Below are 57,671 nucleotides of genomic sequence, written 5' to 3'. Positions count from 1 at the left end.
ACCGCTGCCTTCGCCCACCCACCGACATTCGCCCCCGGCAAGGGTTGGTCGTACTCGAACACGAATTACACCCTGCTCGGAATGATCGCGCAGAAGCTGACCCGCTCGAGTCTCGCTGACCTCATTCGCCAGCGCATCGCCCGCCCGCTCGGCCTCAAGCACACCTACTACGCCAACCCGCGGGCCACCAACACCGGCCCAGGATACGCTCACGGATACGCCATCACCTTCGCCGAAGGCACCCCGAAGTACACCGATTACACCGGTGCGAACATCGGCGGCTGGGCCGGCGCTGCCGGGGCGGTCATCTCCACCACCAGCGACTTATCACGCTTCTACTCCGCCCTTCTCAGAGCCGAACTTTTCTCCCGTGCGCAGCTCCAACAGATGAAGACCACCGTCGCCCTACCGCGCGAATTTCCCATCAAGGGCAGCTACGGTCTCGGACTGATCAAGTTTGATACGCCCTGCGGGACGGCATGGGGCCACGGCGGCGACACCCAGGGCCACCACAGCACGACCGCGGTATCCGACGACGGTCGCCGCACCGCCATCAGCGACAGCACTGGCAAGGCCAGCGACCTCGCACCCAACGACGGGATCACACGCTGGACCAACGTAGAGTTCGCCGCCCAAAAGGTGGCCGTCTGCCACATGCTCGGCACGCCAGTGCCGGGCTCCCTCCTCCGAGAGCTACACGGCACCGCACCGTAGAGGGCCCGCAGATGGCGATCGATGCCTGCGGACGGGCGTGTCCAGTAAACGGCTCTGGCACACTTTCGGTGGTGACGGACGGTGGTTAGCCGAGCAGGATGCGATGGCGGAGGAGTGCGCAGCCGGCTCGCCCGTACATCTGCCTCTTGATCATTTTTGTCTTGGTGTCGACTCCTTCGGTGCCTGTGAGGTGCCAAAACTCGTCCGTAGCATCTGATCTGGCCTTCTATCCTCGGCACACGTGTTCCTACGCCTGCTGTATCTGCTGATGGTCCGGTTGTTCGGCTGGTTGACCCTACGCGCGCGGGGCGACACCTCCAAGGAGGTGGAGATCTTGGTGCTGCGTCATCAGGTCGCCGTCCTGCGTCGTCAGGTCGCCCGGCCGCGACCGGACTGGGCCGACCGGGTGCTGCTGGCCGCACTGGCGCGACTGCTGCCCACGCGGCTACGGCTTCATCGGATCGTGACGCCGGGCACCTTGTTGTCCTGGCACCGTCGCCTGGTCAGCCAACGCTGGATTACCCGAACACGGCCGGACGTCCACCGATACCGGACGAGCTGCGTGAGCTGGTGGTCCGGCTGGCCAGAGAGAATTCCCGATGGGGGCACCGGCGGATCCGGGGTGAACTGCTCGGCCTCGGCCATCGGATCGGCGAAGGCACCATCCGCCGAATCCTCGTCGCGGCCGGCCTGGGCCCAGCGCCACGTCAGACCTCACCGACCTGGCGACAGGTTCTCACCTCGCAAGCCTCCGGCATCCTGGCGTGCGACTTCATGCACGTCGACACCGTGTTCCTCAAGCGCCTGTGCGTCTTGTTCGTCATGGAGATCGAGACGCGCCGTGTGCACGTGCTGGGCGTCACCTCCAACCCGACCGGTGCATGGACCACCCAGCAGGCCCGGAACTGCTGATGGACCTGGGTGAACGCGCCGGCGCCTTCAGGTTTCTCATACGGGACCGTGACGGCAAGTTCTCTCGATCGTTCGATGAGGTGTTCGCTGTCAGTGGTGTGCGGATCATCAAGACGCCCGTACGGTCGCCACGGGCGAACGCGTTCGCGGAGCGGTACGTGGGAACGCTACGCCGTGAGTGCCTCGACCACCTGCTCATCTGTGGTGAGCAGCATCTGCGTACGGTCCTGGCCGAGTATGAGCGCCATTTCAACCATCATCGCCCTCATCAGGGCCGTTCGCTCCGCCCACCGTTGCACGATCCCAGCGAGGTGATCGACATGGCCTCCCGGATCCACCGTCGAAGAGCCGTCACTGGGCTGATCAGCGAGTACCGCAGAGCAGCCTGTCGCCCTGCGAACGCCCAGCTCAGCAACAGTATTCGCCGTTTTGGCACCGCACACGCCTCGGAGGGTTGATCCATGAATATGCGCAGGTCGCGTAAGGCGGCCGAGTTCTTGGCACCCACACGATATGGCCATTCCCGAAGCCGGCGGGATCCGCGGGCGGTGAGCGGCACACGTCATGGTCGCCGGCAGTCGACCGGCTCAGCCGCCGCCCGCGCGGAGTACCTCGCTCAGCCGTCGTCGGCGGCGTAGCGCCGATTCGACGGGCACCACGACGGCGACCGCCGCCAGGAACACGACCGCCACCAGGCCGATCCCCCACCACGGCGGCACCGGGGCCGGATCGGCCCCGGTGAGCAGGCGCAGGTCGAGCGAGCCGAACGTCAGACGGACGAGCACCGCCCCGAGCAGCGGACCGCCCACGGCGGCGACCACCACCGGCGGCAGCAGTTCCCCGGCCGCGACCCAGCGAGCCTCCCGGGGCCGCAGCCCGAGGGTGCGTAGCCGGGTCAGAGTCTGCCACCGCTCCGGCGCGCCGGCCGCCGCGCCGAGTGCGAGTCCCAGAAGGCCCAGAACCGGCAGGGTCACCGCCGAGACCCACGCCAACCGCAGCAGTCCCGCGGCCAGCGGCCCGGCCGCGGTCCCGTGGCCGACAGCGGCGCCAAGGCTGAGCGCGTACGAGGCCAGGGCGACAGAGGTCACGAGCACCAGCAGCGGTAGCACCCGGGCCGAGGTCGCCGCCGCCCTCGCGGCCCCGAACACCGCCAGCGGCCGGCGCGACCGCAGAAGCCGCTTGAGCGCGAAGCGCGTCCCGAGGGGCAGCGCCCGCGCCAGCAGGAGCCCGCCCGCGAGCGCGCAGAGGGCGGGCGCGCTCGCGGGCAGCACCCCGCCACCGATGCCACGCTGGTACAGAGCGACGACGGAGCCGGACGCGGCCACCAGCACTCCGATCTCCAGAGCGGCCCGCCGCAGTCGTACGGTGTTTCGCGCCCACCGCCGCGCACTCCGGTTGGCCGGGACGCGGCGATCCCGGGTGGCGCGGGCGGCGGTGAGCGTGCCGAACGCCGGTCCCGCGGCGACGGCGGTGACCGCCACGGGCGCGATCCACTCCCAGGAGACCCCCGGCGCGACGGCCCGGGCCAGGCCGAGCCCGGCCGCCGTGGCCAGCAGCGCCGATACGGCGGATTCGAGCAGCAGCTCGCCACCGATCACCGGCAGCGACATCCCCCTCTGCCGGGCGGCCGCCAGGGCGGGGGCGCGGCGGTGTACCAGCAGGTCGGCGGCGAGCAGCAGGACCAGGACGGCGACGGCGAGCAGGGTGATGAGCAGGACGGACGCCTGCGCGGAGGCCGCCTCGACCTGGGAGCTCACGTTCCGCAACACCCCGTCGAGCCGGGTCTCCCACTTCAACGAGCCGTCCCGGGCGCCGGAGGAGCCGGAGGCCGCCTTGAGCGCGACCACCTTCGCGGCGACCGACGGGACCACGGCCCAGGTGAGCCGGGCCGGGTCGGGCGTGAACCAGACGGTACGCCGCAACTCGTCCTGTCCGAAGGCGAGCCGGGCGTCGGGCAGCGAGTCGCGGGACAGCAGTCCGGCGAACCGGGTGGTTCCCCAGCCGTCCGCGCCGGCGACGGGACTCAGCAGCGAGGGGAGGAGCCGCCAGGCGGGATCGGCGCTGTCCCGGGGCCGGAAGATGCCGCTGACCTGGACCTTCTTGACATTACCCTGGTCGTCGGCCAGCGGAAGGCGGGCGCCGGGACGGAGCTGGAGAGCGGCGGCGTCCGCCTCCGACAGGCCCACCTGCACCGGCCACGGCGGCGCACCGTAGGGAACCGCCGCCGTCTCGGAGCCGGTGGGCCGGGGCGGGCCGCCCGCGATCCAGGTCACGTCGGGCCCGCCGTCGCGGGCCACGTAGGCGAGCTGGAACGTCCGCAGCACGCTGCCGTCGGTGATCTTGAGGGTGGGGCTGATGACGGTGGCGATGGGTGGATGCAGGGCGGAGCGCAGGCCGGGGCCGAGCTCGTCCGTCGCCCTGGCCCGGAAGTCGTCGACGTCCTCGGCGAGGCGGGGGTGCCGGACGCGGCTGCCGTTCGGCCCGTTGTCGACTTCCATGCGGCTGTGGACCTGGAGGTCGCCGTCGCTCCTGCGTACGGCGTCCCGTACGGCGGCGTCGGCGGTCGCGGACAGGAGCGGCGGCATCGCGCCGGCGAGCAACGTGATGGCCACCACCACGACAGCGGCCAGGAGCAACGGCCCGGCGTCCGCGCGGGCGCGGCCGGCGACGCTGGGCCAGTGCGGTGCCGGGATCCTCACGACGCCACCCGCAGATGCGCGGCGTCGGCGAGCCGGGCCTGGACGACGACCACCGCGCTCACCGCCAGCGCGCATCCGGCCAGCAGCCCGGTGAGCAGGGCGGCCTCGGCGGCCCACGGCCAGACGGACAGCACCTCGGGAACGGGAGCGGCGCCGGTGTCGGAGCGGACGAGCAGCGGCGCGACGAGGCGGGTGGCCAGCGCGCCGACGACCGCGCCCGCGGCGAGCAGCGGCACCAGGATGCCGACGTGCTGGCCGAGCAGCACCGCACGGATCTCGCGCCGGGTCATCCCCAGACCCCGCAGGCGCGCCACCTCGACCGCGCGGGCCCGCAGATCGAACGTCACGTGCAGGACGATTCCGGCGATCATCAGCAGCACCGCAGCCGGTACGAGCAGCCGGAGCACGGCCGGCAGCCCGGCCCGCAGCGGGCCGCCGGTGAGCCGGGCGGTCTCGGACGCGCGCGTGGTGACGCTGCCGAGACGGAGATCGGCCACCTCACCTCCGGTGGGATGGCCGACCCACCACGCGTCCACGGGCACGTCGAAGTCGCCGCTGACGGCGAGGGCACGGGAGAGGACGTCGATGTCGGCCAGGATGGCCGCCGCGCCCGGAGCGGACGGCACGGCCGGCAGCACCTCGGCCACGCTCACCTGTACGGGGGTGAGCCCGACGGTGAGGTCGAGCCGGGTGCCGCGCCGGGCGCCCACCTCGTCGGCGAAGCGGGCGGAGACGGCGACGGGCACCGGTCCCGGGGCCGGGAAGGCGGTGGCGACCAGGGTTCTGGCGGCGTCCGGCGGGCCCTTCAGCGTGACGGTCGTGGTCATCCTCAGCTCGGTGCCCGCCGAGGTGCCGGCCAGGGCGACGGCCGGGTTGCCGAGCTGCCCGGGGCCCGGCCCGGCCGAGGTGGCGGTCCAGGACGATGCCTCGGAGTCCGCTCCCGCCACGGTGAGCGTCACGGCGACCCGGCTGTCGCCCGCCGGGGGTTCCGTGAGGGCATCGGAGTAGCCGGTGCCCACGTTCCCCGTCGCGATCGCGAACGGCAGGGACACCGCGACCAGCCGGAGCCCTTCGGCCGTCGCGCAGTCCGGCAGCGGATGCGCTTGCCCGTCGAGCGGAACGGGCGCGCCGGTGCAGGAAGTACGCAGCCCGGTCGCATCCTGCAGCAGCAGCCGGGGCGTCACGGTGAGCGGTGTCGTACCGGTCGCCTTCCCGGCCAGGGAGAGCGCGGCTCCGGCCGGGACGGGCACACCGGCGGCGCGCGTCGGCGGCGCGAGAACGGCGCCCACGGCGTTCCAGGTGCGACCGTCGTTCAGCCGCCCGCGCAGCAGTGCCTCGGCACGCGTGGTGTCCACGGCGATCAGCCGCGGCGGGTCACCGACACCGCCGAGCCATTGCCCGACCGCGATGCCCCGATCGGTGGCGGGGCTCACCTCCCCGCCGCTGGCCGCGCCGACCACCCGGCCCTGCCCGGCGGCGGGCGGGGCGTTGAGGGTGAGCGCGAGATCGGTGCCGACGGACAGATCGGCCTGGTCCTGCTGGGAGCGCTGCCACGTGGCGTCGAACCCGATCCCGTACGTGGCCGCCGCGCAGCCCAGCCCGATCAGCAGCCCCGCCGCGACCGCCTGTGGCCTGCGGGCGGCTTCGAACGCGGCCAGCGGCACCATCAACCCGCGAGCCCGGACGGCCAGCCGTTCCACCACGCGCAACGCGGGCCACACCAGGCGCAAGGTCACCGCCGATCCGGCGATGAGCAGCAGCGCGGGAGCGAGCACCCGTACGGTGTCGATGGGAGACCCCGAACCGGTCGGCTGATCGCGCAACTGCCACCAGCCGACGGCGGCGAGTGCCACGAGCAGCAGGTCGGCGCCGGAGCGGGCGAGCAGTTCCCGCCGCCCGCGCACCCCTGCGGAGGAGGTCCGCAGCGAGGGCACGACGAGCACCGCTGCCAGCGCCAGCGCACCGCCGGCGACGGACACCACCTGTGCGGCGTTCACGCCGAACGGCGTGGCGAGCCCGGCCCCGGCCATGGGCGGCAGCCGGGTCAGCCCGGCGTGCAGGGCGGACGAGGCCGGGATCGCGACCGCGGTGGCGAGCACGGCGAGCGCGCCAGCCTCGGCGAGCGCGGCGCCGGCGAGTTGACCGCGGCCGACGCCCAGCGCGGACATCAGGGCGGTCTCGTCGCTGCGCACACCGGCGCTGAGCCGGCCGGCGAGGGCGAGGGCGGTCGCGGTCAGGACGAGTCCGATGGCGGCGACGGCGAGCACGGCAGCCGTGGTGACCCGCTGCTGATCGTGCGCGGCCAGCAGGGTCGAGGGCAGCCGGGAGGCGACGCGCTGGATGCGTACCCGGTCGCCGAGCGTCTGCCCCAGCCGGCGGTCGGCGCCGAGCACGGCCTGGGTGACGGTGTCGAGGTCGCGGCGGGAGGGGGCGGACAGGTCGGGGAGGGCGTTGATCTCCAGCCGGTCGAGGGTGGAGCCGCCGCCGAGCAGGTCGGCAAGGTCGACGATGAACGGCCCGTACGCGTGCACCGGCTGTGCGGAGCGGCCGTCGCGATAGGCCGGATCGTAGCCGGTGGCGGCGAGCGGGTCACGCTCCCAGCCGCTGCCCGGCAGCGGGCGTACGATCCCGACCACGCGCACCTCGATCCCCTGGTCGGGATCGTCGGCCAGCTCTCTGCCGAGGCCGACCCGGCTGCCGACGGTCAGGCCGAGTTGCCGCGCGGTGCTCTCCAGGACCACGGACTCCGCCGGCGCGGCACCCGCCCGAGGCAGGCGTCCGCCGGCCAGTTGGGTGCGGGCCGGCAGGTCCTCCACCCCCGACAGGTACGCCACAGCCGGAGTACGGGCGCCGGGGAGCGACCGCATCACGGACGCCCCGCGCGCGGCCGTCGTCGTCGCGAACGGAGCGAGGGCCGAGGTCAGCACGGCGCGGGTGTCATCGGCGACGGATCTCGCGTGCTCGCCGCGCATGGTGACGCTGTAGGCGGTGACGTCGATCTGGTCGGGGGCGGCGCGAGAGGCAGCGGTCTCCAGCGCCTGCTCGGCGGTACGGGTGAGCAGGAGGGCGCAGGTGCCGAGCAGCGTGGGGCCGACCACGGCGACGGCCAGGAGTGCTGCCAGCAAGGGCCATTGCGCACGGGCGCGCCGGGCGACCAGCCTCAGCACAGGCAGCTCCTACTGATACTGATCAAGAATCGCCCCGGCCGTTGGAACGTCCGTCGAGCGGCCCATCAGAGCGCATGCCGGGATGCTCGTCGAGCCGCCCGTCGTTGATGCGGATCACCCGATCCGCCAGCGCGAGCATCGTCGGGTCATGCGTGGAGACCAGCGCCGTCACCCCCTCCGACTCCACCACCCCGCGCAGCAGTGCCATCACCGACAGACCGGTCTCGGCGTCCAACTGCCCGGTCGGCTCGTCCGCGATCAGCAGCCGGGGCGAGGCGGCCAGCGCACGCGCGATCGCCACCCGCTGCTGCTGCCCGCCGGACAGCTCACCGGGACGCTGTTCGGCATGGGCGGCCAGTCCGACCAGGTCCAGCAGCAACGCGACCCGCCGCTCACGCTCCACCGGAGGTACGCGGGCCAGCCGCAGCGGGGCGCCCACGTTCTCCGCGGCCGACAACACCGGGATCAGGCCGAAGGTCTGGAAGACGTACGAGACCTTCTCCCGCCGTAACAGGGACAGGCCGTCCTCGTCGAGGGCGGTGACGTCCGTTCCGTCGACGTGGACCGTACCGGAGTCCGGGCGGTCCAGGCCGCCGATGATGTTGAGCAGCGTGGTCTTGCCGGAGCCGGACCGCCCGACCAGGGCGGTCATGGTGCCGGTCGCGAGCTCGAACGTCACGTCCCGCAACGCGTGCACGGCGGTCGCCCCGCTGCCGTACCGGCGATGAACGCCACGCACACCGACCAGGGGCCCGCCGTTCATCCGGCCCCGCCGCCGTCGGGACGGATCGCGATGTGATCGGCCTCCAGCACCAGCCGGACCCGTCGCGTCAACGCCAGCGCCTCCCGGTAGTCGCGCGGCACCTGAATCCGCCCCGCCCGGTCCATCACCGCGTATTCCTCGGCGATCACCTGCTGGGCGCCGTCGTCTCCGGTGGCGGTACGCCGCAACACCTCGCTGCTCGTGCGCCCGTCGCGAATCGCCACCGTCCGCTCCACCTGCCCACTGACCGCGGGATCGTGGGTCACGATGACGACGGTGACGCCCAGCCGCTGGTTGGCCTCCCGCAACAGCCCGAACACCGCGGCCGAGGTGGCGCTGTCCAGTTCCCCGGTCGGCTCGTCGGCCAGCAGCACCCTCGGCTCGTTGGCGAGGGCCACCGCGATGGCCACCCGCATCTGCTGCCCGCCGGACAGCTCCGCGGGCCGCCGCTCGGCGCACTCGGCGACGCCCAGCAGGTCCAGCAACTCGGCAGCACGCTTGCGGCGTACCCGGCCGGGAGTGCGGGCCGCCGTCATCGGCAGGTCGACCATCTGCCGCGCGGTCAGGTAAGGGATGAGGTTGGCGGCCGTCTGCTGGCGTACGAGTCCCACGGTGTGCCGCCGGTAGCGGACCCGATCGGCCCGCGACATGTCCAGCAGATTCCACTGATCGACCCGTACCCGCCCGGCGGTGGGTGCGTCGACCCCGGCCAGGATGGACAGCAACGTCGACTTCCCCGACCCGGACGCGCCGACGACGGCCACCATCTCACCGCTGTCCACGACCAGGTCCAGCCCCTGCAGTGCCTGCACCTCAATCGACCCGGACTGGTAGATCCGGACCAGGCTCTCGCACGCGATCAGCGCGTCTTGCCCGAATTCCGGCGCCTTCGCGGGAGGCTGCGGCAGGGACAAGGGCGTGCTGGACATACCCCTCCTCAACCCCGGTATGGCGCTGCTTCAGGGCGAGACTCTATCGTCCTGGCAAATCGGACCCAAGACCTTTTACCCCGCGGATCTCACTGTGCCCTCGCGTGCAGGGCATCCTGGCTCACCCGTCGGCGGGCAGCGGCCCGCGGGCGGCGAGCCGGACGATCTGCTGCTGTTGCGGAGAAAGGCCGGTGATGGCTCCGGGGTCGGCCAGGGCCGCCAGGAAGGCGGGTTCGGCGTGCTCGGGTTCGGCGACAAGGCGCGGCTGCGGTGCACCAGGCTCCGCAGGCGGGCCGAGCGCTCGACGATCTCACACGCCGACGGCTGGACCCACGCCCTCACCATCAGCGGCCCACCCCCGGTCACCACCGGCCTGACAGAAGCGGGCCTGCGTTTCCTCCAGATCCGCACCATGGACGCCTACGTCCACGATCTCCTCTACGGCGACGGCGTCACGACCGCCTGGGCGACTCAACGCTGGTACGGCGAGATCCTCACCGAACCCGGCTCCATGGTCGAACCGTACCTCCGGGAAGCCGGGCCGCCCACGAACATTCCGGAGGCCGTACGCTCCGGATCCGAGGTCACCGAACCCGAGGACCACGACCGGGCCTGCCTGGAGATCTATCTCTTCCTCACCGGGCGCATGAGCGGCCGCTTCATTGACCGTGAATGGCTGAGCGAAAGAAGAAGCCTCTACACCGTCCGGTTGCCGCAGATACCGCAGGTCAGCAGGCGATGCGGCTGCGTGGATGCGGAAACGGGACGTCAGCGAGGCGTGACGTGTCCGTGTCTGCTGGTAGATGACGATCATGGCAGCTGGTATTTCGCGGTGCAGGTACGCGGCCTGGGCGGGCAGCGGCAGCGCGTCCGCCGGGGCGGTTACGCCGCCCCCGAGGAAGCGCAAGCGGCAGGCCGAGCTTTGGCCGATGCTGACCGCGACACGGCGCAGGGGCCGGATGCACCCTCGGGCAATGGCTGGCACGCTGGCTGGCCACCAAGGACGCCCTCCGGCCGTCGACCCGGCAGGGCTACGCCACACACATCCACCTCTACCTCATTCCACAGTTGGGACGGATCCTGCTCCACCAACTCACCTATCACGACGTAAACGGACTACTCGCGACGCTCGCGTCCCGCCCCTCGCCGACCGGCTGCCGACGCCCGGCGGTGGCGGTCTGGACCGAACAACAGCTCGCGACCTTCCTGTCCGGCGTAGCGCAGGACGGCCTGTACGCCGCCTGGTGGCTGGCCGCGCTACGCGGCCTGCGCCGGGGCGAGCTGGCCGGGCTGCGCTGGACCGACGTCGACCTGCAGGCCGCGGAGCTGACGGTGGCGCAGCAGCGAGTGCACGCCGACGGCCAGGTCGTGGTCGGCCCGCCGAAGAGCACCGCCAGCTGCCGGGTGGTGGCCCTGGACGCGGAGACCGTGCGGGTGCTGACCTGGCACCGCGAGCGGCAGGAGGAGTTGAGCGCGACGGAAGAGGCAGGCTGGCAGGACTCGGGATACGTGTTCACCACCGCGAACGGCGAGCCACTGCGACCGGACTACCTCACCGGCCGGTTCCGCCGGCTGGTGGCCGCCTCCGGGCTGCCGCCCATCCGGCTGCACGATCTGCGGCATGGCGCCGCCACCCTGGCGCTGGCCGCGCGCACCGATTTGAAGGTGGTGCAGGCGATGCTGGGGCATGCCAGCATCGTGCTGACCGCCGACACGTACGTCTCGGTGCTGCCCGAGGTGGCCCACGAAGCCGCTCGGGAAACGGCCCGGCTGGTGCTGAACGCCGCGTCCAAGCTGGGGCGTGGGCTCAGCGGCTGACTCAGCTTTGCCTCATATTTGCCCCATGCCGCCGTCGGCCGCGACCGCGGCGTGAGTTTCCGCAGGTGGAGAAGCGCGCCCTGCAGGATTCGAACCTGCGACCGTCGGATTAGACACCCAAAGCCCGCTGGCACTACGTATAGGGTCCCGGCCGCCGTGCTCGGCACGTGCTCCAACGCCCTGTGCCGGGCCTCCGGCGACCGGGCCAGCCGTGCCGGCAGAAAGAACTGGAAGTAGCTGACGCCACCGTCGCGTGGCGCTGCTCCTCCATCAGTGCTTAGTACGCCTCTGCCCGCTGCGGGTCGTCAATGTTTCGGGCGGAGCCGACGCCGCAGAGCCCGCGTCAAGCTGCTCGCGCTTGATGGCGGCGTCGACTGCGGCGCCGATGCGGCGCAGTGTCGCCAGCTCTTGGGGCTCGAGCTCATCGATCAGGTATTCGCGGACTGCGGCGACATGTCCCGGCGCCGCCGCCACAACCACCCCGTAACCGGCCTCGGTCAGCGTCGCATTGGTGCGTCTGCCGGAACCGGGGATCCGGGTCCGTGCGAGCAGTTCGCGCTTCTCCAGCCGTCCGACGACATGCGACAGCCGCGACAGTGATGCCGCCGTTCGCGCGGCCAGGGCGCTCATCTGCAGCGTGCGAGCCGGCTGTTCGGAGAGGACCGAGAGCACCATGTACTCGAAGAAGGTCAGCTGGGCCTCGCGCTGCATCCGCGCGTCCAGCGCGGCCGGCAGGCTGATCATGATCGCGGAGTTGGCCAGCCATGCCGCCCGTTCCTCGTGGTTCAGCCATCGCGCTTCGGCAACTGGACCAGTGGGCTCTCCTGAGCCAGATCCTCCTTCGGCAGGCGCCGTTGTCCCGGCCGTCGACCCGTTCCGCGAACGTCGGCGGTGTCGTCCGTTGGTGCCATCTGCGGTGCTCGCCATGAGGCCATACTAGACCCACTTCTTGACGCGTCAAGTTGGAGGATGTAGATATTGACGCATCAAGTTCTCCTCGCCGCCACCTGAGCGCGTAACCGCTAGCGGCGCAGTGCGCCATCGACGCCGTTACGTGACCTCCCGCAGCGCTGAAACCGGTCCCCGCGTCGAGGCGCGGGGCCGCCGGATGGATACAGGAAAGGGCAAACGAATGCAGTTCACGTCGCTCGGAGGGCTCGAGGTCTCGCGCCTCGGCCTGGGTGCCATGGGCATGTCCGCGTTCTACACCGGCGCCGGTCGAGACGACGCCCAGTCGATCCGCACCATTCAGCGCGCTGTGGATCTCGGCGTCACGCATCTGGATACCGCCGAGGTGTACGGGCCGTACGTCAACGAGGAGCTGGTAGGTCGCGCCGTCAGGAACCGCCGGGATGAGGTCGTTCTCGCCACTAAATTCGGCCTCATCTCCCACACCGGCCGACCAGGCCCGGACAGCACCCCCGCCAACATTCGCGCGGCTGTTGACGGGTCGCTGCGGCGGCTCGGAACCGACCACATCGACCTCTACTACCAACACCGGGTCGACCCCGGCACTCCCATCGAGGAGACGGTGGGAGCGTTGAGTGAGTTGGTGGACGCGGGCAAGGTCCTCCACATCGGACTGTCGGAGGCGGCTGCGGCGACGATCCGCCGGGCCCACGCGGTTCACCCAGTGGCCGCTGTCCAGACTGAGTACTCGCTGTGGACACGAGACCCTGAGGTCAAAGTGCTGCCCACGTTGCGTGAGCTCGGCATCGGACTGGTTCCCTATTCACCGCTGGGACACGGCTTTCTCGCCGGTGACATCCGCACCCTGGACGGCCTGGACGCCGACGACTGGCGTCGTACCAATCCTCGGTTCACCGGCGACAACCTCACACGCAACCTACGCATCGTCGACCAGGTACGCGAGGTCGCCGATGAAATCGAGGCCACGCCCGCACAGGTCGCTCTGGCCTGGCTGCTCGCACAAGGAGACCACATCGCGCCTATTCCGGGGACGAAGCATATCGACCGGCTCGAGGAGAACAGCGTCGCCGACGGAATCCGACTCACCGCAGGCCAGATCACCCGTCTGAAAAACCTCACACCGGCGTCCGGCGAACGCCATGCCGAGCCCGACATGGCTGCCATCGACCAGTGAGACAAGCAGGTGGGTGAGATCCGCCCCACGCGGTCCGCCGGTTGAGTACTCAGGCCCAGGACGTAAGCGGCGAACCGGCCTGATCCAACTGATCCATTTCGCAATGAAAGAAGCGGAGCAATACGTTATGTCAAGCAGCGTGATTCGTGTCGGCATTATCGGTGCAGACACAAAGGCGAGCTGGGCCGGGGCATCGCACATCCCCGCGCTGGCGGCACAGCCGGACTTCCACCTGGCGGGCGTGGCGACGCGGCACGAGCAGAGTGCCCGCAGCGCGGCCGAAGCGTTCGGCGCCCAGCGCTGGTTCGCCGATCCGTTCGAGCTCATCCGCGATCCGTCGGTTGATCTCATCACCGTGGCTGTCAAGGTCCCGGCGCACCGCGAGCTCGTCCTCGCGGCCCTCGCGGCGAACAAGGCCGTATATTCGGAGTCTCCGCTGGGCGCGACCGTTGCGCAGACGGAAGAGATGGCTGACGCGGCCGGCTCGCTCCACACGGCGATCGGCCTGCAGGGCCGGCTTAATCCCTCGGTGCGCCGCGCGGCAGAGATCATCGCGCAGGGCCGGCTCGGGCGCCTGCTCTCGGCACGAGTAGCTGCGACGACATTCGGCAACGGCCCGGAGTCGGTGAGCGCGTACGAGTACTTCGACAAGGCAGCGGCGGGAGCGAGCTTCCTGACCATCGCGGTGGGCCACGTTCTGGATGTCATCGAAGCGGTTCTCGGTGACATCACCGAAATTGATGCGCGCGCGGAACTCCTCTGGCCGCAGGTGAAGCTGGTGGACACTGGCGCGATTTCCGTCCGGGAAGTCCCGGATCACCTCGACGCCATCGCCAAGACCTCGTCGGGGGCGCCGGTCGGGGTGCAGATCCTGGCGGGCGTACCCGCGTCCGACGCCCACTTCAGCCTGGAAGTACGCGGGTCGGACGGCTGGCTGAAGCTGACCGGCGATCACCCCGCGGGCGTTCAGGTCGGCGACCTCGCGCTCTCGTCGAGCGTGGACTTCACCGCGCCCGACAGCCCCGTCGCCACCGGTACCGGCCCAACCGCCGCCGAGATCTGGAAGGGCGCGTCCATCAACGTGGGCGAGGTGTATGCCAGCCTGGCGCGCGACATCACGAACGGGACCCACCACACCCCCGGATTCGACCACGCCGTCCACAACAGCCGCCTGATCGCCCGAGTCGAAGAGGCCTCGCGCACCGGTCTCCGGCAGTGAAGGTGTTGCACCACGCCCTGCTCGTCACCATGCACCAGTGCCGGTGATGTACGGGCAGCCGACGGCGGAGCCCCGCCCGGTCAGACCCGGTGTCCGCGATCAAGGTCACGGACACCGGGTCCGGTCACGGCACGCCCCGGGAGAACCAGGTCGTGACCGATATGGCGACCGATTCGCGAGCACGGACAGCCGACGTAGGTTCGGACACGCGGGGCCCCTGAGCCCACAACCCCGACCTGGGAGTCGTTGATGATTTCTGACCCCTGCCACCACGGTGCCGTGGGCGCCTCGCAGGAGGCAACACGACGTATGACCACATCCGCGCGCGCCGCCGTTCTCGAGACGCAGGACGGGCCGTTCATTGAACGGGCAGCGCCAGTACATCCTGGCGGTCATCGAGCAGCCAGCAGGCGCGTCCGCGTGCTGAGCACCACCGAGAACCCGAACGCCAGCCGGGTCCTCCAGGCGATCAAGAATATGGTGATGGAACTGGAGGAGGCTGGCCGCCGGGCGCGCTACCTGATCCGAGACCGGGATGCCAAGTTCCCAGCCCTCATGGACGAGATCCACCGACGCAGGCCTCCGACCGTGCTCACCGGTATTCGGGTGCCGCGCATGAACGCGGTCATGGAGCGATGGGTGCAGTCGTGCCGCCGCGAGCTTCTCGACCGCTGCATGATCTGGAACGAACGCCGCCTGCGTCACGCCCTGCGGGAGTACGAACGGTTCTACAACCAGCACCGCGCCCATCAAGCCCTGGTCCAAGCTGCTCCACTACGGGCTGTCCCGGATCCGATCACAGATCCGAACCGTATGGCCAACCTGGCCATACGCCGGCGAGATCGGCTCGGAGGGGTTCTCCACGAGTACTCAGATGCCGCTTGACCTGGATGGACGTAGTTTTCGGCAGGCGCACTGTCGGTTCCCTGGAACTCCGGACAGGCCGAGGGGCAGAACACGCGAGTGAAGCTGGTCAAGCGGCAGGGCTATGGGAGAGCCAACTTCGATCTCCTGCGAAAGCGAATCCTGCTCCGAGCATGATCCTCAACCCATCCCAAGATCAGCGGCAGAGCCCGTTTAGTCGTACTTACCTCTGCACGCCGAGGGGTACGCCGACAGCACTCCGTGATCTACGATGACTGACCATGGTCGACTCGCGCCCCCTTCGCCCCGGCGAACCTGAGCGGGTCGGACCGTATCGGCTCCTCGCTTGTCTGGGGGAGGGCGGCCAGGGCGCGGTATACCGAGCCTGCAACGCGGCGGGCGATGAAGTCGCGATCAAGTTGCTTCACGCCCGCCTGGACGGCGACGAGCGTGCCTCGACCCGCTTCCTGCGCGAGGCCAAGGCGGCGCGTCAGGTTGCCCAGTTCTGCACCGCGCGGGTGCTGGACGCCGGGATCCACGAGGGCATTTCCTACATCGTCACTGAGCTCGTCGACGGCGAGTCGCTGGACAAGGTGGTCAGACGCGAGGGGCCGCGCGACTTCGGCGCGCTGGAACGGCTGGCCGTGAGCACCGCCACCGCGCTGGCCGCCATTCACCGCGCAGGCATCGTGCACCGGGACTTCAAACCGCAGAACGTGCTGCTCGGGCCCGACGGCGTCCGCGTGATCGACTTCGGCATCGCCAAGATGGTGGGCTCGTCTGCCTCGACCACTCAGGGCCTGATCGGCACTCCCGCCTACATGTCGCCGGAACAGATCTCCGGTGGGGAGGTCGGTCCAGCCTCTGACATGTTCTCCTGGGCTGCCACCCTGCTGTTCGCCGCGACGGGTCGGAACGTGTTCAACGGTGAGAACGTGGCCGCGGCGATGCATCGCGTTCTGCACCACGAACCGGAGCTACCGCCGTTGCCCGAGCCGCTGCGCGAGCTCGTGGCCAGGGCTCTGGCCAAGGACCCGCGCCGGCGCCCCGCCGCTCATGAGGTCATCCTGCGGCTCGTCGGGCACGACCCCGTAGCCGGATCCGGGCGGCTCTCCGGGGAAGGCCCGCACGCTGGTAACCATCCGCTCGCCGAGGCCGGCCGACAGACAACGAATCCGCTCTTGGAACGGACGCGACCCAGGGCCAGGCTCCCGATTGTGGCCGGAACGCTGGCGATCACGCTCGCGGCGACCGCCGCGCTGCTGTGGCTGCTTCCCGGCAGCGGCGACCGACTCACCACCATCGGCCTCGGGAACGGCCACGACGTCGTCGCGGTGGCATTGGCGGGGGAGCGCGCGCTGGTGGCCGAGGAGTCCGCGGTGACCTTCTGGGACCTCGCGGCGGACAAGCACCTGTCGCTTGCCCACCTTCCTTCCCAGACCGCAGACATCACCTCGATGGCGGCGTCCCGAGAGCTCACCCTCACTGGGCACGCCGACGGCACGGTGAGCCTGTGGAACGTGGCTGGCGACGATTACGTCGGCAACCTCGATGGGCACGTCAAACGCGTCAACGCCGTGGCGCTCGCGCAACTGGAGGGCAAGACCGTGGGTCTCACCGGCGGCGCCGATCGGACCATCCGCGTCTGGGACCTGAACTCCAGGAGCCGCATCCGGACCATCGACGCCGGACTGGGCGAGATCGCCGCGCTGGCCGCCATCGAGGTTGACGGCACGCCGGTGGCCGTCTCACTCGATGGGTCTGATGACACGCTGCGGCTGTGGGACCTGCGCAGCGGAAAGCAGCTCGGCGCGCCGCTGGCCGAGGAGACAGGAAACGGCATCGCGGTCGGGAACCTGGACGGAACGCCCATCGTGGTCTCCAGCGATCTGCGCGTATGGGATCTGCGGACCCGGCGGTTGATCAGGGAGATCGAGGCTCCGGGCGACACATTGGCCAATGCGGTGGGTGTCGGCACAGTGGATGGGGCTCCGGTAATCGTCTCCACCGTGCAGGGGGCGGACCTGGACTACGAGGCGATTCAGATGTGGAACCTTCGCACTGGGGCGCCTGTGGGGTCCTTGATCGAGATTGATTATGTGCCGGATTCGCTTGCGGTGGGGGCTGTGAAGGGCGCGCCTGTGGTCATGGTGGGCCAGTCAACGGACGCGGCCGTCTGGCGCCTTCGCCTGGACTGACTGGTTGTTTCACAAGGGGATCCGGTGTGCCTGTGGGGCTCAAGAACTGGAATCACCACCAGCAGAGCCCCTCGTTCGGTGGGCGGAGGGGCCAAGGGCACCGAGCGGCCAGCCCGGGTCGGCTGGGATCATGCTTCGTGTTCTTGTCCGCGGTGTACGCCGTCACCCGGCGCCTGATGTCGCTACCTGCGCTGCTGCTACGGCGCGAGGTCTCCAAGGAAGCGGAACTGCTGGTGCTTCGGCATCAGAACGCGGTCCTACGCCGTCAAGTCCCTCAGGTGCTCTACGAACCAGCCGACCGCCTGTGGCCAGCAGCGCTCTCACACCTGATACCCCGCCATCGATGGGGGAGGATCTTCCCGGTAACCCCAGCCACCCTGTCCCGCTCGGAAATACGGTTTCGTGCCCTGAACTGGGGTTTGCTGCATGATCAAGCCAGCGACTGCGACCATCGCTAGGTGTTGATGTCGCTTGTCTACCGGTTGATGAGGGGCTTGTTCGGCCTGCTGATGATGCTGGTCCGCTCCGATCTGTCCAAAGATGTTGAGGTGCTGGTGCTCCGTCACGAGAACTAGGTCCTCCGCCGTCAGCTCGGCAGCCGGCCTCGGTGGGGTGGCGCCGACCGGCTCTGGCTGGCAGCGTTGTCGCGACTGATCCACCGCCGTCGATGGGCGGAGGTGTTCCCGGTCACCCCGGCCACGATCCTGCGTTGGCACCGCAATCTTGTAGCGCGGAAGTGGACCTTTACCGACAGGCGGCGCCCGGGACGGCCCTGCACCCACCAGCCGGTCAAGGCACTCATCATTCGGATGGCGCGAGGGAACCCGACCTGGGGACATCGAAGAATCCAAGGCGAATTGGCCCGGCTGGGTTACAACATCGCGGCCTCCACCGTGTGGGAGATCCTGCACGCCGCCGGTATCGATCCCGCGCCCCGCCGGGCCGGGCCGACCTGGCGGCAGGGTCCGCGAATCAGCCCTGAACTCGATCAGCGAAGCCTTCAACCACTACCGCCTATCCCTGGAGCTGTTCACGCCCTTGCTGCCCGAGCTGGTAACTATGGGCTCCGAACTCCTCAACCACACCCTCTACATCCTGGGCGCGACACAGGACCCAGCGGCAGTTGTGCTGATCCGACCCTTCCTCGACCACCCCCACGCTTCCGTGCGCGAAGAAGCGGCCCTCGCCCTCGCTGAAGTCCCCCACGAGCCCAACTCCGGAGACATCCCCACCCACAACGCTTGACTATTGCTCCTTGTCCTCCGCCGACTCCTCGACGACAGGCAGTGAGGCCGCGATGAAGGGCTTGCTCATCCGCATCGACGGAACACCGACGGTCGTCGAGCTGAACGACGACAAAGGCAGTCGGTTCGTGCGTTCCCTCAAATCGGTGATCGGGGCCGAAAGCGTCCAGTGCATCGGCGTCACCGACCGATGGGAGGCCTGGGGTGAACGAGGACAGCATGGCCGCGAACCAGCCGGTCAACCACGCGGCCGACTCGCTCGCGTGATGGTCAGCTACCTCCGTTCACGCAGAACTCGTTGCCGTCAGGGTCGGCCAACTCGACGGCACCGTCCGCACCGATCTCCAGCCTCGTGGCCCCCAGGGCCAGCAGGCGGTCGACCTCCGCTTTCTGGTCGCCGTCGGCCGGCGTGAGGTCGAAGCGCTGCCGGTTTCGCATCACCTTCGCAGGCACGGGCGGACCTCCCCACGCGACCTTCGTACCGCCGTTCGGTGACTGGATCGCCGTCTCATCGTCCTGGTCCCACACCAGTGGCCAGCCCAACGCCTGGCTCCAGAACCGGCCGACGTCCTGGCTACCGTCGCAGGCGATCTCCCCAAGGAATCCGCACTCGGCGAGGAAGTTGTTGCCGGGCTCGATCACACAGAACTCGTTGCCCTCGGGGTCGGCCAGGACGACGTGCTCCTCCTCGGGTAGCTGCCCGACGTCGAGGTGGCTGGCGCCGAGACCCAGCGACTTCGCCACTGTGTGCTGCTGGTCGGCGAGGCTCGCGCTGGTCAGGTGCAGATGAATGCGGTTCGGTCCGGCCTTCTTGGCGTCGCCCGGGACGAACCGGAGACCAGGTTGCGTATCGTCACCAGGCAGCAAGACACCGCGGTCCATGTTGAGGAGTTCCCGGTCGAGTACACCGGCCCAGAACTTCGCCAGACGAGCTGGGTTGTGCACATCGAAGGTAATCGTCAGCAGTCGCGAGTCCATGCACCGTACCGTAGCCAAGACCCAGTAGGGCGACAACGGGAATATCGCGCGTCCTGACAGATCCCACCACGCTCGAAGAAGATGACAGATCGGTGAGAAGAAGTTCACCGCAGAGCCATCCTCGGTGGCCTCATCAACGAGTACCAAATCGCCAGCTGATCAGATGGCGAGCTGACACCACCCGAGAACCAGCAGATCAAACACCGCACCCTGTTTATGAGCCCCACAGGTCTCAAATGCGCACGGCAGGATTGTCCGGAGTGGCGCAAAATCAACTCGATGCTGAAGATGTTGTCATCGGTATAGTCTGGAGCCGAGCTGCCCCCCTTGGTCAGAATCAGCGTGGGAGCGTCGTGCTGCGGATTCACTTTAGCTATGATGATCTTGCCCGAACGCGACTGGCAACAGGCCCCAACGCTATGTGGGAGATCGTGCTGAGCGTCCAGTTGCTGCAGAATCGGGAAGGGCCGTTGCTTTTCGACGGCTGGCGCCAAAGGGCCCGGGACAAGGTGAGGCCGTGGATACGACCGCTGATGACTCTCGCACCGCACGCCCCGTATTTCCCGGACTTCCTCACTCCCCTCGGACCGGCGGACACGCTGGAAGGCGAGATCGAGTCCGTCCTGGCCACGCCACGCGCTCGCATCCGGGCAGAGCTGGAACTGCTCGGCGCTCAACGCCCCCTGCCGACGTGGACCCACAGACTCGCCGACGGGGACATACGCGTCTTCGAAGGTCTGGGGCACACGCTGCGGTCCTATCACGATTCCGTGCTGCAGCCGGAGTGGCCGTCGGTGCGGGCGCACATCGAGGCGGACAGGGCCAAACGAATGCGCGCCTTCGCCGACGGCGGCGTCGAAGGGCTGCTGCGCAGCTACAGCCCGTTGCTGCGGTGGAATCCCCCGTTTCTGGAAACCCACTACCCGGTCACCCAGGAGCTGGTGCTGGGAGGCCGAGGCCTGCTGTTGCTGCCGTCGTATTTCTGCTGTCGCAGTCCCGTGACCTTGGTCGACCCTGAGCTGCCTCCCGTACTCGTCTACCCGGTGGCCCGTGATGTCCACGACCGCGTCCTCGGCCCAGGAGACAAGTCCCTCGCCACACTGATCGGGAAAACCCGGGCAGCCATCCTGCGGTCGATCGGAGACGGCTGCACCACTACCGAGCTCAGCCGGCGGGCGGGCACTTCCATCGCCTCGGCCAGCCAGCACGCAGCCGTCCTACGCGAGGCTGGGCTGATCAGCACTCAACGCCACGGAAGCTCGGTCCTGCACAACCTCACCCCGCTAGGCTGGGATTTGCTCATCAAGGCACGGCATCGGATCCGACCTGCCCGAGACCTGGGCCGGTGATCCAAACGGCGCAAGTAAGCCGGGGCTCCCGACAAGGTGGTCTTCGCTCGGGCAAGGCATGCGAACAGCCCCGACGCCGCAAGACATCGGGGCTGGGGGTGCCTGGGATAACGGCACGAACGGCTGTCCGCTTTCCCCTACTCGTTGTCCAGGCTGGCCTCACCGCCGCACTTTGTGCCACGGAAGGTCGCCTTGAGGTGATACCACGAGTGCACGCGGAACAGCGTCGTGGAGAAGTTGGAGACGCCCGTTGCCCGGTAGATGATTTCCTGGTTGCGGGCGTCCCAGATGTAGAAGTCCGCCGTGCATCCCGAGTACGGATCGACCTGGACATCGATCCAGCCGTTCGCGTGCGCTTGCACAGCATCGGTGGTGCAGCTGGTGATGATCGGGTTGAGCCATCCGTTGACCGAGCAGTAGGACGATTGAGCGTGGGCGACGCCCGGGGAAGCGAGCACCGCCGCCCCCAGGGCCGTTGCGGCTGCTACGGCCGATAACCGCTTCACGACTGCCGTACGGGTTCCCATTATTTTCCCCATGCTTGCCTCCAGTTATACGGGTTGAGCTATGCGGAATCTCATCGAACTTATAGGTAAACCTCCGGGCCGCACGTCCCGAGATTGTTGCAGACGTGAAAACTCCGGAACCGGGATCTTTCCGTGATCGGATATCCGGTCGTGCACTGGTATGTTGGCGCGGTGAAGTACCCGCCGATTTCCTTGCCTGGGATTTCTGACTCCGTATAATAAAGCCTTGCCCAGACTATTCCCCCTCCCGCGCAAATGGTGGCCCTGGCTGGATATACCGTCCCCCGAGCACCGCCCACCTCCTGAACCGCGGCCCATGCCGGGGCCGCCGCAGTAACTAATAACAGTGTCGCCGCTCCCAAAACGGTAAGCGCATGCATAAACCGACTCCGACGCCATGGAGCCACGACGATCTTGTGCAGCTTCGACTGTCGCATCATGTACTCCCTGCTTCTTCCGGGGAACGCGACACATCGTGGTGTCAATGGTTATGCCCCCGCGTGCACTCTCGGCCGGTGGCCCTTGAGTGGCATCATTAAACTTCCCGGAAGGCTGTGCAATGCCTTTCAAGGCAGGCTAAAACGCCCACGTCGTCCGCCTGTCGGCAGAAGGATCGTCGAGGACCTGCGAGGAATCGCCCACTCTATTCGAGCTGCTCTTTCATCGGCATTTGCGGGTCGCGTGGATACAACTGTGCGCACCCACCAGCCGAAACCGCTCACGCAGCGTGAATGGATGACCTTCCGCACGCTGTCCTGCGTGGACAATGAGGCGACGGCTGAAAACTGACCCTCTACGGACGTCTGAAAACGGACCCACCTCACAGCCCGGCAGGGCTATAGCGAGAGAGGTGCTGAACGTGGAGGACTGGGCGGAGATCCGCCGCTTGCACAAGTCGGAGGGCATGCCGATCCGGGCGATCACCCGCAAGCTCGGCGTGGGGCGTAACACCGGCGGCGGCGTGGCCACCTACCACCCCAGCCACCCGCCGGAAGCGGCGATGACCGCCAACACCGCCCTGGTGCTCACCCCCTACCGGCACGCCCACGCCGCCCCGCTGCACCGCGCGATCAGACTTCCTGCTCGACACCCAGCAGCCCGACGGCACCTTCGAACGCAGTTGGAGCCTCAGCGAGGCCAACGCCATGTTCCGCGCCATTCATGCGCTCCGCGCCGCCTACCAGCACCACCCCCTGGCCCACCACGGCCGCCTGCAACCCGCCATCACCGCCGCCGAAGGCCGCCTGCTGGCCACCGCCCACACCGACGGCGGCTGGGGACAAACCCCCACCGAGCCCAGCGACCCGATCAGCACCGCCTACACCCTCACCGCCCTGGCACCCGCCCACCAGCACACCGCCACCATCGAGCGCGGCCTGGCCTACCTGCTGCGCCACCAAGACGCCGACGGCGGCTACACCACCTCCATCTCCGACCAAGCCGCACCCCGCCCGCTGCGCTACAGCGTGCCCATCCTGACCAACAACTTCGTGCTGCTGGCCCTGACCTACCTGCATCCCGGCCTGCACCTCAGTAGCCCGCACCGCGGCGGGCGCGGCCCCGCGCGCCAGGATCGTGTTCGGCGGTGATCCCCCGGGGCCCGGTGGTAATCGCGGATACGGCAGAACGGGCAGCCGCCTGGCATCGGCCCTGGCCCGGGGACGGCCGGACGTCGACACCGGACGTTGATATCCGCCCGATTTCGGCAATTACCAGGACTCGAGGCGGTCAACCAGCGCGAAGCCGTCCTGGCAGGTCAGGACCCTGTTCTGGCGGGACCGAACGTGCCAGGACCGAGCTGCTCCGCACCCTCTGCCGGTCGATCGGGCTCGTCAGCCCAAATACTTCTCCCAGGGGCCCGTGATGGCCAGGGTGAGGCCGGGGTCCTGCATGTTGACGAAGAGCACCTTGCCGTCGGCGGTGAAGGTCGGGCCGCAGAACTCCGAGTCGTTGAGCTGGTTGCGAGCGATCGCGTACGTCGGGCCTCCCGGGATCGAGCTGAGCACGTGGGAGGCGCCCGAGCCGTCCTCAGCGAGCACGAGGCTTCCCCACGGGGTGACGGTGACGTTGTCCGGGCCGTCGAAGGTGAGGTCGCTGTACTTGGTCGGGGTGCCTTCCTCCGACGCGGTCTGGTGCGGGAAGTACGTCACCAGCTGGATGGTCTGGGCCCGGTAGTTGTAGAACCAGACCATGCCATCGTGCGAGGCCGCGTCCGCCGGGAGGTCACCCTCGTCCCACGCGTAGGAGTTGACCACGTACACGCCCTCGTCGGTGCCCCACACGCCCTCGAACTTGCGTCCGCGGGTAACCTGGCCGTCGGCGAACTGCTCGCGCACGGTCTTGGTCCGCGCGTCGCGCTCGGGCACCTCGATCCACCGTACAGGGAAGGGGCGGCCCAGCTGGGCGGAGGTCAGGTAGGCGACGTCCGGCAGCACCGAGCCGTCATCCATGATGATCTGCATCGCGGCGAGGACGCCGGCGTCCGGAGCGAGGCGGGTGAGCACCCCGGGGCCGAGCTTGACGCCGCTGGGCGCGGTCCAGCGGTAGAAGAGGCCGTTGGGCCCGTCGGCGTCCTCGGAGAGGTAGATCTTGGTGCGGTCCTTGTCGATCGCCAGGGCCTCGTGGGCGTAGCGGCCCAGGCACTTGATCGGCCTCGGGTCCGCCTTGCCGTCGGCCGAGACCTCGAAGACGTAACCGTGGTCCTTCTGGAAGACGCCGGACTTGCCGTTCTCCTTCCAGGAATCCCCGGCCCGCTCCTCGGCCTCCTCGCAGGTCAGCCACGTCCCCCACGGGGTGGGCCCGCCCGCGCAGTTGGCGATGGTGCCGGAGAGGGCGACGAACTCGCCGTGGTTGCGGCCCGCGCGGTCAGTCCTGATTACGGTGCAGCCACCGGCGTCGACGGCGCCGGGGTCGTAGACAGTGCCCTTGACGTGCGGTACGCCGAACTCGGCACCCGGGTCGATCTCGTGGTTCTGGATCAGGGTGTAACGGTCGCGGCCGGCGTCGTAGACGGCCATGCCGTCGTGGTCGGACGGGGTCGTTCCCTGGCCGCCGTCGAGCCGAGTGACGCCGGTCTTGGTGACCACGGAGTATTTGAAGCCCTTGGGCAGGGCCAGGATGCCGTCGGGGTCGTCCACGAGCGGCGGGAAGGGCAGGTGGCCGCTCCCGGCCGACGGGCGGGGCCGGTCCGGGTGGGACTGGGCCAGGGACGGGAGGCTACCGGCGACGGCAAGACCTACGCCGACGGCACCGCCGGTGAGGAGGGTACGACGAGAATGAGACACCTGGGCTAACTCCTGTTCAAAACAACCATGACGACTTGGTCAACCAACTCCTGCGGACCGACGTGAACACTTCATCCATGTGATGGAACGGCGACATCGAGGCAAAGAATTAGGGCTGATCATGCCCCTGTCCAGGTGTTCGGGGCGATTAGGTGGATACCGCACGCGCGGCCGAGGGCTTCCCCGGCGGTTCCGGCCGGAGGCCGCCAGACGGGAGCGGGTGACGCCGTGCCCCGGTTCCAGGAGTCGGTTCACGACGGAGCGGCCTATGACACCGGTGGTGAAGCGGACACGGCCGATGCCGCGTACACCCGTCGTCCGCGGGCGGGGTGAGCGCTCGCGCGCGGTCATCCGGCCGTTGAGGTGCGCGGTCGGCGCGGTCGGCCATGGTTAAGCGGCGGCCGCCGGACGAGGGGGCCCGGTAGTAATCGCGGAAAATCCAACGGATATCGCTGACCAGCGTCGACGTGGGGCACCCGGCCAAGGTCAGTGGCATCCTCGGCTCCCGGCCCGCCGCATCTACCAACCGGCACTGCGCCTGCCGATAACCCCATCCGCCCAGGTCGTGGCCTTATAGGGCTTCCCCTAGGCTGTGCGAGCTCAAGTCATCGGAAGGGGAACGCGTGCGGCAGGGATGATCAGCCGTGCTCCTTCGCCTGGCCTACCTGACCGTCACGAACGCTTTTGCCGCGCTTCGGCTGCTGCCGATGGGCGATCGGGACAAGGATGTCGAGACACTTGCCCTGCGTCATCAGATCACCGTGCTGAAGCGGCAGCTCGGCGCTGATACCAGGGTGAGATTCACTCCAGAGGATCGAGCCTTTCTCGCCGCATTGCTGACCTCGCTGCCCCGCGAGGTACTGCGCCGGCTGCGGCTTCTCGTCCGCCCGGATACCGTCCTACGGTGGCACCGCGATCTGTTGAAGCGGCGTCATGCCCGTGCCTGCCGGCCGAAGCGGCCTGGGCGCCCGCCCACGGTCCGCTCCATCCGCGTTCTCATCCTGCGCCTGGTCCGGGAGAACCCTGGCTGGGGCTATCGGCGGGTGCACGGTGAACTCGGCACACTCGGCATCAAGGTCGCACCGTCCACGGTCTGGGAGATCCTCAAACAGGAAGGTCTTGATCCGGCGCCCGAGCGGGCGTCCACCACGTGGGCCGACTTCCTGCGCTCGCAAGCCGACGCCCTGCTGGCTTGCGATTTCCTCGAGACCGTCACGTTGAGCGGCCAGCGCCAGTACATCCTGGCTGTCATCGAGCACGCCACCAGGCGCGTCCGCGTGCTAGGCGCCACCGCTCACCCGAGCGCGAACTGGGTGATCCAGGCGATGAAGAATCTCATGATGGATCTGGAAGACGCCGGCTGCCAGGCGCGCTACCTGATCCGAGACAGGGATGGGAAGTTCCCCGCCCTCGTGGACGAGATCCTCACCGACGCAGGCATCCAGAGCATACTCACCGGCATCCGGATACCCCGCATGAACTCCATCATGGAACGCTGGGTGCAGTCCTGCCGCCACGAACTCCTCGACCGCTGCCTGATCTGGAACGAACGCCACCTGCGGCACGCCCTACGCGAGTACGAACACTTCTACAACCAGCACCGAGCCCACCAAGCCCTGAACCAAGCCGCCCCACTGCGCACCGTCCCGGACCCGATCACGGACCCCGAACGAATCACCGACCTGAACATACGCCGACGAGACCGGCTCGGCGGAGTCCTCCACGAGTACTCACACGCCGCTTGACCTGCATGGATGGAATTCTCGGCAGGCGCACAGTTCTTCGCGGCACCCCCTGCACCCCTACGTCGCCATGACCATTAGGGACCGTCGCGAAATGTCGCTTCAGCCGGTACACGGACTGCGCCCGAGTCCTTCGACTTCCCTACGCCACCGCCGCGGCCAGGTGGGTCAACGACCCGTCGAGCTCGTCGGCGGAGACGACCGGCAGGCGAGGCACCTCTGCCGGGTGGGTGACCGCCGTCCAGTCGTAGGTCTGGGTCACCTCGGTGTGGCCGTCGTCGGTCGGGGTGAGCTTCCAGGTGAAGCGGTGACCGGTCGGGCGCTGACCCGGTTGGCCGGGCGCCCAGGCGATGACCCGGTTCTCGGTGAAGGCCACGACGTGGTTCTCGATCCGGTAGTCGCCCATCTCGTCGTTGTGCATGGCCATGACGAAGGTGTCGCCGACGGCGTCGACCGGGTGGGAGGTTTCGGCGTGCCGCAGGAGGCCGGTGACGTCGAATTCGGGGTGGCGGCGGGGGTCGCGGAGCGCCGCGAAGATCCGTTCGGCCGGGGCGTCCAGCACCCGGGAGACGGTGGTGTGGGTTGGGCCGACCATGGTGACCGGGTCGGGGTAGAACCGGGCCCATGCGATCCGTCCGTCGCGGGTGGTGAGCACCACCGGGCCGCGCAGCACGACCGTCGCCCCGGCCGGGGCGGTGCCCCGGTACTCCCACTCCGACCACAGCTCGTCGCCGTTCTGGGCGTGGCGCAGGATCTCGGCCTGCAGGTCGGGGAGGCTGGCCAAGATCTTCATCCAGTTCGCGGCGACCTGGTGGGAACCGATGAACCCCTCGGCCGGTCGCAGCGGTCGTTCGGCGACGTAGTCGTCGGTGAAGCAGCCGGCGATCCGCTCCGGGACGTGGGAGTTGATCGCCTCGCGCAGTGCGTGGAGGGCTTGGGGGAGCATGCCGTCGATCTCCTAGCTATCTGGTTCGTTCTGTCACCGTCGAGCATGAACATCGGGGGTACTGCCCGGCAACCGGACACCGCCCGGACACCGCCCGGACACCGCCTCTGCCCTGGTGGGCATAATCGAGCTTGTGAACGACTCGTTGGGACCAGCGCGGAGGACGAGCAGCTTCGCGGCCATGCTGCGTGAACTACGGGAGGCCAGGTCGCTGACCCAGCAGGAGCTGGCCGCCGCCGCCGGACTGTCCGTCGACGCGGTCAGCGCGTTGGAACGCGGGCGGCGGACCCAGCCCCAGCCGCACACCGTGCGATCGCTGGCCTCGGCGCTGCAGCTCCGCGACGCCGACCGCATGGCGCTGCTGTCCACCCTGGGCCGGGCCGGGGACGGGGCCCTCGAAATGCCGCCCCGCACGTTGACGACCCGCCCGCCGTCGCCTCCGGCCGTCCCGGTGGTCGGGCGGGACGATGAGGTCGCCGAGATCGTGGCTGCCCTGCGGGCCACGCCGGGCCGGCTGGTGACGCTCACCGGCCCGGGCGGGGTGGGCAAGACCACCGTCGCGCTGGTGGCTGCGGATGTGGTGGCCGCCGATCACCCGGGCGGCGTGTACTTCGCCGACCTTACCGACGTCACCGACCCCGACGACGCCGTCGCCGTCGTGGCCCGCGCCGCGGGATCCCACGCCGACACGGTGACCGACCTCGCCGCGCACCTCGCCGGGACGTCGGCCCTGCTCGTGCTCGACAACCTGGAGCGCGTGACGGCCTGCGGCCCGCAGCTGGTCGAGTTGCTGGCGGCAGCCCCCGACGCGGTGGTCCTGGCCACCAGCCGCGTCCCGCTGCGGGTGCGCCGGGAACGTGAGGTGCGCATCGCCCCGCTCGGCCCGGCTGCGGCCGTGCGGCTCTTCGGCGAGCGGCTGGCCGCCGCCGGCGCGCCACCGCCCGCCGGGAGTGGGGACGACGGTGCCGTCGCGCAGCTGTGCCGGCGGGCCGACGGGCTGCCACTGGCCATCGAGCTCCTGGCCGCCGCGGCCGCCCGACTCGGGCCACGGGAACTGCTCAAGCGGGTCGATCAGCTGACGGATCTGCCCGTGGCCGGCCCGCGGGACCTGCCGGCGCGGCAACGCACCATGGCGGCAACCATCGAGTGGAGCTGCCGGATGCTCGGCCCCGCGGCCCGGCGACTGCTCCCCCGACTCGCCATGGTCCCGGGCAGCTTCTCCCTCGACACCGTCGACGCGATCGCTGCGCAGGACGCGGCCGGTGCGGTGGGTGCGCTCGCCGAGCTGATCGAGCACTCACTGGTCACCCGCGGCGACGACGCAGGGCTGGTCGCGCGGTTCCGGCTGCTGGAACCGGTCCGCCGGTACGCGCTCGAGACGCTCGAACCGACTGACCGGGAACAGGTCCGTCGGGGCGTGGCCCAATGGGCCTTGCGGGCGGCGCGCGAACATGGTGCGCGGATCCGGGGCCGCGGCGACATGACGGCGGTCGAGCAGGTCGAGGTCGATCGCCACGTGCTGCGGCTCGGCTTCGACCAACTCGTCGACGCCCGCCGGCACGACGACGCCGCCGAGCTGCTGTGGTCGGTGTGGCTGCCGCTGTGGATGACCGGGCACACCCACGAAGGCCTCGCCTGGACCGACCGCCTGCACGAGGACGACCTGAGCGAGCGGGGCCGGGCCCGCTGGTTGGTGGCGCGCGCCGGGTTCAACCGCGTCGCCGCGGACCTGTTCGCCACCGCGGAGCGGGCAATGCGGCTGGCCGAGCGGATCGACGACGTCTCGCTGGCCACGGAGGCGGCGATCTTCGCGTCGGCGGCGGCGCTGCGCCTGGAGGACTTCGATGGTTCGGGGGCTCTGCTGGCCAGGGCAGAGGCCCACATGAAGGAGCGCCTCGACGTTGAACGCGACGTGTGGGCGGCCGTGCACGTGCCCATCGGCCGTGGGGACGGCGCGCTGCTGCGCGGTGATCGGTCCGCGGCGGCGCGGCACTGGCGGGCGGCCGCAGCCACGGCGCAGGAGCTGGGCAGCGGATTCTCGGTGGCCGCAGTCCTTGCGGAGTGCGCGCAGGCCGCCCGCGGCGAAGGACGCCTGGACGACGCGGCCGTGATGCTCGCCGTCGCTGGCGGGCTGGCCCCCCAGCGGGACGGGCACCGGCCGCGGGCACACCTGGCGGGCGTGGCCGCGGCCGTGGCGGCCGACCTCGGTGATGTGGCGTCGGCACAGTGGTGGGAGGGCGTGGCGGAGTCGGACGCAGCCCCGTTGGACACCGATGAGCTCGGTGAGCGGTTCTGGGAGCTTGTCCGGCGTGCCGACACCGTCTCTGGACGGGACTGAGTTCGGCCGTCCGCCCGTACCGGCGGTGTCCGGTCGGTGTCCGGTGGTCTTCAGCGAGCGGGGGTGGCGAGAATCGGGTTCATCGGGTCGGCCGCCTCCGCGGGCCGACCTCCGTCGACCCCGAGGAAGCCCTCCCATGACAGCCGCACCCATCGTGCTCGCCGCGACCCCGCTCACCGGTCACATCCGGCCGGTCCTGAACCTCGCCCGCCACTTCGTCGCCGCCGGACGGCGGGTCACAGTCGTCAGCGGCAGTCGGTTCGCGTCGCAGGCCGAAGCGGCGGGAGCGGCGTTCGTCCCGCTGGCCGGACCGGCCGACTTCGACGACCGCCGCCTCGGTGAGCTACAGCCGTGGCTGCACAAGCTGGCGCCGGGCCCGGCGTTCCTGCAGGCCATGTTCGGCTGGTTCACCGATATGGCGCCGGCGCAGAACGCCGTGCTGCAGGAGGTATTGGCGGAGCAGCCGGACGCCGCCGTCGTCCACGAGGCCGCCTTCTACGGGACGTGGCCGCAGCTGCTGGGCGCGCCCGGGATCCGGCCGCGGCGCACCGTCGGCCTCGGGGTGTTCCCCCTGACTCTCAGCGGGGCCGAGCTGACCATGATGGGGCCTCCTCCCCCGAGCGCCGGGCTCGACGTGCGGGGAGCGGCTGCGGCGTTCAACGCCGAACTCGCCGCGCAGCTCGCCGGCGCCACCGCGCACGCCCAGCAGGTCATGGCAGGGCTGGGCGCGACGGACACGCTGCCGGTGATCAGCGACGCGCAGGTCCTGCTGCCCGACGTGTTCGCTCAGCTCACCGTGCCGTCCTTCGAGTACCCCCGGGTCGATGCGCCGCCGACGCTGCGGCTGGTCGGGGCCCTGCCGCCCGAACCGCCCACCGCATGGGAGCCGCCCTCGTGGTGGCCCGAGCTGTCGCAGCGCCGGGTCGTCGCGCTCACCCAAGGTACGGTGGCCAACCACGACCTGACCGATCTTGTCCAACCCACGCTCGACGCGCTGGCCGACGAGGACGTGCTCGTCGTGGCCGGGCTCGGCGGCCGCGAGCTCGCCCCCGGCGACCTACGCGTGCCGTCGAACGCACGCGTCGAGTCGTTCATCCCGTTCGACGCGCTCTTCCCGCTGGTCGACGTCGTGGTCACCAACGGCGGGTACGGCGGCGTGCAGCTCGCCCTGCACCACGGCGTGCCGCTCGTCGTAGCGGGCGGCAGCGAGGACAAGCCCGCGGTGGCCGCCCGGGTCGCGGACTTCGGCGTCGGCGTCGACCTGCGCACCGGCCGACCGGAGACCGCCGCGGTCGGGCAGGCCGTCCGACGGGTACTGGACGAGCCGACGTTCCGACGCCGGGCGCGGGACCTGAGCGCGGACTACCGGGCCGCCGACCCGGTGCGCGCCGTCCTCGACATCATCGACGGCGCGTGACATCTCCGTTCACGACCGTCTGCCGTGGCTCGTCCGGCCTCGTCGACGGTGACCCACACCCCGCCCGTCACGGTCCCGGCGGTGTGGGCGCGGGCGAGCACTGCGTACCCGAGCTCTGGCTTCGGAGCGCCCCTGGCTCTCCAAAGTCCTTGACCGCTCCCCGGCCGCGCCGAGCCACGTTGCTTGGATGATGACCAGAACCGGTGCACCGCCTTCCTGTCAGTTACTTGGAATCAGACCTCTCGGACGCTCAGCTTCGGTACGGTCTCGCCGGTAACTGAGGAGACCCGTTGGGAACCGTTGTCCCTGAGGAGAAATGTGCGCCTGCCGATAATTACATCCACCCAGGTCATGACTCTGCGAGGGCTCCGCGTGGCCTACGCGAGTTCCGGTCACCCCGGAGACGGAAGCGCGTACGGCAGGATGATCCGCTGTGCTCCTTCGCCTGGCCTACCTCACCGTCACGACACCTTCGCCGCGCTGCGGTTGCTGCCCATGAGTGATCGGGACAAGGACGTGGAGATTCTCATCCTGCGTCACCAGATCACCGTCCTTGAACGTCAACTCGACGCCGACACCAAAGTCAGATTCGCGCCCGAGGACCGGGCCCTGCTCGCCGCTCTGCTGACCTCGCTGCCCCGCGAGGTTCTGCGCCGGCTACGGCTTCTCGTCCGGCCGGACACCGTCCTACGGTGGCACCGCGATCTGATGAAACGGCGTCATGCCCGCATCTGCCGGCAGAAGCGACGTGGGCGCCCGCCCACGGTCCGCTCCATCCGCGCCCTCATCCTGCGCCTGGTCCGGGAGAACCCTGCTCGCAAGCCGACGCCCTAATGGCCTGTGATTTCATCGAGACCGTCACTCTCAGCGGGCAACGCCAGTACATCCTTGCGGTCATCGAGCATGCCACCAGGCGTGTCCGTGTGCTCGGCACCACTTCTCACCCGAGCGCGAGCTGGGTCATCCAGGCGATCAGGAATCTGGTGATGGATCTGGAGGATGCGGGCTGTCGGGCGCGCTTTCTGATCCGAGATCGGGATGGCAAGTTCCCGGCCCTCATGGACGAGGTTCTCGCCGAGGCCGGCATCAAGACGGTGCTCACCGGTGTCCGGATGCCGCGGATGTACTCGATCATGGAGCGGTGGGTGCAGTCGTGCCGACGAGAGCTCCTCGACCGCTGCCTCGTATGGAACGAACACCACCTGCGGCACGCCCTGCGCGAGTACGAACACTTCTACAACCGGCACCGGGCCCATCAAGCCCTGGACCAAGCAGCGCCGCTGCGTCCCGCCCCAGACCCGATCATCGACCCCGGGCGAATCACCGATCTGAACGTACGCCGACGAGACCGGCTCGGCGGCGTCCTCCACGAATACTTACATGCCGCTTGACCTGCATGGATGGAATTATCGGCAGGCGCAGTGCTCCTTCGCCTGCCCTACCTCACCGTCACGAACGCGTTCGTCGCGCTGCGGTTGCTGCCCATGGGGTTCGGGATAAGGACGTGGAGATACTCGCCCTGCGCCACCAGATCACCGTCCTTGAACGCCAACTCGGCGTCGACACCAGAGTGAGCTCTGCCCCCAAGGACTGGGCCTTTCTCGCCGTTCTCCTGACCGCGCTGCCCCGCGAGATCTTGCGTCGACTGCAGCTTCTCATCCGGCCGGATACCGTCCTGCGCCGGCATCGCGAGTTGGTGAAGAGGCGTCCTGTTCTACAACCGGCATCGAGCCCATCAAGCCCTGGCTCAAGCCGCCCCGCTGCGTACTGTCCCGGACCCGATCACGGATCCGACGCGAATCACCGACCTGAACATACGCCGATGAGACCGGCTTGGCGGCGTCCTTCACGAGTACTCACATGCTGCTTGACCTGCATGGATGGAATTTTCTGCAGGCGCAAGTTCGTAGCGGCTGACGATGCCCAGTAGCGTGTGCAGCGCCTCGTGCAGCGCCATAGTCTGACGGCCGCGTGCAAGGGCAGCGGCCGGATGGTCGAGGAGGCCCGCAACCTCCTGCGAACGATCGCGAGGTGATCGCCGTACCGAGCCGCACCGGGAGCGGCCCGGTGACGGTCATGGTCGCCGGCCCCTTTCTCAGCCGGGGTCGCTGCGGCCTTCGAGGCGGCCGATCGCTTGGGGGCCGGCGTTGCCGCGCAGGCCCACGGCGTAGTGCCAGCCATCCAGCGCGCCGGGCCTGGTGAAGTCGATGCGGCCCTGTGTCGTGCCCGTCATGATCTGGGACCAGCCCCAGCCATCCCCGCGGTCGACCCAGGTGCTGATCGAGTTGCCGTCGAGGACGAATGCCCAGCGGTCGCCGGGCTCCAGCACCCCCGTGGCGCCGGAGGCGGCGGTGAGCCTGCCGTCGATCCTGATGTCGATGCCGTGCTGGCCCTTGATCCCGGTCCAAGCCGTGACGTAGTTGCGCTCGTCCTTGACCAGGCCGTTGAAGAGAGCGTCCTGCCCCTTCCCGGTGCCGGCCCACCGGTCATGGTCGACGATCACGACAGCCCGGGAGCTCTTCGGCCCGGAGCCGTGGGAGACCAGGCCGTAGTAGGCGCCCGGTCCCTGCGCCCGCAGCGTTCCCGTGCCGAAGGTCAGCTGCGGCGACGCCTCGGTCGCCGACGGCTTGTGGACCGTGTAGGCGGCGCTGGAATCGGTGTCGAAGGTGTCGTCCACGCCGACCTCGGGGTAGGCCTCGGGGGCGAAGGTCACCGTCGTTCTGCTGATCGCTTGGATCGCGTGCCCGTCCCAGCTCGCGGTGGCGGTGAAGTCCGCGGTCCGGCCGGTCAGCACGGTCGATCCCGCCCGTACGGTGAACGCGACGTGACGGGCCTCGCCGGGCTTCAGTGAGCTGATCACGTCCGGCTCGGCGGCGGTCGCGGTCCAGCCCTTGGGGGCCGATAGCCGCACGCGAACATTGCGCGCCGTCCTGGCGGTGTCGTTGACGACGGAGACGATCGCCGTCCCGGCGCCGGTCGCGGTGGAGATCGCGGCCGGCGCCTGGTACACCGAGAGCCGGGAGTCGACCGCCCGGAAGCGGGGACGCTCCTCGGGCACGGAGACCCGGCCGCTGACCAGCGTGGGCGGTGCACCGTGGCGGCCCGAGCGGACGCCGAAGACGGACAGCCCGCCGCCGTTGGAGGCGAAGCGCAGCGTGACGGTGTCCCCGTCGCCGAGTTGGCGTGCGGTGATCGGGACGGCGATTCGATAGCCATAGCGGTTGCCGAAGTCGGCCACGAGGGAACCCCGTGATCGACCGGCCAGCGCCGTCGGACCGTGGGGATCGTCGGGCAGCTCGATCACCGGCAGCGCGGTGCCGTTGACCGACACGGTGAGGCGGGCGGGGTAGCGGCGCGCGGTGGTCACGTTGTTGGGGTCGTACCAGCCGCGGGGCTGGGCGGCCGCGACCTCCGCGATCAGGGTGGCTCCGCGCGGCCGGCCCGTGCGGACCTTCTCGGGCAACTGGACCTCGTACTCGAAGTGGCCGCGGCCGTAACCGGTTACCCAGTCGGACCCACCGGTGGTCCTGGCCTGAGCTCCGCCGGTCCATTCCTGCGCGGTCACCGCGCCGGGGGAGAAACCGCCGTCGGGGGCGGGGGCGTCGAAGGTCAGGTAGTTCTCGGCGACGGTCCGGCCGCCGGTGTCGAGCCAGATCCACACGTACCCGTTGCGCAACTTGGCCGGCGCGGTGACCGACACGGTGCCGGCGTCGGTCACGGTGTAGCGTTCCGGGGCGAACGGCCGCGAACCGCCGCCGTCCGCGTTGGCGACCCAGCGGCCTTTGTCGTCGTATCCGCCGATCTTCCACCGGAGCGTGGCCCGGGACAGGTCGGTGTCGCCGAAGTGGCTGACCTTGACCGGCACCTCGATCGCGTCGCCGCGTTCGACGGTCCGGGCCGACGTGCCCATCAGCGAGATCGCGTCGTCACCCTGGAACAGGTCGATGCCGCGCGGCCTGCCGTGATGGTCCACGAACTCCGGCCAGTTCGGCTGCCGGTCGAACGTGACCGGGCTCTGCACCTCCTGCTCGGTCTCGGCGAGCTGGACGCCGACGTACCCGTTGAGCTTGGGATAGGCGCGGAACAGGCCGAACGTGTGCGGTGCCTGCCCGGACCTGATGGCGAACTCGGAGTTCAGCCACGGCTGCCCGCTCTGGGCACCGTCGTTGAAGTTCCAGGTGGAACCCGGCTTGACCTGGACGTCGAACCCGTCCAGCAGCTTCTTCCACTCGTCGTAGCCGGCCAGGTAGTAGTGGAAGTCGTTGAGGTCGGTGTCGAGGTGGCCGTTCTGGCAGCAGGCGGAGTTGTCCACGATCAGCCGCGACGGGTCGGTGTCGCGGGTGACCTCGACCATCCTGCGGACGTACGGGAACGCCTCCGCCGGGATCGGCTGCTGCCACGGCTCCTTGCCGAGCCCCCACGCCTCGTTGAAGATCGTCCAGATCACGATCGACGGATGGTTGTGGTCCCGCTTGAGCGTGGCGCGCAGCAGCCCCTCGAACAGCCGCTCCGCCTCCGCGCCCAGGGAGTGCCAGCCCGCGTTGGGCATGTCGTACCAGATCATGAGCCCGAGCCGGTCCGCCCAATGGTAGTAGGCGGGCTCGTTGACCTTGAGGTGGTTCCTGACCACGTTGAAGCCGAGCTTCTTGGCGTTCTTCAGGTCGAGCAGGATCGAGCCGCGGCCCGGCTCGTTCTCGGTCCCGGTACGCAGGTCGGGGCCGGCGGTGACTCCGGTGTAGGTGTACAGGCCCCACGGGTTGTAGCCCTGGTCGAGCACGCCCCTCAGGTAGACCGGCCGGTTGTTGAGGTACACGTACTGGTACTCGTTCTGGTGGCCGGGGGCCCATTTCCGCTCGATCGTCCGCAGACCGAACGTCGTCCGGACGCCGTCGTCGTTCCCGAGACGGAAGTCGGCGGTGTACAGGGCCGGATCGTCCGGCTCCCACAGGCGCGGCCGCGCGATCGGGATCCGCGCCGTCCCGCGCCCGTCCTTGAGCGGTACGTCCGCGCTGCCGACCACCTTGCCATCGGGGCCCCTCACCTGCACGGTGGCGCGCTGCCCGCCATCGGCCGCGACGTCGATCCGCGCGGCCGCCACGGACGGCGTGCGCGCGTCCCCTTCGAAGGTCAGCTCGGGTGTCACCCGCGTGTCGGTGAGCCGCGCCCCCGCGTAGGGCTCGATCCACACCGATTGCCAGATCCCGCCGACGTCGCTGAACCAGCCGGTGTCCGCCCCGTTGGGCTCGCCCGTCTGCTTGCCCATCGGGTACGGCGACTCGGGCGTCGTCGGCGGGGCCACCACCCGGATCGTCACCGTGTGCGTCGAACCGGGAGCCAGCGCGCCCAGCCCGGCGCTGATCTCGGTGAACCCGTTCCCGGTGTACGGCAGCACCGGCTCACCGTCGAGCCAGACCGCCGCGCCCCAGTCGGCGGCCCCGACGCGCAGCCGTACCTGCTGCTTGGGGAAGTCCCTGGGCACGGTGAACGACCGCTGGTACCAGACCGTCCCCCGGTAACCGGCGAATGCGCTGCGGAAGATCTCCTTGGTCGCCAGCTCCTCCTCGCCCCACGCGGCCAGCGACTGGTACGCGAACGGCACCCGGATCGCCTTGCCGAACGCGTGCCCAGGGGCGTACCAGCGTTCGCGCTCCCCGACATTCCCGGGATCGAAGTCGAACGACCAGGACCCGTTCAGCGACAGCCACGTGTCGCCGGTGAACGGGCGCCGGTCGGCGTCCGGGCGCGGGTACTCCTGTCGCGCCGGATCGGTGTCCCTGGCCAGTTCGAGGGTGACCGAACCGGCCGCGGTCGTGGACGCGAACGCGTACCCCTCCTTGCCGGCCACCACGAGCGCGCTGCTCTCCGGCACGCCGGCCAGCACGAATGTGCCGTTCTCGGCGGTCGTGGCGAACACGTCGCTCCGCGAGGCGTGCACGCCGGCCCCCTCGATCGGCGCGCCGCTGCCGGCGTCCACGACCCGGCCGCTGACCTCGATCGTGCGCCCCTCCGCAGGGGTCGCGGGCGGCGGCGGCACCGCGAGGGCGGGCGCCGTCGCCGCCAGCAGCGCCCCCGCGGTGAGCACCGCGACGGCGAAGGTCCGTCGTAACGTCATCGCCCATGCTCCGATCGGGCCCGCTCGATCGCCGCCGGTCGCAGTTGCGCCGCGCGGATCCGGGCGACGTCCAGCTTGCTCGACCGGTCGAAACGGTAGACGCCGTTCTGCTCCTGATAGACGTCGGTGAGCTGCGTGTAGCAGTAGCCGAACATCCGGGGATCGTCCAGCAGCGCTCCGGCCAGCCCGGCGAAGCGCCGCTGCAACTCCTCCTCACTGGCGGGCCGCTCGCCGTAACCCCAGGACTGCTCCTCGGGAGGCGCGTCCGGGTTCCACCAGATGCCCCCGAACTCGCTGCAGAAGTACGGCTGCCCCTGGTACGGCACCGACCACGCGGTCCCGTCGGGGCCGGCGTTGACGTACGGCTTCCCGTCCGCCAGCCCGGCCATCAGCTTGCCGAACACCTCGGGATCCTGCTCGTAGCAGTGCGAGTCGTACACGTCGGCCCCCGGCACTCGGTGGGCGTACCCGGACGCGTCGATCACCGGCCGGGTCGGATCCGCCGCCTTCGTGGCCAGGTACATGCCCCACGTGACGTCGTCGAGCACGGTGATCCGGTCGTGCAGCTTCTGGAAGGTCTCGTTGAGCGGGCACCAGCCGACGATGGACGGATGGGAGTAGTCGCGCTCGACCGCCTCCAGCCACTGCGTCACAAAGGAGGCGGTCGGCCGCTGGTTGTCCCATGACGAGCTGCCGCCGGTGTTGGCGCCCCAGTCCCCGAACTCGCCCCACACCAGGAACCCCATCCGGTCCGCGTGGTACAGGTACCGCTCCTCGAACACCTTCTGGTGCAACCGGGCGCCGTTGAAACCGGCGGCCACGGCCAGCTCGATGTCGTGGCGCAGGGCCTCGTCCGAGGGCGCGGTCATCAGGCCGCCGGGGTAGTAGCCCTGGTCGAGCACGAGCCGCTGGAAGCGCACCTCGCCGTTGAGCAGCACGGCATGGCCGTCGATGGAGACCGAGCGCAGCCCGGCGTAGCTGGCGGCGGTGTCGATCACGGTGCCGTCGCCGTCGAGCAGGTCGATGCGGACGTCGTACAGGTGGGGGTCCTCGGGGGACCAGAGCCGGACGCGGTCCTGCGGCAGCGGCAGCCACACCTCGGGGGCGAGGTCGAGGTCGGCGCGCGCCCGCGCCCGCGCGACCTCTCCGTCCTGGTCCGACACTGTCACCTGTACCTGGTGCCCGGCGCGGGCGGCCGACACCGGCACGGTGATCCGGAACGCGGACGCGGCGACGTTGGGCGTGATCCGCGGCCGGCCGAGGTGCTGGGCGGGCACGGGCTCGCACCACACCGTCTGCCAGATGCCGGTGGTGCGCCCGTAGTGCGCGCCGTGCCCCTCGTACGTGGTCGCCTGCTTGCCCCGCGCCTGCGAACCACTCCGCGGGTCGCGGGCCCGTACGACCACCGTGTACGTGTGCCCCGGATCGGCCGAACCGGTCAAGCCGCAACTGAACGGTGTGAACCCGCCACGGTGCCGCCCGGCCTCCACGCCGTCCACCCACACGGTGGCGTCGTGGTCCACCGCCTGGAAGTGCAGCAGCACCCGCCGCCCGGCCCAGCTCTGTGGCACCCGCACGGTACGGCGGTACCAGACGGCCTCGTGGAAGTCCGGGTCGCCGATGCCGGACAGCGGCGCCTCCGGACAGAACGGCACGACGATCTCGCCGCTCAGCTCCTGGTCGAGCAGCCCTCGCTCCAGCCCGGAGTCGCCGGCGTCACGCTCGAACTGCCACGTCCCGTTCAGGCACTGCCATTCGTCGCGGACGAACTGCGGCCGCGGATACTCGGGACGGGGGATCATGGAATTGTCAGGCACAATGCTCACCTTCGATAGATCAGGATTTGACGGCACCGGCGATGCCCTCGATGAAGTACCGCTGCAGCACGATGAACAGCACGACGACCGGCAGCAGCGAGATCGTCGCCGCGGCGGCCATGCCCGACCAATCCGTGGTGTTCTCACCGACGAACGCCAGCATGCCGACGCTGACGGTGCGCAGGTCGGGCCGCGAGAACGTGAAGACCAGCGGCAGGAAGAACGCGTTCCAGGTGGACAGGAAGGTCAGCACGGTGACCGTGGCGGTCACTGGCTTGGCCAGTGGCAGCATGACGCGGAAGAAGATGGTGGCGAAGCCGGCGCCGTCGATGAGCGCGGCCTCGGTCAGCTCCTTGGGGATGCCGCGGAAGTAGCCGAAATAGAGCAGGATGGCCGCCACGTTCGCGGCGCCCGACATCGCCAGTACGATGCCGGTCAGCGAGTTGAGCAGGCCGAGCTTCTGGGACAGGTCGACCAGCGGGATGATGGTGTACCCGGCCGGGACGAACAGCGTGGCCACCAGGACGCCCATGATGATCTTGCGGCCGCGGAACTCGTGACGCGCGAGGACGTACCCGGTCATGGCGCATCTGGCCACCACGACCACCACCGTGCACACTGTGACGATCACGGTGTTGAGCAGGTATGTGCCGAACTCCGCCTCGACCCACGCGCGCTCGTAGTTGGCCCACTCCGGTGCGTCCGGCAGCAGGTCGAGCCCCTTGGTGAACACCTCGGCCGACGTCTTGAACGACGCCGAGACCATCCATAGGAACGGGTAGATCCAGATCAGGCAGCCGATGGCGAGCGCGGCAGCGGCCAGCCACCAGGGCAGCCGGCGCAGGATCGTGGCCGCGTTCACGCCATCCCCTTGGTCCGGCGGGTGGCGCGCACCGCGAGCAGTTGCAACATGCCGACGAGGCACACGAACAGGCCGAACAGCACGGCGGCCGCGGACGCGTACCCGAGTCGGGGGACCGTCGCGGCGAAGGCCAACCGGTAGATGTACACCTCGATCACCTCGGTCGAGTAGAACGGGCCGCCGTTCGTCATGGTCAGGACGAGGTCGAAGACCTGCAGCGACGCCTCGATCGAGAGCAGGGTAATGATCACCAGGAAGGGCTTGAGCAGCGGCATGGTGATGTGGCGGAGCGTGGCCAGGGCGCCGGCGCCGTCGAGTCGGGCCGCCTCGTACACCTCGTTCGGCACCGTCTGCAGCGCGGCCAGCCAGTAGACCAGCGTGATGCCGAACCATTTCCAGACGTACACGCCGATCGTCGTGCCGAGCGCCGTCGAGGACTGCCCGAGGAAGTCGATGCCGTCCGGCGCCAGCCCGACCTCGCGCAGCGCGAGGTTCACGGGGCCGCTGGCCGGGTCGAAGACGAACTGCATGACCACGCCGACGATCGCCGTGGTGGTGACCACCGGCAGGAACAGGGCGGTCCTGAACAACTTGCGCAGCGGCATGCGCGGCGAGTTGAGCACGATCGCGATCAGCAGGGTGGCCAGCACCTGGATCGGCACCGCGACGAGCATGAACGCCAGCGTCAGCCGAAACGAGTTCCAGAACATCGGGTCGGCCAGGACCTCTTGGTAGTTGGCCAGGCCGATGAACGATGGGCTCGCGTCGAACCCGTTCCAGTCGGTGAGGGAGTACACGTAGCTGCCGACGATCGGGTAGACCGTGAACGCGCCGTACAGGAGCACGGTCGGGGTCAGGAACAGCCAGACGTAGCGGGTGGTGCGGTCGCGGCGCCGGCGCGCCGGGGAGGGGAGTGCGACCGTCATCCGCGCGCGCCCGTGGTGCTTTCATCGACCATCAGCCGCCACGGCGCCTCAAGCTGTACGGGGGCGCTGTCGTCGCCTTCGACGCGCTCCAGCAGGCGCCGCACGGCCAGCTCGGCGATCTTCTCCTTGTCGGGCACGATGGTGGTCAGCGGCGGGGTGGCGAACCGGCCCTCCTCGATGCCGTCGAACCCGGCCACGGCGATGTCCTGCGGCACCCGCAGACCTCGCGCCAGGATCGCCCGCATCGCGCCGAGCGCCAGCAGGTCGTTGTAACAGAACACCGCGTCCGGCGGTTCCGGCAGGTCGAGCAGCCGCTCCATCGCGAGCCGGCCGTCCTGGCGCTGGTAGCGCAGCACCGGCGCGGTGAGCTCGGTACGCAGGGGCAGCCCCGCCTCCTCCAGCGCCTGCCGGTATCCGGCCGACCGGTGCGCCGCGGTGTTGCCCACCGGCCGGTCCACCAGGCCGATGGCGGCGATCCGCGTCCGGCCCAGGGAGGCCAGGTGCGCGGTGGCGCTCCTGGCGGCGGCGGTGTCGTCGATGGCGACGTGGTCCACGCCCTTTACCTGCACCTCGCCCAGCGTCACCGCCGGGCACTCGCCCGCCCAGTCACGCAGCTCGTCGGGGGTCAGGCCGAGCGGGCTGAAGATGAATCCGTCGAAGAGGGCTGAGCGGTCCCGCCGCATGACGATCTGCCGCTCCCGTTCCGCCGCCCCCTCGGTGCGGTCGATCAGCACCGTGTAGCCGCGCTCCTCCGCCTGGTCCACCACGTGGGCGGCCAGCTCGGTGAAGTACGGCACGTCCAGCGGCAGCACGAGGGCCAGCAGGTTGGAGCGCCCCAGGTTGAGGCTGCGCGCCGCGACGTTGGGCCGGTAGCCGAGCTCGTCCAGGGCCTGCTGGACCTGGGCGCGGGTCTCCTCGGACACGTATGCGAAGTTGTTGACGACGTTGGACACGGTCCGTACGGAGACTCCCGCCAGCCGTGCCACATCTCTTTGGGTCACCAAGGTCGTTCACCTTCGGGTCGGAAGCCGGCGACATTTCAGTAGTGAAGAGTCTTGCCGCGCGGCATGCCGCGTGGCAAGAATGAATTTGCCACGCGGCAACATTTTTTTCACGACACGATCACGGGCCGCGCGGTTGAAAGGCAGGACCGATGACCGCGATGACTCGGCGAGGGTTCCTCGCCGCGGCGGGTGCCCTGACGGCCATGGCCGCGACCAGTGCGTGCGGTGGGGGTGGCGGTGCTGGTGGTGGCAACTCGCTGACCTGGTGGGACCACCAGAACCAGCTCCAGTCGGCGAAGAAGGAAATCTTCGCCCAGTTCGCCAAGAGCCCCGGCGGCGCCCCCGTCCAGTACACGTACTACAACCCCGCGAAGTTGGGCCAGGCACTGCAACTGGCCAAACAGAGCGATCAGCTCCCCGACCTGCGCAGCAACGCCGGGCTCACGCTGCCCGCCGCGGCGCTCGTCGCCGCCGGATGGTCGCAGCCGCTGGAGCTCAGCGCCGAGGCGAAGGCCCGGGTCCAGGACTCGCTCATCGAGGGCCTGCACCTGTTCGACGGCAAGATCTACGCCTTCCCCATCTTCAGCCACCAGACCTACTCCGCGGTGACGTGGTTCAACAAGGAGTTGGTCGCGCGTGCCGGGCAGGATCCGGAGGCGCCGCCGAAGACGTACGACGAGTTCCGGGCCGCGGCGCGCGCGGTGCAGAGCAAGGGCGACGGCCAGACGTACGGCTGGGTGTGGAACATCGGCATGCCGATACGGCTGGCCGAGCAGGTCAACGACCTGGCGCAGGCGGCCGGGTTCGCCGGGGCCGGCGGCGTCCGCTACGGCAACGGCGAATTCGCCTTCCACTCCGACGAGTACCTCAACGTGATCGAGTTCCTGGTCTCGCTGAGCCGGGACAAGGTGCTGGTGCCCGGGGCGAACTCCTGGCTGGACGATGTGGCCCGGGCCCGGTGGACGGCCGGGATCGCGGCGTACTACTTCGACGGCCCCTGGTGCCCCGGCGTGGCGCTGAAGGCGACGCCCGGCTTCGCGGACAAGCTCGGCGTGGGACCGATCCTGACGCCGGAGGCCGGTACCGAAGTGGCCACCTACCATGTGCCGCAGCCCGGGGACTACTGGTTGTCCTCGACGAGCAAGAACGCCGCGCTGGCGAGCAAGCTGCTGAGCGAGCACTTCACCACGGAGGAGTACTCGCGCCGGGTCGCCGACACCATGTCGCAGCCGCCGCGCGACATCTCCGTCGTCGACCAGTCCCAGGCGCACCCCGCCTACAAGAAGCTGATCGGCTGGTTCAAGGAGAGCGTCTTTCTGGCCCCCGAGCCGATCGCCGGCAACAAGGACCTCCAGCAGGTGCAGATCGCCACCAAACCGGTCACCCCCACCCTCGGGGACATCGTCCAGGGCGCGCTCACCGGCGACGTCACCGACGTGCGCGCGGCGCTGACCAAGCTGTCCAGCGACAGCGCCAGGCAGCGCGACGCGGCGATCGCGGCGGCCAAGGGCAAGGGCGCGCAGGTCAGCCTGGACGACTACGCCTTCCCCAACTGGAAGCCGCGGACGGACTACACCAAACCGATGTACGCCGAGCGCTGACGGAGCACCGTGAACCGACCCAACATCGTGCTGATCATGACCGATCAGCAGCGGGCCGACTGGACGGCCGCGAGCGGCTTCCCCCTGGACACCATGCCCTTCCTCGACGAGCTGATGGGCGGCGGGACGCGGTTCCAGCGGGCGTACACCACCTCGCCGCTGTGCGTGCCCGCCCGGATCAGCCTGCTCACCGGGCGCTACCCGTCCGCGCACCGCGTCCGGCAGAACAGCGCCGCCCAGCACGTGCTGCGCGGGGCCGACCTGGTGGACGTGCTTCGCGCCGCCGGGTACGCGCTGCACCTGGCGGGCAAGACGCACTTCCACCGCGAGCGGGCCGACTTCGACACGTTCGCGGCACCGTACTGGCATGATCGCGGCCCGGACGGCGCGGCGACGCCCGAGCAGGCCCGTTTCGAGCGGTGGCTGACCGAGATGGACCACTCGGTCGGGCACGAGCCGACGCCGTTCCCGGTGGAGAGCCAGTTCCCGTACCGGATCGTGGACGGCGCGATCGACGCCATCGATCGGACCCCCGCCGACCGGTCGTTCTTCACCTGGTTGTCGTTTCCCGAACCGCACAACCCGTACCAGGTGCCGGAGCCGTACTTCAGCCTGTTCGACCCCGAAGAGGTGCCGGAACGGCTCGCAGGCCCCGAAGGCGCCGCGCGCAAGGGCGGCACGTACGCCTGGCTGCGCGAGCTGATCGAGGAGAAACGGCCCGGCTACGACGCCGAGTGGCGGCGCTACCGCGCCAACTACTGCGGCATGCTGCGGCTCATCGACGACCAGCTCCGCCGGTTCTTCACCCACCTGCGTGAGACCGGGCGGGACACGGACACGCTGGTGTTCTTCGTCGCCGACCACGGCGACTACGTCGGCGACTACGGCCTGCAGCGCAAGGGCGCCGGCATGCCCGAGTGCCTGATGCGCATCCCGTTCGCCATGGCCGGGCCGGGCGTACGGCCTTCGGTCAACCGCACTGACTTCGTCTCGCTCGCCGATCTGTTACCGACGATCTGCGACGCCCTCGCCGCCGAGATCCCGCCCGGCGTCCAGGGCCGCAGCCTGTGGCCCCTGCTCACCGGCGCTCAGTACCCGGCCGAGGAGTTCGCCACCGGGTACGGCGAACGCGGGTTCGGCGGGCTGTCCTACGGCGTCGACGAGCGCCCTCCGCTGCACTTCCCGTACGAAGGCCGCACCTTCGACGAGCTCAACACCGTCACTCAGGCCGGCACGACGGTGATGCTCCGGCGCGAGCGCTGGAAGCTGCTCCTGGACGAGCGCGGCGCCGGCGAGCTCTACGACCTGGAGGCCGACCCGGCGGAGCTGGACAACCGGTACGACGATCCGGCGCTCGCCGAGATCCGCGCCACCCTCACGACCGACCTCGCCCGCTGGATGATCCGCGTCCGGGACGACCTGCCGGAGGCGGCGTACTCCCTCAAACGCGCACCACACAACTGGGGCTGCCGGTAAGAATCGCGCCACGCGGCCCAAACGAGCACCGTGTGGCGCGATTCTTACTAGTGGGCCGTCTCCTGCGGGAAGCCCTGCCGCCAGGCCGCGTACCGCGCCCGCGACCGTGCCGCCCGTACCCTGCAGGATCTCGCCCACCTGCAGCGCCGCCTGACCGCCGACGTCGCCGCGTGCGGTCAGAGCCCGGAACCGGCCCGCCAGATTGGCCGCTGTGGGGCGAACGCGACCCGCCAGCATCCGCTCCGGAAGGGCACGGCGACGCTGGCCGGCGAGGGTGGCCTTCTGCTCGACCACCATGGCGATGCCGCCGACGATGTGGTCGGTGAGGAAGACCAGCATGCTGATGGGCTGCCAGGTCGACTCCTGATCGGCCATGAGGGCATGCCCTTCGCGGTGAACTGCCGGGCTCAGACCTTGATGCGATCGCTTTTGCCGACAACGGTCTTCACCTGCTCCTGATCCAGAGCAAATGGAAAGATAGGGGAACCGCGGGCTTCGGCATCGACGATGCTCGCGCGTTCTGGGACGGGCTTACCTCGATCGACCAGCAGAGGTTCGAGCGGTTCAATGAGCGGTTCGAAACCCACGCCGAGCAGGTCAAGGCCGTCCTTACCGACCCACGCGGCCGAATCACCCTTGTCGTCGTGCTGATGAGTGAGGGGACGCTTTCCGCTGCGGTGCTGGAACGGTTCGACGCCCCTTGTGGCCGAGACTCCAGGCCTTCCGCTCCACTCGGTCGCAGTACGGCGCTTCGCTTTCCGTAGACGCATTGTCCGCGGAACGGTTTCGCGACATGCACGACGGCAGAACCTTCAGGTGCGGCCACTTGCTCCGTGGGTGCGGCCAGCAGCTGAGCATCAAGGTCTACGACGACAGGGTCGCGCATTTCGCGCATCGAGCAGGTACGCGCCTGACCTCCTCCAGGTCCTGTGAACTGCGGCGGGGTCGTTTCGCACGCTAACCCTGCCTCGGAGCGGTGACGTGGATCAACGTAGAATCCGCGCACGTCCGCGATAACACGACAGTTATCGGCCCTCTCCGACCGAAGGGAATGCAGGTGGAGCTGCGGGACATCGAGATCTTCCTGACTCTGGCCGAGGAACTGCACTTCGGCCGCACCGCTGCCCGGCTGCACGTCTCCCAGGCCCGCATCAGCCAGGCGATCAGCCAGCAGAAACGCCGCCTCGGCGCCCCGCTGTTCGACCGCTCCAACCGCCGCCGTATCAGCCTGACCCCCCTCGGCCGCCAACTCCGAGACGACCTGCGCCCGGTCTACGCTGGTCTACGCGACAGCCTGGAACGGGCCCGCCTGGCCGCTCGCGGCATCACCGCTGTGCTCCGTGTCGGCATGCTGTCCAGCAACGCCCATGACCTGCGTCCCTACTGGGATGTCTTCCGCGCCCGCCATCCCTGGTGGAAGCTGCAGGTTCAGCAGGCGTCCTTCGTGGACCCGTTCACCGTGCTGCGCCGCGGCGAGGTCGATGTCCTGGTCTGCTGGCTGCCGATTGAGGAACCCGATCTCACCGTCGGCCCGATCCTGTTCGCTGAGCCGCGGGTGCTGGCGGTCGCGGCCGATCACGGGCTTGCCCGACGCACGTCGGTCTCGCTGGAGGTACTCGGCGATTTCCAGCACTCCGATGTCGAATCGAGGCCGGACTACTGGGCTGACAGCTTCGTCCCGCCCCATACCCGCGCGGGCCGTCTGATCGAACGCGGCCCCTTTGGTGCGCAACTCCGAGGAGATCCTCACCTTGATCAGCCTGGGGGAGATCGTCAACCTCTTCCCCGCCCACATGACTCGGTATTGGGTGCGACCCGACATCGTCTACTTGCCGGTTCGCGACATGGACGCTCTGCCGTTCGCGCTGGTCTGGCGCAGCGGAGCCGAAACCGACCTCATCCGCGCACTCGCGCAGGCCGTCCGCGACCTCGGCTCCCACCCCGCCAGCCCGTGACCCGGTACCACGAACCTGTACCGCTTCATAACTCATCGCGTGGTGCTTGATCTGCGGGTTTGACCAGCGAGGGCGGTAGGGCAAGATCGGGGCTTGTGTCGGTTCGTCTGCTGTATCTGACCTTGATTCGGGTGTTTGGCTGGCTGGTGTTGCTGGGACGTGGACAGGCGTGTGGGGTGCGGAAACTCAGCCGTAGTGGTTGACCTGGGGGTTCGTGGCTCGAGCATGATGAGGGCTCGGGCATCCTGCTGACGGTGTCGTGGTCCTTGCTTTACCTCATCGTTGGGCGTGTCTTTCAGTTCCTGGTCCTGCTGGGTCGCGGTGATCGGGCCAAGGCGGCCGAGATCGTGGTGCTTCGTCATCAGGTCGCCGTGCTGCGCCGTCAGGTGAACCGGCCCGATCTCCAGCCGGCGGATCGGGTCGTGCTCGCGGCGCTGTCTCGGCTGCTTCCCCGCTCGTCGTGGGATGTCTTCTTCGTCACCCCGGCGACGTTGCTGCGCTGGCACCGCGCCCTGATGACGCGCCGGTGGACCTACCCTTCCCCACGCCCGGGCCGTCCCTCCACCCGCGCGGACATCCGGGAGGCGGTGTTGCGCCTGGCCCGGGAGAATCCCACATGGGGCTACCAGCGCATCAGCGGCGAACTGGCCGGCGTCGGCCTTCGGGTACCGCCCAGCACCGTACGCGACATCCTCAAAAGAGCCGGGCTCAGCCCGGCTCCACGCCGCACCGGCCCGAGCTGGAGTCAGTTCCTCAAAGCGCAGGCGGAGGGTATCTGGGCGTGCGATCTGTTCCACGTCGACACCGTCTTCCTCAAGCGGCTCTACGTTCTGTTCTTCATCGAGCACGCCACCCGGGCGCTCCACGTCGCCGGCGTCACGGCGCATCCGACCGGAGCCTGGGTGGCTCAGCAGGCCCGCAATCTGGTCATGAACCTGGGGGATCGGGCCGAGGGCGTCAGATTCCTGATTCGCGACCGCGACGCGAAATTCACCGCGGTCTTCGACGAGGTGTTCACCTCACTCGGCACCCGCATGATCAAAACACCAGTTCGCGCCCCGCAGGCCAACGCGATAGCCGAGCGTTGGGTCGGCACTGTTCGAAGGGAATGCACCGACCGGCTGCTGATCTACGATAAAGGCCATCTCCGCAGAGTCCTGCGAGCATACCAACGGCATTACAACCGGTACCGTCCCCATCGCTCACGAGGCCGTCGGCCACCTCAACCACCACATGCCCTTGCTCCGCCCGAAGACCTCGATCAGGTCCGCCTGCAACGCCGACAGATACTCGACGGCCTGATCAACCAGTACCAGCGGGCCGCATAGACGTAGTGGAGATAACCGCAGGTCAGAGGCCGCATCCGGGTTTCCGCACCCCACAAGGTCAGGCGGGGTATGGAGTGGTAGGGCGCCCGGGGCTCGAACCCGGAACCTACGGATTAAAAGTCGCAGTTCTCAATGCCGACCACTATCGCATCGTGTCTAATTGTGTTGCGATGTCATGCGTTGTCCGCGCTCGAAATGTCCAAGAATGCCGCCCGGTGTTATGCCGTATCAGGTGCCGACGAGCATCCAACGAGCAACCATGGGCTGAATGGCATCCCTTGACCATTCTCACTTTTGGCCTTCCCCCCGTAGCGTGGAGACCGAACCGGATGAGGTTTGGTCGTGGCAGCAGTCACGCGGCGGCGCTTTGATCCGGAGTTCCGGGCGGGCGCGGTGCGTATCGTGAAGGAGACCGGTAAGCCCGTGGCCCAGGTGGCGCGGGATCTGGGGATCAGCCCGTACACGCTGCACAATTGGGTGCAGATGGACCGGTTGGACGAGCAGTACAACGGCAACGGGGGCAAGGCGCTGGAGGAGTCCGAGCAGGAGGAGTTGGCCCGGCTACGGCGGGAAAAAGGCCGAGCTGGTCAAGCAGCACGCGCGTGAGAAGGCGGCGTGGGAGAAGGAACGCGCCGAGCTGGAAGACGAGCGTGATGACGCCCCTATGCTTGTCAAGCCGCAGCGGCCGAGATATCCGCAGGTGAGAGTGCTTCGTTGATGATGGGGAAGACTTCGCGGGCGACGTAGCGCTTGAGGCAGCGGATGATCTCTTTCTTGGATTTGCCCTCGGTGGTGCGGCGTTCGGCGTAGGCGCGAGTGCGCGCATCGCGGCCGAGGCGGGTCACGACGATCGTGTAGAGGGCGCTGTTGCTGCGCCGGTCGCCGCCGCGGTTGAGCCGGTGCCGGACGGTCTTGCCGGAAGATGCCTCGATCGGGTTGACGCCGCATAGGGCGGCGAATGCGGCTTCGCTGCCGAGCCGGTCGGGGTTGTCGCCGGCGGTGATGAGCAGTGCGGCGGCGGTGTCCGGCCCGATCCCGTACTGCTGGAGCAGTTTCGGCGCGCGTGCGGTGATGATCGCCACTAGCGTTCGCTCATGCGCGCGGGCCTCTTCGGTCATGGCCAGGATGCGGCGGGCGAGCATGCGCAGCACCGTGCGGGCCGTGTCGTCGATGGTGTGGTGCTCGGTGGTGGGCAGGTCTGCGCAGGTGCGGATGAGGGTGGCCGGGCCCAGAGCGGCCATCGTGTCGCGCAGTGTTGGGTCGGCTCGCATCAGGACGGCCCGCAGCTGGTTGATGGCCTGGGTCCGGGCCTTGATCGCCGAGTCTCGGGCGACTTTGAGCATGCGGATCATCTCGACGGCGCCGTCGCCGGTCTTGGCGATGGCGGTGGCCTGCTGTGACAGCACCGCTCGCGCGGCGTTCTCGGCGTCGACGGCGTCGGTCTTGCCGCGCCGTCGCCGCCGGGCCCGATCGGGCCGGTTGACCTCCAGGACCTGCAGGTCATGGCGGCGGAGGTAGCGGTTGAGCGCGGTGCCGTGCGAGCTGGTGCCCTCGACCCCCGCCCGCCGCAGTCGGCCGTGTCCGCGCGCCCAGTCCAGCAGTGCCGCATAGCCGGCGGCGGTGGCCGGGAACGCCTGGGTGCCGAGGAGCACGCCCATGACGGTGATCACTGCCGCGACGTGCATGTCGGCGTGGGTGTCCACGCCGAGCACGATCTCCTCGTGAACATCGGCCTTGGCAGGGACGGTGTGGTCGTCGGCGGAGTGGGTCACGGATCTCCTCACAGGCACGGGACGTGGTGGTCACCGGCCGGGCGAGGAGGTCAGGACTGTGATGATGCATATGGCGAGGCCCCTATGGGGACACATCCGCGCCTGGTCCGGCGGCACTGCCCGGGCCAGGGCGACAGGTCATCACCAAGGCACAGTGGCCAGTCTCAAACTGGGTCAGACCCTGGCGTGGCGGGCGGTGCCTCTTCAGTCTCACAGTCCTCAAGCGTTCCGTGGTCTTGTGGGTCAAAGAGGCGATGGGCCGGTAAGCGTGGCGGCCTTCATCAGCTCCCAGAAGACCGAGCACAACATTGACCACATCACCTCCTGCCGGGCGCTGGGCGTGTCCCAGTCCTGGTACTACAAGTGGAAGAACCGCATCGGCGTCGACGCGCCGACCGCCCGCCAGCGCCGGCGGGCCGATTTGGATGCGCAGATCATTCGTTCGTTCGAGGCATCGGGCGGCACCTACGGTTCGCCTCGCGTCACCCATGACTTGCACGAGGCGGGCTGGCGGGTGTCGGAGAATACGGTGGCGGTGCGAATGGCCGAGCTCGGCCTGGCCGGCCGGGTGCACCGCAAACCGCGCTCACTGACCCGGCAGGGCAGGCGGCCCGCCGCACCGGACCTGGTGCGCCGGAAGTTCACCGCGGTCGCGCCGGACGTGCTGTGGTGCGGCGACGTAACGCAGATCGGCACCGATGAGGGCAAGTTGTACCTGGCCACGGTTGAGGACCTGTTCTCGCGCCGGCTGCTCGGCTACGCCATGTCCGAGCACCACGATGCGGCGCTGACCTGCGCCTCGCTGCAGATGGCGGCGGCCACCCGCAGCGGCGACATCGACGGAGTGATCTTCCACTCCGACCGCGGCTCGGAATACACTGCCGCCCGCCACCAGGAGCTATGCCGGCGCCTGGGCGTCGTGCAGTCCATGGGCCGGGTCGGCTGCGCGCTCGACAACGCCGCCGCGGAGGCGTTCAACAGCAGCCTCAAGGTCGAGTACGTGCATCGCCACCGGATCCGCACCCGCGCCGAAGCCCGCCTGAAGATCGCCACCTGGATCGCCGACTTCTACAACACCACCCGGCGGCACAGCGCCAACGACGGCCTGCCGCCCATCACATTCGAACGTCACATGATCGAAAAGAGACAAGCCTCATCGGCCCTGCTCAGAGCCGCTGTGGCATAGAACCGTCTCCACGTTTCCGGGGGATTGACACTTTAGATTCACGTGGCCAGTTGGGATGGCTTGATCCATAACCGGTGGATCCGGATGTCAACGGCGACCGAAATCTGCATCAGGCACACATTTACTGATCCGTTTTCATCCCCCTGTGGCGGGCTGCTGATCACAGCATGATCGCAAGGTCGATATTCACCTGATGACATAGCGAAACCCCTGGTAGACGGGTTGATCACCACAATCACATCCGTCACAACCAGGGGCCTCGGATGCTGTTCTATCGTGCTGCCGTCGATTTGTCGCGCTCAACCCTGAACTACGTCGCCGGCCTCATTCGCCGGCATCGCAGGGTCATCGGCTCCACCTGGCGGCTGCTCAACCCGGGACAGCAAGCCCTGCTCGTGCTGGTCTACCTGCGCAAGGGAGAGACGTTCTCCGAACTCGGAGCCGGATTCGGGGTCTCCACAACCACGGCGTGGCGGTATATGGAGGAAACCGTGATGCTGCTGTCGGCACGCTCGCCCAAGCTCGGACAGACGCTGCGCCAGGCGCGCAAAGCCGGGCTGCACTACCTGGTGCTGGACGGCACGCTGATCCACATCGACCGGGTCGCCGCCGACCGGCCGTACTTCTCCGGCAAGCACCGCGTGCACGGCATGAACATCCAGGTCATCGCCACACCTGACGGAACGATCCTGTGGACCTCGGGCGCACTACCGGGCAAGACCCACGACCTCAGCGCCGCCCGCATCTGGGGCATCCTGCGCGCCCTGGAACAGGCCGGGATCATCACCCTGGCCGACAAGGCCTACCAAGGAGCCGAAGGGCCGGTCCGCACCCCGTACAAGGGCAAGAACAAACCCGAGTCCCAGAAGCGAGCCAACCGCTCCCACGCCAGGCTCCGCGGCCCCGGCGAGCGCGCGAATGCCCAGCTGAAGAGCTGGAAGATCCTTCGAAAGCTACGGTGCTGCCCTTCCAAGGCCGGCCACCTGTGCAAGGCCATCGCCGTCCTGCAGAATCACCGCGTTGCGCAGGCGGCGTAAGAATGAAAAGCGTTCACTGCAGCCATTACGCCTTGGCTATTTGTCGCATTTATGTGACCGAATAGGTGAGTCTGTAATGGCAGCCGTTGCCTTCGAAAATCGCTTGCATCACTCCCAAGCCTTTCTGGGATTCTCGGGCTGTGTGCGTTCCGAGGCTATCGTCCGGATCAATGGGTTCGGTATCTTCGTCGACCAATTCGATGCTCATGGAGTCCTGGTCAAAAGAGAAGCTCCTGGTGATGGGAACCATCTGGTGTGGTCCAATCTGGGATGCGCCCGAGTCCGGCCATGCGCGCCAGCCGTTTACCTTGATGTAAACTTCGTCTTCACCGCTGTCCTCCGTGCGGGAGCACGCGAGTTGGATCAGATTAAGCTGGGTCATGACCGAGATCCCTTCTTGAGATGCTTGTTTCGGGTCAACTGAACGACGATTCGCCACACTGGCGATATAAGGGTCTAGGTAATGATGCAGGACCGCGCGTCCCGGACCGCTCGCCCACGCGACCAGTGGTTCGATCTCTCTGCCTAGGTGCCCGACATGCATTATGATCACGCTCTGCGAGACATGACTATCGGACGGGCTCGAGTAAGAAGTAATCGCCGCTTGGCCATCGCAGCCATGTGCAGGCACTCCCTTGACCAGAAGAAGGATCGACGCCGACGGCTTTATGGCGAATTCAGACCAAGGTGCCGTCGGGCTTTCCACCCTCAATCCGAGTGATCCAAGCGCGCGAACTGCCGAGCACTGACCTTGGGTAGAGACGGAGGTCCTTTGGAGTGCAATGCCTGGGCGCCGTGTGGGGTGCGGAAACTCAGCCGGTGAGGTTGACCTGAGGGTTCGTGGTTCGAGCATGGTGGGGTCTCGGGCATCCTGCTGACGGTGTCGTGGTCCTTCCTCTACCTCATCCTCGGGCGTGTCTTTCAGCTTCTGGTCCTGCTGGGCCGCGGTGATCGGGCCAAGACGGCCGAGATCGTGGTGCTTCGCCATCAGGTCGCCGTGCTACGCCGTCAAGTGAACCGGCCTAATCTCCAGCCGGTGGATCGGGTCGTCCTCGCGGCCTTGTCGCGGTTGCTTCCCCGCTCGTCGTGGAACGTCTTCTTCGTTACCCCCGCGACGTTGCTGCGCTGGCACCGCGCGCTGGTGACGCGCCGGTGGACCTACCCCTCCAAACGGTCGGGTCGTCCCTCTACCCGCGCAGAGGTCCGGGAGGCGGTGTTGCGCCTGGCCCAGGAGAATCCTTCAAGGGGCTATCAGCGCATCAGCGGAGAGCTGACCGGCATCGGCCTTCGGGTACCGCCCAGCACCGTACGCGACATCCTCAAAAAGGCCGGTCTCGGTCCGGCACCACGTCGCACCGGCCCGAGCTGGGGCCAGTTCCTCAAAGCGCAGGCCGAGGGCATCTGGGCGTGCGATCTGTTCCACGTCGACACCGTCTTCCTCAAACGGCTCTACGTTCTGTTCTTCATCGAGCACGCCACCCGCGTGGTCCACATCGCGGGCATCACGGCGCATCCGACCGGAATCTGGGTCGCTCAACAAGCCCGCAACCTGGTCATGAACCAGGGAGCGCGGGCCGAGGGCATCAGATTCCTCATTCGCGACCGCGACGCCAAATTCACCGCGGTCTTCGACGAGGTGTTCACCTCACTCGGCGCCCGAGTCATCAAAACACCAGTTCGCGCACCGCAGGCCAACGCGATAGCCGAGCGCTGGGTCGGCACCATCCGAAGAGAATGCACCGACCGGATGCTGATCTACGACGAAGGCCATCTCCGCCGAGTCCTGCAGGCATACGAACGGCATTACAACCGCCACCGTCCCCATCGCTCACGAGACCGTCGACCACCTCAACCACCACATACCCCTGCTCCACCCGGAGATCCCGATCAGGTCCGCCTGCAACGCCGGCAGGTACTCGACGGCCTGATCAACCAGTACCAGCGGGCCGCATAGACGAGGCGGATAACCGCAGACCAGAGGCCGCACCCGGGTTTTCGCACCCCACACCATATTAGTGGACTGAAAGATCAGTCGCGCGCCGTCCGGGGCCGCGATGAATGCCCCGACAAGGGCGATGATGACTCCGACCCACTTGTTCATGTGGGTCAGGATGATCAACTCAGGTGAGATATCCGGATTGTCCATAAGGCAAGGCTAGTGATCGCTCAGTCTAGGAGCGCTGTCGATCAGGCGCCGGTCCTTCCGGGCTATCGCGGCGATCGCGATGGTGACACCAAGCCCGGCGAATGGCCATAGCCAGGGCAAGTACCAGCCCGGCCAGCTGGCGAGGAATTCAGGGACATTACCGAAGAGGACACCGATGGCGATGGGGAACATCCCTCTCGTATCGATCTTGACTGCTTCGCGTTCCTGTTGGTCGATCAGTGCTCTAACCTGGTCGATCTCTCCGCGAAGCTCTCCCTTCAACTGGTGGAGGGCCGCGTCTCTAGTCGTCTGTTCTGCAGCAACGGCGTCCATAGTCTGGTTCAGTCGCACTTCGACGTCTTCGATGTAGGCCCGCAACATAGCTACCTGCTGATCCACACGGGCATCTTCAGGCCAGTTATGTCCACCAGACTTTCGGACGCTGAGGCTGCCGCTGGCGTTGGCCTCGTAGGCTGTGCCGATCGCAACGACCCTCGTCTTCTTGGGTAACACCTTCCGGGCCTGCCTCTTGACCCACTTCCAGGATCCTCCGAACAGAGACTGGGCTGCATCAGGTGCAGCGATGAACGCGCCGATGATCGTTATGACCACACCGACCCACTTGATCACCCAGACCAGAATCTCTGTCGCCTCGCTCATAGCTGGTCACGTTACTGGCACTTCTAGCCAGGTGCGCATGACGAGGGCCAAGCCCTATGGGAACACTCGCAGGGTCGTGTCCAGTGCCGTACCTGCGGTTACGCAGCTGTTCCCGTGCGGACGCACGCACCCCTCCCGCAGGATCTCGCCGTCGCCGTCGGCCCACCCGTCAGGGGAGCGGGGCAAGGGCCGGAGGTGAAGGTGGAGCTCCCGACTGGAAGAACAACCTTCACCTCCGGCCCTTGGTCTGCTCGGCTTGTCCTGGGGCGATGGCGACGGGAAGCGCCGGCCCACCTCAGCCACTGACTGCGTTGGGCTTGTCGAGATCATCTCGGAGCCTGAGGCCCCGGCCGGAGGCGTCTTTGACTAGGACAAAGGATGCCGCTGGTGCCATGACGAGGCCAGGTTGCGTGAAATAGGGACGGCCTACCTTCGCCTCCGACTCCCCATATTCCCCGCCCATTGGGCACGCAACGGACATGCAACGATGCTGTCGAGGCGGCAGGTGCCGGGGCGAGATGGCGAAGATTCACTCCGGACCGCAAGGCATTACCAGCGCCTTCGATGCAACCGGTCTTGCAACTGCCGGGCCGGAAGATGTCTGGGAAGGCTGGACTCACAGGTATTCCCTCTTGGAAACCAAGACGATCATGTCTACAGGCAGACGCACCACAGTGTCTTGATCACTTGCCTAGTAGCTTTCGGCTCCTCACTGCCCACTCCATCAGGCAGGTCAAGGTGCCTGATGAGACCGGGCGAGGACCCAAGCCGCTCCAGCACGCGCGGATGATCGCGCGATGGCGGCTGGCCATGGGGCCCGCACGATCGACAACCATTTTACGGTCATATCATCTTCGCAGGGATTTATAGCGACCAATCGAGGCGTAGCGTTGGAAGTGGCGATGAGACGGCCCTCAGAATGGGTCAAGACTCCGCTATGCCTAGGCTTGGCGAGCTTAACGCACCGCCTCGGGTTTTTGTTTGGCTCCTGGAGCGAACGGTCGACATCAGACAAGAATGCCACCTTGGAAAACTCCATGCGCAAGCGACCCACGGATTGCGGCGCACCCTACTAAGGTGCGGCCAGATACACCAGATAGGTGTAGCGCAATCTGACTAGCAGGTCGGAGCGAAAATGACCAGCAGAATATTTTCTTTCCTGCGCGACAATTACGACTGGGCCTCTACGGCATTTCTCGTGGTCTTTGTGGCGATAATAAAAATATTCGGCTGGGCGAGTGATGATGTAGTTACGGCTGCCGTTCTACTCGCCTTGGGTGGCATTCTGGTCGTCTTGGCGCGTAACCGATCGATCGTCGAAGGCCTTGGGGTAGCCCTGGCCAGCCTTAGAGAAGCGACAACAAGCCTATCTGCAAGAGTAGATAAGGCAAATAACAGTCAGATAATAGCCGAGGCTGCCAACGTTGGCCTGGAGCGCATATTGCCTCACACGTCGAACTACGATTGGGGGGCAGAGATAGGGTCCTCTACCGAAGTTGTTATTCTGCGCATCAGGCTGGAGTTGGACGAGTGTCTACACCTTTTGGAAGATTTCAATAAAGTGCTTGCGCGACCAGGGAAGATTACCATAGTAATCCACGACCCTCGGGCTCCGGCAATGCAACTGCAATATAGAGAAGAAGTAGGCGAAAGGGCGGGTTGGGCTGGAAGGATAAAAGATCTCGCCAACGAGGTCGTTATGCTTCACGATTGGGAAAGAGGACTTATGGAAGAGCAGAGAAAGAGACTTACGATCAAGCTTGCCCAGCATTATCCGGTTCAGGCATACATTAAGGCCGACGAGCGAATCTATACTTACTCGTATTCGTATCGTCATCGCGGCTTCCGTGGACCGGCCTTTCAGTTCGGAGATACCTCAACTAAACCCTATCAATTTCTGGATAGCTGCATGAGGACTATAGTTGACTCCGCCGTCCTGCTGACGGATTATGAGGTGGAGGATATCATCAGAAAAGATAGCGATGGTGCTTTCGAGGACCAATTTATCAGAGAGTATAATCTGTGTTTCCCGCCGAGACGCGCTTAGCTCTGGAATATGATGAAGAACTGAGACTGTCTGCCATGGCGGATGACATTACTGAATACGCTGATTTTCAGGATTATCGCGTTGTCGGCGGTCTCTCTGAAACTCGCAGACGGCGCAGTCTTCTTAGGCGGAACGCATTTGGCGCACTTGCGGTCACCTGGAGGCCAGAAGGCGGCCCGAGCACGGCCGTGCGCGAGAACGGCCTTCAGGCCGCACGCGCAGCGTGCGGCCAAGCGCAGGGCCGCGCCGGCGGCGCGGAGCGCCGCCCTTGATCCTCACAAGAACGATTCAGCAGCCATCGCATACGCCTGCCATTGAGCAGGGAACTGGTTGGGTAGACGTTGGCCAGGGCCGACCCAGCTCCCGTCCATCAGTTCTAAGCCCTCACAGACTGCTTCGTGAGCACGAGAGCCGAACGGCACACCAGAGTGACACTGAGCACTTTTCATCCTGAGTAGCGGCCTTCTTCGATGAGTTGCAGGACGAGGATGGCCTGCACGATCGTGGTGGCACGGTGCGGGCAACAGCGC

At 68.1% G+C, this 57,671-nt stretch carries 46 protein-coding genes and 3 pseudogenes (1 of these 49 running past the window's edge); 28 read left to right on the top strand and 21 right to left on the bottom strand.

The genetic code is table 11. From position 1 onward, the window contains the following. The 3 genes from ACIBQX_RS48535 to ACIBQX_RS48525 all read left to right on the top strand — a co-directional run. Positions 1-714 carry the 3' portion of a serine hydrolase domain-containing protein gene (locus ACIBQX_RS48535; protein ID WP_397017231.1) on the top strand. The gene continues 573 nt to the left of window position 1, outside the view, so 714 of the gene's 1,287 nt are visible here — the last part of the coding sequence; the start codon falls outside the window, past its left edge; its stop codon occupies positions 712-714. Between the two features lie 213 nt (positions 715-927). After that, positions 928-1,626, top strand: a complete 699-nt coding sequence (locus ACIBQX_RS48530; RefSeq protein ID WP_397017321.1) for a helix-turn-helix domain-containing protein — start codon at positions 928-930, stop codon at positions 1,624-1,626. Continuing rightward, positions 1,626-2,084 carry an integrase core domain-containing protein gene (locus ACIBQX_RS48525; RefSeq protein WP_397017229.1) on the top strand — a complete coding sequence of 153 codons (459 nt, stop codon included), beginning with the start codon at positions 1,626-1,628 and terminating at the stop codon, positions 2,082-2,084. Before ACIBQX_RS48530 ends, ACIBQX_RS48525 begins: the two co-directional genes overlap by 1 nt. 129 nt (positions 2,085-2,213) lie before the next feature. On the opposite strand, the gene ACIBQX_RS48520 is transcribed toward ACIBQX_RS48525, so the two are convergent. Genes ACIBQX_RS48520 through ACIBQX_RS48505 form a run of 4 tightly spaced genes read right to left on the bottom strand, consistent with a single transcriptional unit; the run spans position 2,214 to position 9,184 of the window. Beyond that, positions 2,214-4,325: an FtsX-like permease family protein gene (locus ACIBQX_RS48520; RefSeq protein ID WP_397017227.1), complete on the bottom strand. Its 2,112-nt coding sequence runs from the start codon at positions 4,323-4,325 to the stop codon at positions 2,214-2,216. Beyond that, on the bottom strand, positions 4,322-7,492 hold the full coding sequence (locus tag ACIBQX_RS48515) for an FtsX-like permease family protein (protein WP_397017225.1): 3,171 nt from the start codon (positions 7,490-7,492) through the stop codon (positions 4,322-4,324). The genes ACIBQX_RS48520 and ACIBQX_RS48515 overlap by 4 nt, the downstream gene beginning before the upstream one ends. A gap of 22 nt (positions 7,493-7,514) precedes the next feature. After that, positions 7,515-8,255 (bottom strand): ABC transporter ATP-binding protein, encoded by a 741-nt coding sequence (locus tag ACIBQX_RS48510; protein WP_397017223.1) that lies wholly within the window; start codon positions 8,253-8,255, stop codon positions 7,515-7,517. Then, positions 8,252-9,184, bottom strand: coding sequence for an ABC transporter ATP-binding protein (locus tag ACIBQX_RS48505; protein WP_397017221.1), 933 nt, complete (start codon positions 9,182-9,184; stop codon positions 8,252-8,254). Before ACIBQX_RS48505 ends, ACIBQX_RS48510 begins: the two co-directional genes overlap by 4 nt. Here ACIBQX_RS48505 and ACIBQX_RS48500 point away from each other — a divergent pair. Both ACIBQX_RS48500 and ACIBQX_RS48495 read left to right on the top strand, forming a co-directional pair. After that, a complete protein-coding gene (locus tag ACIBQX_RS48500; RefSeq protein ID WP_397017219.1) occupies positions 9,174-10,295 on the top strand; it encodes a hypothetical protein in 1,122 nt (373 codons plus the stop codon). The two genes, ACIBQX_RS48505 and ACIBQX_RS48500, sit on opposite strands and share 11 nt — an antisense overlap. A gap of 59 nt (positions 10,296-10,354) precedes the next feature. Further along, entirely contained in the window at positions 10,355-11,002 is a 648-nt protein-coding gene (locus ACIBQX_RS48495; protein ID WP_397017217.1) for a site-specific integrase, read from the top strand. Between the two features lie 270 nt (positions 11,003-11,272). On the opposite strand, the gene ACIBQX_RS48490 is transcribed toward ACIBQX_RS48495, so the two are convergent. Further along, positions 11,273-11,746, bottom strand: coding sequence for a MarR family winged helix-turn-helix transcriptional regulator (locus ACIBQX_RS48490; protein WP_397017215.1), 474 nt, complete (start codon positions 11,744-11,746; stop codon positions 11,273-11,275). 388 nt (positions 11,747-12,134) lie between these two features. On the opposite strand from ACIBQX_RS48490, the gene ACIBQX_RS48485 reads away from it, so the two are divergent. The 6 genes and pseudogenes from ACIBQX_RS48485 (at position 12,135) to ACIBQX_RS48460 (ending at position 18,583) form a co-directional block, all read left to right on the top strand. Beyond that, positions 12,135-13,106, top strand: coding sequence for an aldo/keto reductase (locus tag ACIBQX_RS48485; protein ID WP_397017213.1), 972 nt, complete (start codon positions 12,135-12,137; stop codon positions 13,104-13,106). Between the two features lie 127 nt (positions 13,107-13,233). Beyond that, positions 13,234-14,325: a Gfo/Idh/MocA family protein gene (locus ACIBQX_RS48480; RefSeq protein WP_397017211.1), complete on the top strand. Its 1,092-nt coding sequence runs from the start codon at positions 13,234-13,236 to the stop codon at positions 14,323-14,325. A gap of 309 nt (positions 14,326-14,634) precedes the next feature. Further along, a complete protein-coding gene (locus tag ACIBQX_RS48475; RefSeq protein ID WP_397017209.1) occupies positions 14,635-15,210 on the top strand; it encodes an integrase core domain-containing protein in 576 nt (191 codons plus the stop codon). 51 nt (positions 15,211-15,261) lie between these two features. Continuing rightward, positions 15,262-15,366, top strand: a pseudogene (locus ACIBQX_RS48470) (hypothetical protein); the annotation flags it as partial. 104 nt (positions 15,367-15,470) lie between these two features. Further along, positions 15,471-17,387 carry a WD40 repeat domain-containing serine/threonine protein kinase gene (locus tag ACIBQX_RS48465; protein ID WP_397017207.1) on the top strand — a complete coding sequence of 639 codons (1,917 nt, stop codon included), beginning with the start codon at positions 15,471-15,473 and terminating at the stop codon, positions 17,385-17,387. 677 nt (positions 17,388-18,064) lie between these two features. After that, a complete protein-coding gene (locus tag ACIBQX_RS48460; protein WP_397017319.1) occupies positions 18,065-18,583 on the top strand; it encodes a helix-turn-helix domain-containing protein in 519 nt (172 codons plus the stop codon). A gap of 49 nt (positions 18,584-18,632) precedes the next feature. Here ACIBQX_RS48460 and ACIBQX_RS48455 read toward each other — a convergent pair whose 3' ends face one another. Together ACIBQX_RS48455 and ACIBQX_RS48450 are read right to left on the bottom strand one after the other, a co-directional pair. Next, positions 18,633-18,815 carry a hypothetical protein gene (locus tag ACIBQX_RS48455; protein WP_397017205.1) on the bottom strand — a complete coding sequence of 61 codons (183 nt, stop codon included), beginning with the start codon at positions 18,813-18,815 and terminating at the stop codon, positions 18,633-18,635. Between the two features lie 86 nt (positions 18,816-18,901). After that, positions 18,902-19,609, bottom strand: coding sequence for a VOC family protein (locus ACIBQX_RS48450; protein WP_397017203.1), 708 nt, complete (start codon positions 19,607-19,609; stop codon positions 18,902-18,904). Positions 19,610-20,142: 533 nt separating this feature from the next. Here ACIBQX_RS48450 and ACIBQX_RS48445 point away from each other — a divergent pair. Then, positions 20,143-20,958: an ArsR/SmtB family transcription factor gene (locus ACIBQX_RS48445; protein ID WP_397017201.1), complete on the top strand. Its 816-nt coding sequence runs from the start codon at positions 20,143-20,145 to the stop codon at positions 20,956-20,958. 137 nt (positions 20,959-21,095) lie between these two features. Here the strand turns inward: ACIBQX_RS48445 and ACIBQX_RS48440 are convergent, their stop codons facing one another. Next, positions 21,096-21,485, bottom strand: coding sequence for a hypothetical protein (locus ACIBQX_RS48440; RefSeq protein WP_397017199.1), 390 nt, complete (start codon positions 21,483-21,485; stop codon positions 21,096-21,098). Between the two features lie 850 nt (positions 21,486-22,335). Between ACIBQX_RS48440 and ACIBQX_RS48435 the strand changes: the two are divergent. Both ACIBQX_RS48435 and ACIBQX_RS48430 read left to right on the top strand, forming a co-directional pair. Next, a pseudogene (locus ACIBQX_RS48435) lies at positions 22,336-22,437 on the top strand (helix-turn-helix domain-containing protein); the annotation flags it as partial. A 127-nt stretch (positions 22,438-22,564) separates the two neighbouring features. Continuing rightward, positions 22,565-23,074 carry a prenyltransferase/squalene oxidase repeat-containing protein gene (locus ACIBQX_RS48430; RefSeq protein ID WP_397017318.1) on the top strand — a complete coding sequence of 170 codons (510 nt, stop codon included), beginning with the start codon at positions 22,565-22,567 and terminating at the stop codon, positions 23,072-23,074. Positions 23,075-23,317: 243 nt separating this feature from the next. Here the strand turns inward: ACIBQX_RS48430 and ACIBQX_RS48425 are convergent, their stop codons facing one another. After that, positions 23,318-24,769 (bottom strand): alkaline phosphatase PhoX, encoded by a 1,452-nt coding sequence (locus tag ACIBQX_RS48425; RefSeq protein WP_397017197.1) that lies wholly within the window; start codon positions 24,767-24,769, stop codon positions 23,318-23,320. 644 nt (positions 24,770-25,413) lie between these two features. Between ACIBQX_RS48425 and ACIBQX_RS48420 the strand changes: the two genes are divergently transcribed. Then, on the top strand, positions 25,414-26,514 hold the full coding sequence (locus tag ACIBQX_RS48420) for an integrase core domain-containing protein (RefSeq protein WP_397017195.1): 1,101 nt from the start codon (positions 25,414-25,416) through the stop codon (positions 26,512-26,514). 139 nt (positions 26,515-26,653) lie between these two features. Here ACIBQX_RS48420 and ACIBQX_RS48415 read toward each other — a convergent pair whose 3' ends face one another. Next, positions 26,654-27,457, bottom strand: a complete 804-nt coding sequence (locus ACIBQX_RS48415) for a nuclear transport factor 2 family protein (RefSeq protein WP_397017193.1) — start codon at positions 27,455-27,457, stop codon at positions 26,654-26,656. Positions 27,458-27,638: 181 nt separating this feature from the next. Between ACIBQX_RS48415 and ACIBQX_RS48410 the strand changes: the two genes are divergently transcribed. The 4 genes from ACIBQX_RS48410 (at position 27,639) to ACIBQX_RS48395 (ending at position 32,603) form a co-directional block, all read left to right on the top strand. Further along, a complete protein-coding gene (locus ACIBQX_RS48410; protein WP_397017191.1) occupies positions 27,639-29,795 on the top strand; it encodes an ATP-binding protein in 2,157 nt (718 codons plus the stop codon). Between the two features lie 136 nt (positions 29,796-29,931). Further along, positions 29,932-31,212: a nucleotide disphospho-sugar-binding domain-containing protein gene (locus tag ACIBQX_RS48405; RefSeq protein ID WP_397017189.1), complete on the top strand. Its 1,281-nt coding sequence runs from the start codon at positions 29,932-29,934 to the stop codon at positions 31,210-31,212. A gap of 495 nt (positions 31,213-31,707) precedes the next feature. Next, positions 31,708-32,046, top strand: a complete 339-nt coding sequence (locus ACIBQX_RS48400; RefSeq protein ID WP_397017187.1) for a hypothetical protein — start codon at positions 31,708-31,710, stop codon at positions 32,044-32,046. 89 nt (positions 32,047-32,135) lie between these two features. After that, the gene (locus tag ACIBQX_RS48395) at positions 32,136-32,603 is read left to right on the top strand and encodes an integrase core domain-containing protein (RefSeq protein WP_397017185.1); all 468 of its coding nucleotides are present in this window, start codon (positions 32,136-32,138) and stop codon (positions 32,601-32,603) included. A 47-nt stretch (positions 32,604-32,650) separates the two neighbouring features. Here ACIBQX_RS48395 and ACIBQX_RS48390 read toward each other — a convergent pair whose 3' ends face one another. The 6 genes from ACIBQX_RS48390 to ACIBQX_RS48365 all read right to left on the bottom strand — a co-directional run bounded on the left by ACIBQX_RS48390 (position 32,651) and on the right by ACIBQX_RS48365 (position 41,930). Beyond that, complete coding sequence (locus tag ACIBQX_RS48390; RefSeq protein ID WP_397017183.1) at positions 32,651-32,899, bottom strand: hypothetical protein; 249 nt, start codon at positions 32,897-32,899, stop codon at positions 32,651-32,653. A 408-nt stretch (positions 32,900-33,307) separates the two neighbouring features. Next, a complete protein-coding gene (locus ACIBQX_RS48385; RefSeq protein WP_397017181.1) occupies positions 33,308-37,324 on the bottom strand; it encodes a glycoside hydrolase family 2 TIM barrel-domain containing protein in 4,017 nt (1,338 codons plus the stop codon). Then, positions 37,321-39,141, bottom strand: a complete 1,821-nt coding sequence (locus tag ACIBQX_RS48380; protein ID WP_397017179.1) for a glycoside hydrolase family 2 protein — start codon at positions 39,139-39,141, stop codon at positions 37,321-37,323. Before ACIBQX_RS48380 ends, ACIBQX_RS48385 begins: the two co-directional genes overlap by 4 nt. Before the next feature lie 19 nt (positions 39,142-39,160). Next, on the bottom strand, positions 39,161-40,003 hold the full coding sequence (locus tag ACIBQX_RS48375) for a carbohydrate ABC transporter permease (protein ID WP_397017177.1): 843 nt from the start codon (positions 40,001-40,003) through the stop codon (positions 39,161-39,163). Then, the gene (locus tag ACIBQX_RS48370; protein ID WP_397017175.1) at positions 40,000-40,929 is read right to left on the bottom strand and encodes a carbohydrate ABC transporter permease; all 930 of its coding nucleotides are present in this window, start codon (positions 40,927-40,929) and stop codon (positions 40,000-40,002) included. Before ACIBQX_RS48370 ends, ACIBQX_RS48375 begins: the two co-directional genes overlap by 4 nt. Then, entirely contained in the window at positions 40,926-41,930 is a 1,005-nt protein-coding gene (locus ACIBQX_RS48365) for a LacI family DNA-binding transcriptional regulator (protein WP_397017173.1), read from the bottom strand. Before ACIBQX_RS48365 ends, ACIBQX_RS48370 begins: the two co-directional genes overlap by 4 nt. A 152-nt stretch (positions 41,931-42,082) precedes the next feature. Here ACIBQX_RS48365 and ACIBQX_RS48360 point away from each other — a divergent pair, with 152 nt between their 5' ends. Both ACIBQX_RS48360 and ACIBQX_RS48355 read left to right on the top strand, forming a co-directional pair. Then, a complete protein-coding gene (locus ACIBQX_RS48360; protein WP_397017171.1) occupies positions 42,083-43,534 on the top strand; it encodes an extracellular solute-binding protein in 1,452 nt (483 codons plus the stop codon). Positions 43,535-43,543: 9 nt separating this feature from the next. Continuing rightward, positions 43,544-45,010 (top strand): sulfatase-like hydrolase/transferase, encoded by a 1,467-nt coding sequence (locus tag ACIBQX_RS48355; RefSeq protein ID WP_397017169.1) that lies wholly within the window; start codon positions 43,544-43,546, stop codon positions 45,008-45,010. A gap of 407 nt (positions 45,011-45,417) precedes the next feature. Here the strand turns inward: ACIBQX_RS48355 and ACIBQX_RS48350 are convergent, their stop codons facing one another. Beyond that, a complete protein-coding gene (locus tag ACIBQX_RS48350) occupies positions 45,418-45,780 on the bottom strand; it encodes a hypothetical protein (protein ID WP_397017167.1) in 363 nt (120 codons plus the stop codon). Positions 45,781-46,067: 287 nt separating this feature from the next. Here ACIBQX_RS48350 and ACIBQX_RS48345 point away from each other — a divergent pair, with 287 nt between their 5' ends. The 3 genes from ACIBQX_RS48345 (at position 46,068) to ACIBQX_RS48335 (ending at position 48,899) form a co-directional block, all read left to right on the top strand. Then, on the top strand, positions 46,068-47,015 hold the full coding sequence (locus tag ACIBQX_RS48345) for a LysR family transcriptional regulator (protein WP_397017165.1): 948 nt from the start codon (positions 46,068-46,070) through the stop codon (positions 47,013-47,015). 204 nt (positions 47,016-47,219) lie between these two features. Further along, positions 47,220-48,293: an integrase core domain-containing protein gene (locus ACIBQX_RS48340; RefSeq protein WP_397017163.1), complete on the top strand. Its 1,074-nt coding sequence runs from the start codon at positions 47,220-47,222 to the stop codon at positions 48,291-48,293. A gap of 342 nt (positions 48,294-48,635) precedes the next feature. After that, complete coding sequence (locus ACIBQX_RS48335) at positions 48,636-48,899, top strand: transposase (RefSeq protein WP_397017161.1); 264 nt, start codon at positions 48,636-48,638, stop codon at positions 48,897-48,899. A gap of 65 nt (positions 48,900-48,964) precedes the next feature. Here the strand turns inward: ACIBQX_RS48335 and ACIBQX_RS48330 are convergent, their stop codons facing one another. Continuing rightward, entirely contained in the window at positions 48,965-50,065 is a 1,101-nt protein-coding gene (locus tag ACIBQX_RS48330) for an IS110 family transposase (protein WP_397017159.1), read from the bottom strand. Between the two features lie 268 nt (positions 50,066-50,333). Here ACIBQX_RS48330 and ACIBQX_RS48325 point away from each other — a divergent pair, with 268 nt between their 5' ends. Next, a complete protein-coding gene (locus ACIBQX_RS48325; RefSeq protein WP_397017158.1) occupies positions 50,334-51,251 on the top strand; it encodes an IS3 family transposase in 918 nt (305 codons plus the stop codon). A gap of 263 nt (positions 51,252-51,514) precedes the next feature. Further along, positions 51,515-52,288, top strand: coding sequence for a transposase family protein (locus tag ACIBQX_RS48320; protein WP_397017156.1), 774 nt, complete (start codon positions 51,515-51,517; stop codon positions 52,286-52,288). Positions 52,289-52,337: 49 nt separating this feature from the next. Here the strand turns inward: ACIBQX_RS48320 and ACIBQX_RS48315 are convergent, their stop codons facing one another. Continuing rightward, on the bottom strand, positions 52,338-52,994 hold the full coding sequence (locus ACIBQX_RS48315; RefSeq protein WP_397017154.1) for a hypothetical protein: 657 nt from the start codon (positions 52,992-52,994) through the stop codon (positions 52,338-52,340). Between the two features lie 174 nt (positions 52,995-53,168). On the opposite strand from ACIBQX_RS48315, the gene ACIBQX_RS48310 reads away from it, so the two are divergent. After that, positions 53,169-54,242 carry an integrase core domain-containing protein gene (locus ACIBQX_RS48310; protein ID WP_397017152.1) on the top strand — a complete coding sequence of 358 codons (1,074 nt, stop codon included), beginning with the start codon at positions 53,169-53,171 and terminating at the stop codon, positions 54,240-54,242. A 201-nt stretch (positions 54,243-54,443) separates the two neighbouring features. Here ACIBQX_RS48310 and ACIBQX_RS48305 read toward each other — a convergent pair whose 3' ends face one another. Beyond that, entirely contained in the window at positions 54,444-55,094 is a 651-nt protein-coding gene (locus ACIBQX_RS48305; protein WP_397017150.1) for a hypothetical protein, read from the bottom strand. 1,135 nt (positions 55,095-56,229) lie between these two features. Between ACIBQX_RS48305 and ACIBQX_RS48300 the strand changes: the two genes are divergently transcribed. Further along, positions 56,230-57,141, top strand: coding sequence for a hypothetical protein (locus tag ACIBQX_RS48300; RefSeq protein WP_397017148.1), 912 nt, complete (start codon positions 56,230-56,232; stop codon positions 57,139-57,141). 445 nt (positions 57,142-57,586) lie between these two features. Here the strand turns inward: ACIBQX_RS48300 and ACIBQX_RS48295 are convergent. Next, positions 57,587-57,671 (bottom strand): annotated as a pseudogene (locus tag ACIBQX_RS48295) (IS5/IS1182 family transposase); the annotation flags it as partial.

The sequence above is a fragment of the Nonomuraea sp. NPDC049714 genome (genome assembly GCF_044465295.1).
Classification (GTDB): Bacteria; Actinomycetota; Actinomycetes; order Streptosporangiales; family Streptosporangiaceae; genus Nonomuraea.
Note: the sequence above shows the minus strand (reverse complement) of the source record. Positions and strands in the feature narration are given on the sequence as shown.

Excerpts from the sequence above, each read along its gene's own strand:
- ACIBQX_RS48525 (WP_397017229.1), top strand. The coding sequence starts at position 1,626 with ATGGACCTGGGTGAACGCGCCGGCGCCTTCAGGTTTCTCATACGGGAC.
- ACIBQX_RS48510 (WP_397017223.1), bottom strand. The coding sequence starts at position 8,255 with ATGAACGGCGGGCCCCTGGTCGGTGTGCGTGGCGTTCATCGCCGGTAC.
- ACIBQX_RS48505 (WP_397017221.1), bottom strand. The coding sequence starts at position 9,184 with ATGTCCAGCACGCCCTTGTCCCTGCCGCAGCCTCCCGCGAAGGCGCCG.
- ACIBQX_RS48490 (WP_397017215.1), bottom strand. The coding sequence starts at position 11,746 with ATGATCAGCCTGCCGGCCGCGCTGGACGCGCGGATGCAGCGCGAGGCC.
- ACIBQX_RS48485 (WP_397017213.1), top strand. The coding sequence starts at position 12,135 with ATGCAGTTCACGTCGCTCGGAGGGCTCGAGGTCTCGCGCCTCGGCCTG.
- ACIBQX_RS48480 (WP_397017211.1), top strand. The coding sequence starts at position 13,234 with ATGTCAAGCAGCGTGATTCGTGTCGGCATTATCGGTGCAGACACAAAG.
- ACIBQX_RS48475 (WP_397017209.1), top strand. The coding sequence starts at position 14,635 with ATGACCACATCCGCGCGCGCCGCCGTTCTCGAGACGCAGGACGGGCCG.
- ACIBQX_RS48465 (WP_397017207.1), top strand. The coding sequence starts at position 15,471 with ATGGTCGACTCGCGCCCCCTTCGCCCCGGCGAACCTGAGCGGGTCGGA.
- ACIBQX_RS48450 (WP_397017203.1), bottom strand. The coding sequence starts at position 19,609 with ATGGACTCGCGACTGCTGACGATTACCTTCGATGTGCACAACCCAGCT.
- ACIBQX_RS48445 (WP_397017201.1), top strand. The coding sequence starts at position 20,143 with ATGACTCTCGCACCGCACGCCCCGTATTTCCCGGACTTCCTCACTCCC.
- ACIBQX_RS48440 (WP_397017199.1), bottom strand. The coding sequence starts at position 21,485 with ATGGGAACCCGTACGGCAGTCGTGAAGCGGTTATCGGCCGTAGCAGCC.
- ACIBQX_RS48415 (WP_397017193.1), bottom strand. The coding sequence starts at position 27,457 with ATGCTCCCCCAAGCCCTCCACGCACTGCGCGAGGCGATCAACTCCCAC.
- ACIBQX_RS48410 (WP_397017191.1), top strand. The coding sequence starts at position 27,639 with ATGCTGCGTGAACTACGGGAGGCCAGGTCGCTGACCCAGCAGGAGCTG.
- ACIBQX_RS48405 (WP_397017189.1), top strand. The coding sequence starts at position 29,932 with ATGACAGCCGCACCCATCGTGCTCGCCGCGACCCCGCTCACCGGTCAC.
- ACIBQX_RS48400 (WP_397017187.1), top strand. The coding sequence starts at position 31,708 with ATGAGTGATCGGGACAAGGACGTGGAGATTCTCATCCTGCGTCACCAG.
- ACIBQX_RS48390 (WP_397017183.1), bottom strand. The coding sequence starts at position 32,899 with ATGCCGGCGCAGGACGGTATCCGGCCGGATGAGAAGCTGCAGTCGACG.
- ACIBQX_RS48385 (WP_397017181.1), bottom strand. The coding sequence starts at position 37,324 with ATGACGTTACGACGGACCTTCGCCGTCGCGGTGCTCACCGCGGGGGCG.
- ACIBQX_RS48370 (WP_397017175.1), bottom strand. The coding sequence starts at position 40,929 with ATGACGGTCGCACTCCCCTCCCCGGCGCGCCGGCGCCGCGACCGCACC.
- ACIBQX_RS48360 (WP_397017171.1), top strand. The coding sequence starts at position 42,083 with ATGACCGCGATGACTCGGCGAGGGTTCCTCGCCGCGGCGGGTGCCCTG.
- ACIBQX_RS48350 (WP_397017167.1), bottom strand. The coding sequence starts at position 45,780 with ATGCGTCTACGGAAAGCGAAGCGCCGTACTGCGACCGAGTGGAGCGGA.
- ACIBQX_RS48320 (WP_397017156.1), top strand. The coding sequence starts at position 51,515 with ATGCTGTTCTATCGTGCTGCCGTCGATTTGTCGCGCTCAACCCTGAAC.
- ACIBQX_RS48305 (WP_397017150.1), bottom strand. The coding sequence starts at position 55,094 with ATGAGCGAGGCGACAGAGATTCTGGTCTGGGTGATCAAGTGGGTCGGT.
- ACIBQX_RS48300 (WP_397017148.1), top strand. The coding sequence starts at position 56,230 with ATGACCAGCAGAATATTTTCTTTCCTGCGCGACAATTACGACTGGGCC.